46 protein-coding genes, 2 pseudogenes and 2 riboswitches (1 of these 50 running past the window's edge) are annotated in these 57,671 nt (G+C 62.6%); of the genes and pseudogenes, 20 read left to right on the top strand and 28 right to left on the bottom strand.

Annotation, left to right across the window (positions count from 1 at the left end):
- The 4 genes and pseudogenes from GNZ12_RS08765 to GNZ12_RS08750 form a co-directional block, all read left to right on the top strand.
- Nucleotides 1-737, top strand: the 3' portion of a protein-coding gene (locus tag GNZ12_RS08765) for an ABC transporter ATP-binding protein (RefSeq protein WP_172309965.1). It extends 343 nt beyond the left edge of the window; 737 of the gene's 1,080 nt are visible here — the last part of the coding sequence; the start codon falls outside the window, past its left edge; the stop codon is at nucleotides 735-737.
- Nucleotides 734-1,621: an ABC transporter permease gene (locus GNZ12_RS08760; protein WP_172309964.1), complete on the top strand. Its 888-nt coding sequence runs from the start codon at nucleotides 734-736 to the stop codon at nucleotides 1,619-1,621. Before GNZ12_RS08765 ends, GNZ12_RS08760 begins: the two co-directional genes overlap by 4 nt.
- Nucleotides 1,621-2,544 carry an ABC transporter permease gene (locus GNZ12_RS08755; RefSeq protein WP_172309963.1) on the top strand — a complete coding sequence of 308 codons (924 nt, stop codon included), beginning with the start codon at nucleotides 1,621-1,623 and terminating at the stop codon, nucleotides 2,542-2,544. The genes GNZ12_RS08760 and GNZ12_RS08755 overlap by 1 nt, the downstream gene beginning before the upstream one ends.
- 99 nt (nucleotides 2,545-2,643) lie before the next feature.
- Nucleotides 2,644-2,793: pseudogene (locus GNZ12_RS08750) on the top strand (hypothetical protein); the annotation flags it as partial.
- Nucleotides 2,794-2,934: 141 nt separating this feature from the next.
- Here GNZ12_RS08750 and GNZ12_RS08745 read toward each other — a convergent pair.
- Together GNZ12_RS08745 and GNZ12_RS08740 are read right to left on the bottom strand one after the other, a co-directional pair.
- Nucleotides 2,935-3,540, bottom strand: coding sequence for a short chain dehydrogenase (locus GNZ12_RS08745; protein ID WP_172309962.1), 606 nt, complete (start codon nucleotides 3,538-3,540; stop codon nucleotides 2,935-2,937).
- A gap of 208 nt (nucleotides 3,541-3,748) precedes the next feature.
- Nucleotides 3,749-4,201, bottom strand: a complete 453-nt coding sequence (locus GNZ12_RS08740; RefSeq protein ID WP_172309986.1) for a DUF3005 domain-containing protein — start codon at nucleotides 4,199-4,201, stop codon at nucleotides 3,749-3,751.
- Nucleotides 4,202-4,526: 325 nt separating this feature from the next.
- On the opposite strand from GNZ12_RS08740, the gene GNZ12_RS08735 reads away from it, so the two are divergent.
- The 3 genes from GNZ12_RS08735 to GNZ12_RS08725 all read left to right on the top strand — a co-directional run bounded on the left by GNZ12_RS08735 (nucleotide 4,527) and on the right by GNZ12_RS08725 (nucleotide 6,831).
- On the top strand, nucleotides 4,527-4,760 hold the full coding sequence (locus GNZ12_RS08735) for a hypothetical protein (RefSeq protein WP_172309961.1): 234 nt from the start codon (nucleotides 4,527-4,529) through the stop codon (nucleotides 4,758-4,760).
- 127 nt (nucleotides 4,761-4,887) lie between these two features.
- Nucleotides 4,888-5,814: a serine O-acetyltransferase EpsC gene (epsC, locus tag GNZ12_RS08730; protein ID WP_172309960.1), complete on the top strand. Its 927-nt coding sequence runs from the start codon at nucleotides 4,888-4,890 to the stop codon at nucleotides 5,812-5,814.
- A gap of 192 nt (nucleotides 5,815-6,006) precedes the next feature.
- Nucleotides 6,007-6,831 (top strand): AraC family transcriptional regulator, encoded by an 825-nt coding sequence (locus tag GNZ12_RS08725; RefSeq protein ID WP_172309959.1) that lies wholly within the window; start codon nucleotides 6,007-6,009, stop codon nucleotides 6,829-6,831.
- 195 nt (nucleotides 6,832-7,026) lie between these two features.
- Here GNZ12_RS08725 and tnpC read toward each other — a convergent pair whose 3' ends face one another.
- The 3 genes from tnpC to GNZ12_RS08710 form a co-directional block, all read right to left on the bottom strand.
- Nucleotides 7,027-8,379 (bottom strand): IS66 family transposase, encoded by a 1,353-nt coding sequence (gene tnpC, locus GNZ12_RS08720; protein WP_172309958.1) that lies wholly within the window; start codon nucleotides 8,377-8,379, stop codon nucleotides 7,027-7,029.
- A gap of 242 nt (nucleotides 8,380-8,621) precedes the next feature.
- Nucleotides 8,622-9,977: an MFS transporter gene (locus GNZ12_RS08715; protein ID WP_172309957.1), complete on the bottom strand. Its 1,356-nt coding sequence runs from the start codon at nucleotides 9,975-9,977 to the stop codon at nucleotides 8,622-8,624.
- Between the two features lie 164 nt (nucleotides 9,978-10,141).
- Nucleotides 10,142-11,314 carry a M20 aminoacylase family protein gene (locus GNZ12_RS08710; protein WP_172309956.1) on the bottom strand — a complete coding sequence of 391 codons (1,173 nt, stop codon included), beginning with the start codon at nucleotides 11,312-11,314 and terminating at the stop codon, nucleotides 10,142-10,144.
- Between the two features lie 118 nt (nucleotides 11,315-11,432).
- Between GNZ12_RS08710 and GNZ12_RS08705 the strand changes: the two genes are divergently transcribed.
- Together GNZ12_RS08705 and GNZ12_RS45255 are read left to right on the top strand one after the other, a co-directional pair.
- Nucleotides 11,433-12,383, top strand: a complete 951-nt coding sequence (locus GNZ12_RS08705; RefSeq protein ID WP_172309955.1) for a LysR family transcriptional regulator — start codon at nucleotides 11,433-11,435, stop codon at nucleotides 12,381-12,383.
- Between the two features lie 79 nt (nucleotides 12,384-12,462).
- Complete coding sequence (locus GNZ12_RS45255) at nucleotides 12,463-13,839, top strand: ATP-grasp domain-containing protein (RefSeq protein ID WP_172309954.1); 1,377 nt, start codon at nucleotides 12,463-12,465, stop codon at nucleotides 13,837-13,839.
- A gap of 61 nt (nucleotides 13,840-13,900) precedes the next feature.
- On the opposite strand, the gene GNZ12_RS08695 is transcribed toward GNZ12_RS45255, so the two are convergent.
- Both GNZ12_RS08695 and GNZ12_RS08690 read right to left on the bottom strand, forming a co-directional pair.
- Nucleotides 13,901-14,359, bottom strand: coding sequence for a hypothetical protein (locus GNZ12_RS08695; protein WP_172309953.1), 459 nt, complete (start codon nucleotides 14,357-14,359; stop codon nucleotides 13,901-13,903).
- Between the two features lie 184 nt (nucleotides 14,360-14,543).
- On the bottom strand, nucleotides 14,544-15,980 hold the full coding sequence (locus GNZ12_RS08690) for an aldehyde dehydrogenase family protein (RefSeq protein ID WP_172309952.1): 1,437 nt from the start codon (nucleotides 15,978-15,980) through the stop codon (nucleotides 14,544-14,546).
- A 195-nt stretch (nucleotides 15,981-16,175) separates the two neighbouring features.
- On the opposite strand from GNZ12_RS08690, the gene GNZ12_RS08685 reads away from it, so the two are divergent.
- Nucleotides 16,176-16,547 (top strand): cupin domain-containing protein, encoded by a 372-nt coding sequence (locus tag GNZ12_RS08685; protein WP_115782469.1) that lies wholly within the window; start codon nucleotides 16,176-16,178, stop codon nucleotides 16,545-16,547.
- 136 nt (nucleotides 16,548-16,683) lie between these two features.
- Here GNZ12_RS08685 and GNZ12_RS08680 read toward each other — a convergent pair whose 3' ends face one another.
- The gene (locus GNZ12_RS08680) at nucleotides 16,684-18,075 is read right to left on the bottom strand and encodes an NAD(P)/FAD-dependent oxidoreductase (RefSeq protein WP_172309951.1); all 1,392 of its coding nucleotides are present in this window, start codon (nucleotides 18,073-18,075) and stop codon (nucleotides 16,684-16,686) included.
- Nucleotides 18,076-18,348: 273 nt separating this feature from the next.
- A complete protein-coding gene (locus tag GNZ12_RS08675) occupies nucleotides 18,349-19,314 on the bottom strand; it encodes a LysR family transcriptional regulator (protein ID WP_172309950.1) in 966 nt (321 codons plus the stop codon).
- A gap of 155 nt (nucleotides 19,315-19,469) precedes the next feature.
- On the opposite strand from GNZ12_RS08675, the gene GNZ12_RS08670 reads away from it, so the two are divergent.
- The gene (locus GNZ12_RS08670) at nucleotides 19,470-20,870 is read left to right on the top strand and encodes an NAD(P)/FAD-dependent oxidoreductase (protein ID WP_216673144.1); all 1,401 of its coding nucleotides are present in this window, start codon (nucleotides 19,470-19,472) and stop codon (nucleotides 20,868-20,870) included.
- A gap of 50 nt (nucleotides 20,871-20,920) precedes the next feature.
- On the opposite strand, the gene GNZ12_RS08665 is transcribed toward GNZ12_RS08670, so the two are convergent.
- Nucleotides 20,921-21,814: a LysR family transcriptional regulator ArgP gene (locus GNZ12_RS08665; protein ID WP_172309949.1), complete on the bottom strand. Its 894-nt coding sequence runs from the start codon at nucleotides 21,812-21,814 to the stop codon at nucleotides 20,921-20,923.
- Between the two features lie 97 nt (nucleotides 21,815-21,911).
- Here GNZ12_RS08665 and GNZ12_RS08660 point away from each other — a divergent pair, with 97 nt between their 5' ends.
- Nucleotides 21,912-22,541 carry a LysE/ArgO family amino acid transporter gene (locus GNZ12_RS08660; RefSeq protein WP_172309948.1) on the top strand — a complete coding sequence of 210 codons (630 nt, stop codon included), beginning with the start codon at nucleotides 21,912-21,914 and terminating at the stop codon, nucleotides 22,539-22,541.
- A gap of 78 nt (nucleotides 22,542-22,619) precedes the next feature.
- On the opposite strand, the gene GNZ12_RS08655 is transcribed toward GNZ12_RS08660, so the two are convergent.
- The 9 genes from GNZ12_RS08655 to GNZ12_RS08615 all read right to left on the bottom strand — a co-directional run bounded on the left by GNZ12_RS08655 (nucleotide 22,620) and on the right by GNZ12_RS08615 (nucleotide 37,623).
- Complete coding sequence (locus GNZ12_RS08655; protein WP_328805965.1) at nucleotides 22,620-23,522, bottom strand: endo alpha-1,4 polygalactosaminidase; 903 nt, start codon at nucleotides 23,520-23,522, stop codon at nucleotides 22,620-22,622.
- Nucleotides 23,523-23,578: 56 nt separating this feature from the next.
- Nucleotides 23,579-24,736: an endo alpha-1,4 polygalactosaminidase gene (locus GNZ12_RS08650; RefSeq protein ID WP_172309947.1), complete on the bottom strand. Its 1,158-nt coding sequence runs from the start codon at nucleotides 24,734-24,736 to the stop codon at nucleotides 23,579-23,581.
- A 22-nt stretch (nucleotides 24,737-24,758) separates the two neighbouring features.
- On the bottom strand, nucleotides 24,759-26,132 hold the full coding sequence (pelG, locus tag GNZ12_RS08645) for an exopolysaccharide Pel transporter PelG (protein WP_172309946.1): 1,374 nt from the start codon (nucleotides 26,130-26,132) through the stop codon (nucleotides 24,759-24,761).
- Complete coding sequence (gene pelF / locus GNZ12_RS08640) at nucleotides 26,132-27,790, bottom strand: GT4 family glycosyltransferase PelF (RefSeq protein ID WP_172309945.1); 1,659 nt, start codon at nucleotides 27,788-27,790, stop codon at nucleotides 26,132-26,134. Before pelF ends, pelG begins: the two co-directional genes overlap by 1 nt.
- Nucleotides 27,787-28,797, bottom strand: a complete 1,011-nt coding sequence (locus GNZ12_RS08635) for a tetratricopeptide repeat protein (protein ID WP_172309944.1) — start codon at nucleotides 28,795-28,797, stop codon at nucleotides 27,787-27,789. Before GNZ12_RS08635 ends, pelF begins: the two co-directional genes overlap by 4 nt.
- The gene (locus GNZ12_RS08630; protein WP_216673143.1) at nucleotides 28,790-30,208 is read right to left on the bottom strand and encodes a PelD GGDEF domain-containing protein; all 1,419 of its coding nucleotides are present in this window, start codon (nucleotides 30,206-30,208) and stop codon (nucleotides 28,790-28,792) included. The genes GNZ12_RS08635 and GNZ12_RS08630 overlap by 8 nt, the downstream gene beginning before the upstream one ends.
- 72 nt (nucleotides 30,209-30,280) lie before the next feature.
- Complete coding sequence (locus tag GNZ12_RS08625; RefSeq protein ID WP_172309942.1) at nucleotides 30,281-30,832, bottom strand: penicillin-binding protein activator LpoB; 552 nt, start codon at nucleotides 30,830-30,832, stop codon at nucleotides 30,281-30,283.
- 34 nt (nucleotides 30,833-30,866) lie between these two features.
- Nucleotides 30,867-34,859, bottom strand: a complete 3,993-nt coding sequence (locus GNZ12_RS08620) for a tetratricopeptide repeat protein (RefSeq protein ID WP_172309941.1) — start codon at nucleotides 34,857-34,859, stop codon at nucleotides 30,867-30,869.
- Nucleotides 34,849-37,623, bottom strand: a complete 2,775-nt coding sequence (locus GNZ12_RS08615; RefSeq protein ID WP_172309940.1) for a polysaccharide deacetylase family protein — start codon at nucleotides 37,621-37,623, stop codon at nucleotides 34,849-34,851. Before GNZ12_RS08615 ends, GNZ12_RS08620 begins: the two co-directional genes overlap by 11 nt.
- A 728-nt stretch (nucleotides 37,624-38,351) precedes the next feature.
- Nucleotides 38,352-38,431: riboswitch (cyclic di-GMP riboswitch) on the top strand.
- 57 nt (nucleotides 38,432-38,488) lie between these two features.
- Between GNZ12_RS08615 and GNZ12_RS08610 the strand changes: the two genes are divergently transcribed.
- Together GNZ12_RS08610 and GNZ12_RS08605 are read left to right on the top strand one after the other, a co-directional pair.
- On the top strand, nucleotides 38,489-39,349 hold the full coding sequence (locus GNZ12_RS08610; protein WP_172309939.1) for a spherulation-specific family 4 protein: 861 nt from the start codon (nucleotides 38,489-38,491) through the stop codon (nucleotides 39,347-39,349).
- A gap of 502 nt (nucleotides 39,350-39,851) precedes the next feature.
- Entirely contained in the window at nucleotides 39,852-41,951 is a 2,100-nt protein-coding gene (locus tag GNZ12_RS08605; RefSeq protein ID WP_172309938.1) for an NADPH-dependent 2,4-dienoyl-CoA reductase, read from the top strand.
- A 140-nt stretch (nucleotides 41,952-42,091) separates the two neighbouring features.
- On the opposite strand, the gene GNZ12_RS08600 is transcribed toward GNZ12_RS08605, so the two are convergent.
- The 6 genes from GNZ12_RS08600 to GNZ12_RS08575 all read right to left on the bottom strand — a co-directional run bounded on the left by GNZ12_RS08600 (nucleotide 42,092) and on the right by GNZ12_RS08575 (nucleotide 46,795).
- On the bottom strand, nucleotides 42,092-43,033 hold the full coding sequence (locus GNZ12_RS08600) for an EamA family transporter (protein WP_172309937.1): 942 nt from the start codon (nucleotides 43,031-43,033) through the stop codon (nucleotides 42,092-42,094).
- 365 nt (nucleotides 43,034-43,398) lie between these two features.
- Nucleotides 43,399-43,647 carry a pentapeptide MXKDX repeat protein gene (locus tag GNZ12_RS08595; RefSeq protein ID WP_172309936.1) on the bottom strand — a complete coding sequence of 83 codons (249 nt, stop codon included), beginning with the start codon at nucleotides 43,645-43,647 and terminating at the stop codon, nucleotides 43,399-43,401.
- Nucleotides 43,648-43,768: 121 nt separating this feature from the next.
- Entirely contained in the window at nucleotides 43,769-44,572 is an 804-nt protein-coding gene (locus GNZ12_RS08590) for a molybdopterin-dependent oxidoreductase (RefSeq protein WP_235993645.1), read from the bottom strand.
- Nucleotides 44,573-44,638: 66 nt separating this feature from the next.
- Nucleotides 44,639-45,277 carry a cytochrome b/b6 domain-containing protein gene (locus tag GNZ12_RS08585; RefSeq protein WP_172309935.1) on the bottom strand — a complete coding sequence of 213 codons (639 nt, stop codon included), beginning with the start codon at nucleotides 45,275-45,277 and terminating at the stop codon, nucleotides 44,639-44,641.
- 45 nt (nucleotides 45,278-45,322) lie between these two features.
- The gene (locus tag GNZ12_RS08580) at nucleotides 45,323-46,153 is read right to left on the bottom strand and encodes a DUF1223 domain-containing protein (protein WP_172309934.1); all 831 of its coding nucleotides are present in this window, start codon (nucleotides 46,151-46,153) and stop codon (nucleotides 45,323-45,325) included.
- A gap of 177 nt (nucleotides 46,154-46,330) precedes the next feature.
- Nucleotides 46,331-46,795 carry a hypothetical protein gene (locus tag GNZ12_RS08575; RefSeq protein ID WP_172309933.1) on the bottom strand — a complete coding sequence of 155 codons (465 nt, stop codon included), beginning with the start codon at nucleotides 46,793-46,795 and terminating at the stop codon, nucleotides 46,331-46,333.
- A gap of 529 nt (nucleotides 46,796-47,324) precedes the next feature.
- Here GNZ12_RS08575 and GNZ12_RS08570 point away from each other — a divergent pair.
- The 5 genes from GNZ12_RS08570 to GNZ12_RS08550 all read left to right on the top strand — a co-directional run bounded on the left by GNZ12_RS08570 (nucleotide 47,325) and on the right by GNZ12_RS08550 (nucleotide 54,289).
- Nucleotides 47,325-47,735: a GreA/GreB family elongation factor gene (locus GNZ12_RS08570; protein WP_172309932.1), complete on the top strand. Its 411-nt coding sequence runs from the start codon at nucleotides 47,325-47,327 to the stop codon at nucleotides 47,733-47,735.
- A gap of 152 nt (nucleotides 47,736-47,887) precedes the next feature.
- Nucleotides 47,888-48,006, top strand: a riboswitch (TPP riboswitch).
- Between the two features lie 93 nt (nucleotides 48,007-48,099).
- Nucleotides 48,100-50,031 (top strand): phosphomethylpyrimidine synthase ThiC, encoded by a 1,932-nt coding sequence (gene thiC / locus GNZ12_RS08565; RefSeq protein WP_172309931.1) that lies wholly within the window; start codon nucleotides 48,100-48,102, stop codon nucleotides 50,029-50,031.
- Between the two features lie 300 nt (nucleotides 50,032-50,331).
- A complete protein-coding gene (locus GNZ12_RS08560; protein WP_172309930.1) occupies nucleotides 50,332-50,859 on the top strand; it encodes a hypothetical protein in 528 nt (175 codons plus the stop codon).
- 404 nt (nucleotides 50,860-51,263) lie between these two features.
- Nucleotides 51,264-52,862, top strand: a complete 1,599-nt coding sequence (locus GNZ12_RS08555) for an L-lactate permease (protein ID WP_172309929.1) — start codon at nucleotides 51,264-51,266, stop codon at nucleotides 52,860-52,862.
- A 500-nt stretch (nucleotides 52,863-53,362) separates the two neighbouring features.
- Nucleotides 53,363-54,289: a DMT family transporter gene (locus GNZ12_RS08550; protein ID WP_172309928.1), complete on the top strand. Its 927-nt coding sequence runs from the start codon at nucleotides 53,363-53,365 to the stop codon at nucleotides 54,287-54,289.
- Between the two features lie 514 nt (nucleotides 54,290-54,803).
- On the opposite strand, the gene GNZ12_RS08545 is transcribed toward GNZ12_RS08550, so the two are convergent.
- Both GNZ12_RS08545 and bamC read right to left on the bottom strand, forming a co-directional pair.
- Nucleotides 54,804-54,959, bottom strand: coding sequence for a hypothetical protein (locus GNZ12_RS08545; RefSeq protein ID WP_172309927.1), 156 nt, complete (start codon nucleotides 54,957-54,959; stop codon nucleotides 54,804-54,806).
- A 184-nt stretch (nucleotides 54,960-55,143) separates the two neighbouring features.
- On the bottom strand, nucleotides 55,144-56,376 hold the full coding sequence (gene bamC / locus GNZ12_RS08540) for an outer membrane protein assembly factor BamC (protein ID WP_172309926.1): 1,233 nt from the start codon (nucleotides 56,374-56,376) through the stop codon (nucleotides 55,144-55,146).
- A 487-nt stretch (nucleotides 56,377-56,863) separates the two neighbouring features.
- Here bamC and GNZ12_RS08535 point away from each other — a divergent pair, with 487 nt between their 5' ends.
- Entirely contained in the window at nucleotides 56,864-57,328 is a 465-nt protein-coding gene (locus GNZ12_RS08535; RefSeq protein ID WP_172309925.1) for a DUF2844 domain-containing protein, read from the top strand.
- A gap of 196 nt (nucleotides 57,329-57,524) precedes the next feature.
- On the opposite strand, the pseudogene GNZ12_RS44210 reads toward GNZ12_RS08535, so the two are convergent.
- Nucleotides 57,525-57,671: pseudogene (locus tag GNZ12_RS44210) on the bottom strand (L-asparaginase); the annotation flags it as partial.

Below are 57,671 nucleotides of genomic sequence, written 5' to 3'. Positions count from 1 at the left end.
GCAAGAGCGAAGCCATGCGCCGTGCGCGTGAAGCGTTGCAGCTCGTGCAACTGGTCGGGCATGACCGCAAGCTGCCCGGACAACTGTCGGGCGGTCAGCAGCAGCGCGTGGCGATTGCGCGGGCGATCGTCATCGAACCCCCGCTGATCCTGATGGACGAACCGCTGTCGAATCTCGATACGAAGCTGCGCATCGAAATGCGCGCTGAGATTCGCCGCATCCATAGCCAGCTCGAACGCGCGACGCTCTACGTGACGCACGATCAGGACGAAGCGCTGTCCATGGCCGATCGCATCGTCGTGATGAAAGAAGGGGTGGTGCAGCAAGTCGGCACGCCGAAAGAGGTGTATACGCGGCCGCAGAATTTGCATGTCGCGCGGTTCATGGGCTACCGCAACGTGGCTGAATTCGCGCTCGAAGGCACGCAGGGCGACGGGGTTGCGGTGAGCGCGAACGGCGTGCGGTTGATCGGCACGCCGATGGCCGGTTTCAACAGCAAGCGCGTGAGCGTCGCGTTGCGCCCAGAGGATATGGAGCGTGCAGCACCTGGCGCGGAAAACGCCTTCGACGCGCAGGTAACAACAGTGGAATACGGCGGCCACGATTCACTGCTGCGAGTGAAGACCGCGTTTGGCGACTTGTGGGCACGGATCGCGGGCGATTTCGTAGAGGGTGAACGCATCAGTCTGCGCGTGCCGCCGTCACGCACGCTAGTCTATGACGGAGAGGCTGCATGAACACGCCCACGCTGTCGCCGCCACGCGTGCCGATTGCGCCGCGCGACGCCAAAGCGTGGCTGGTCGCGCCGGCTTTGATCTTCATCGTCGCGTTGTTCATCTATCCGTTTGCGTATGGTTTGGTGCTATCGTTCCGGCCGATGAACGGCGGCGGCCTGTGGGCCAACTATCTGACGTTCTTCACGGATACGTCGATGTGGCCGACCATTCTCGTCACGCTCAAGCTCGCGGTGCCCGCGACGCTGATCAACGTCGGCGTGTCGGTTCCCGTGGCGTTCGCGCTGCGGCGCAATTCGCCCTATCAGAAACTCGTTACGACGCTGCTGGTAATTCCCGTCACGCTCGGCACCGTACTGATCGCCGACGGCATGCTCACGTACTTCGGCCCGAACGGCTGGTTTCCACAGGCGTTGCAAGGCCTGCATCTCTACACCGATGAAGTGCGTCTGACGCATAACTTCTGGGGCGTGCTGATCTCGCTGATCGTATCGGGTTTCCCGTTTGCGTTTCTGCTGACGCTCTCGTACGTGACCGGCATCGATCCGACGCTCGCGAGTGCTGCGGCTACGCTCGGCGCGAGCCCGTGGCAGCAGTTCCGTCGCATCTATCTGCCGCTGCTGATGCCCGGTTTAACGATGGCCGCGTGTTTATCGTTCGTGCAGGCGTTCTCGGTGTTTCCATCCGCGGTGCTGCTGGGTGCGCCTGCCGGCCCGACGCGCGTCATGTCGATTGCCGCCGCCGAAGCCGCGTTCGAAAGCTACGACTATTCGCTTGCTTCCGCGATCGCGATGGTGATGGGCTTCGTTCAACTGCTGGTGGTTGCCGCCATGCTCGGCGCGCGCCGCTTCTTCTACCGCGGTCCGGTGACGGGAGGCAAAGGCTGATGGCGAGCGATCACCACGCGGCGCATCCTTCGTGGTCCGCGTCGAACGACAACAACGACGGCGCCCAGCAACCCAGCAAGCGCGTGAAGCAGCGCGCCAGTGTGCCGGGGCGGATCTGGCACGTACTGGTGTGGGGCGCGATGGTGTTCTTTCTCGTCAACGTGGTGTTGCTGATCGCGACCGTCGCGGTGAATTCGGTGGCGACCCGCTGGTTCGGCACCTTGCTGCCGCAAGGCTTTACGCTGCATTGGTACGCGCAGGCGTGGAGCGATTTCCAGTTGGCCAGCGTGTTGTGGGTCACCGTCGAAGTGGTCGGCGCGGTCGTGGTGTTGTCGGTTGTGCTCGGTGTGCCCGCGGCGTATGCGCTCGCTCGCGTGCAGTTTCCCGGCAAGCGCATGGCGATGCTGATTTTCCTGTTGCCCTTGATGGTGCCGCCCGTGACGTACGGCATTCCGATGGCGACCGTGATGTATAAGGTCGGCCTTGCCGGCACGCTGGGCGGCGTGATTCTTGCGAATCTCGTGCCGGCGCTGCCGTTCGTGATCCTCGTGATGACGCCGTTCATCGAGCAGATCGATCCCAATCTCGAAGCGGCGGCGCGCATTTTCGGCGCGAACACGTTTCGCTATTTCCGCTACGTGCTGCTGCCCTTGCTGGTGCCCGGCATGCTGGCGGCGGGGCTGCTGGTGCTGGTGCGCACCATTGGCATGTTCGAGCTTACCTTCTTCACCGCGGGTCCCGCGACGCAAACGCTGGTGGTCGCCTTGTACTACGCTGTATTTTCGACCGGCGTGCGCGCACCGCAATCGATCGACGCGATGGCGATGATCTACATGGCGATCACGCTGATCTGGGTGCTGATCGCGCTGCAATTCGTCAGCCCGACGCAGATCGTATCGCGCGTGAAAGAGCAGAAGCGCTAAAGCACTGAGGCACTGAGGCACGCCCCGAAGGAAGTCCCCTCGGTGGATTGGCGGATTGCGGGATTGGGGGGCGGCGAAAGACATCGTGGAGCAGCCGTTGACGACGCGCTCGACATCGACGAAAACTGCGTCATCGTGCTTCAGCATGCAGGGCCGGTGGGCGCTCCGGGTATGCCCGAGTGGGGGCAACTACCGATCCTGCGGAAGTTGCTGCAAAGGGGCGTGCGCGATATGGTGCGTATATCGGATGAAACCGGCGAGCCGGAGATTCACTGAGTTTTCTGAGGGCCGTCGAGAGAGTCGTGAAGCTGCCGTAGAGCGGCGACACGCGTGAGAGGGGGGCGCGATGCGGCTGGACCGCATCGCGTGACCTTGCTTGATACCCCGCGCTTAATACCCCACGCGATACACACGGCCCGTTTGCGCGCCTTCCACACTGCGCAGGTAGGCCTGCGCCGCACGATCGGCGCTCACCGGCTCAAAGCCGCGGAAGTAGGGCCCAAAAGCCTCGAGCGATTCGGTCAGTACCGTCGGGCTCACCACGTTGATGCGAATGCCGCGCGGCAATTCGATCGCGGCGCCGCGTACGAAACCTTCGAGGGCCAGATTGACGGTGGTTGCGTTCGCGCCTTCGCGAATCGGCTCGTCGCCGACAATGCCGCTCGTCAGCGTAAACGAGCCGCCGTCGTTCACGTACCGCTGGGCGCCCAACACCACGTTGATCTGACCCATCAGCTTGTCGCGCAGGCCGACCCAGAACTGCTCGACGCTCATCTCCAGCAGCGGGCCGAAATGCAGCTTGCCGGTGGTGGTGACGACGCCGTCGACCTTGCCGATTTCGCTAAAGAGTCGCTCGATGCTGGCCGGGTCGGTGCTGTCGACGCGAAACTGACCGCGCGTCGCGCCCACTTCGATGACTTCATGGCGCGCTTTCAACGCCGCGCTCACTGCCTGGCCGACCGTACCGGTCGCGCCTATCACAACGATCTTTTTCATCTGCTGCTCCGTTTTAGTTTTGGACGTGCAGTCGATTGTGTCGGCATTCGGCGGGCGGAAAAAGCCTGTTCGGCTCGCAGGTCCTGCAACCCTGAGTTTCTAATCCGTGACGAAATGCGCACCGTCATTCAAACGGTGCGCACTTTGGAATTGCCTGATTAATCGGTGCAAGCGGCGCAATTCAAACGAATACGCGCAGCGCGAATAGTTATTTCGCCCGATGTAATTCGATCACGCGAGTGGGCCGCAGGTGATTGAGGGCGTAATGAATGCGGCCACGTTCGCGACGGGCGCGAATCGAGCGCGGGTCGTCGAACAGATCCTCTTCTGACTCGGCGCCCTGCGGCTCGACCATGCCTTTGTCGATGACCGTGTAGCCCGGTTCGAGCGCCAGCAGCAGATGATTGCCGCCAACCCGGCTGTCGAAGCCGGCCATGCCGTCGTGAGCCTCGGGCACGCTGTTGATGAGGGTCGCGTTGGTCGTCGTGATCTCGTCGGGCGAGATCGCGCTGTAGCCGGCTATGCGGGCGGCTTCGAGATTTTTGCCGTCGGTGTCGACCGTGCTGTCGTGGGTGCGGTCGTTATGCAGTTCCGCCGTGCGCGGGCTGGTGGCACCCTGTTTTTTGCTGGCGTCTGCTGGCTTGTTGATATCGCTGTTCATCATGCATTCTCCATTGAAGAGACATGGTTGAAGTGCAGCAAAACCCGTTCCGCCTCGCACACCGTCTTTGTGCGCGTGAGTTGTACTGCGCTTGCGCCGCAGTTGCCTCGCAGTTAGGTAAGCGGGCATTTTCACCTGGCGATTGCGTCCGGGATTCCTTTCGTTTTTTTTTAATGGACGCCTATTTTCTACAGAGTATGATCTTACTCCGACGAGCGAAGCGCGGTTAAATTGACGACATGCGTCCGGCTGTTTTTACGTGGCCGACAACGAACAGACGCGCGCTACTCAAAACATCCTACGGGGCCGTCAGGGCGGGTGACACATGCACTTTGATGCTGCATTCACACATCGCGGCTATTTGCTGAATTGCGAGCCGGCGCGCGCGCGCGATGGTACTTGGCAACCTTATGTGGTCATCTCCCGTTCGAGCGACGGCGAACTGGTCGCCAACCGTTTTTTCCCCACTGACTTGCGTTTTCCTGACGAAGCCACCGCCATCGCGCACGCGCGCGACTGGGCGGTGCGCTGGATCGATGCGAGCAGCGTAACCATCTGAAGCGTATCCGGCATGCGCGGGCCGCCATACCGCGCAGCCGTGCGGCGCTGCGCGGGCCACGGCAAAACGCGGTAATCTCTTGGGACAATCACTCTGAACCGTGCCTGGCGCACGGCGCCGTCCTTTTATGCCTAACGTGCCTTCCCAAAACTGGGGTCTCGAACAGATCGTCGCGGACTTGCGTGCGTCTCGTGAAGAATTGCATCGCACGCGGCATCCGCTTGGCATACGCGAGCTGCCGTCGCGTGAAGCGGTGATCAGCATTGTCACCGGCTTGCGCGCGGCGCTGTTTCCGACACACTACGGCGCTCCCGATCTAACTGACGAAACAGTTGACTACTACGTCGGCCATACGCTCGAAAGCACATTGCGATTGCTTGCCGAACAGATTCGCCGCGCCTTGCGCTTTCTGCCCGAGTTTGGCGAAACGCCTGATGAGGAACTGAGGGCGCGCGCGTTCAACGTCGCGCGCGAATTCGGCACGCAGTTGCCGGGTATTCGCGCGTTGCTGGTCAGCGATATTCAGGCTGCTTTCACCGGCGACCCGGCCGCGCAGCACATCACGGAGATTCTGCTGTGTTATCCGGGCGTGTGGGCGATGACGCACCATCGTCTGGCGCACGCGCTGCATCTCCTTGGCGTGCCCTTGCTCGCGCGCTTCATCAACGAGATTGCGCACTCGGCGACCGGCATTGACATTCACCCGGGCGCGACCATCGGCCCGAGTTTCTTTATCGACCACGGCACGGGCGTCGTGATCGGCGAGACCGCGATCATCGGCGAGCGGGTGCGCGTCTACCAGGCCGTGACACTTGGCGCGAAGAGCTTCGCCGCGGACCTTGACGGCACCCTGGTCAAGGGCAACGCGCGCCATCCGATCGTCGAGGACGACGTCGTGATTTACGCCGGCGCGACGATTCTCGGCCGCGTGACCATTGGGCGCGGTTCGGTGATTGGCGGCAATGTATGGCTAACGCATAGCGTGCCGCCGGGCAGCAGCGTATCGCAAGGCAAGATCCGCGAGGGTGGGCGCACGGACGAGGAGGGAGGCTGATGAGCCGGCTGGCGCGCAGATCGTTCCGTAGTGTGCTGCGCGGATCGGCGTGCGCCTTGCTCTGGCGATCTGGACACGGTTCGCTGCGCGATCCGGCGTGCAAACCGCGCTGCAGTTCTCAGCGGGGATCGCCGCGCACGTTGCCGCGCGATATGCGGCGCGAGTCCCTCCTTAACTTCTGAGAGGCGAACCATGTCGCGCGGTCGCGTTTACATGCCTCGTTGCGCGATATCTGGCGTGGAAGCGACGGTGGCGGAAACGGCGCATTCGTTTCCGCGCCACTCGCACGATCGCTTTGGGGTGGGCGTGATCGTTGCAGGCGGACACCGGTCGTCGAGTGGTCGCGGCGTGGTTGAAGCGCGGGCGAACGACGCGATCATGGTGAATCCGGGGGAGGTGCACGACGGCAGCCCGCTCGACGAGCGCGGCCGTGCATGGCGCATGTTGTATTTCGAGCCGCGGATGCTGGCCGACGTCGCTGTCGAGTTGAATGGGGTGGCTGCGCGTGAGATCGAACTGACGCAACCAGCGGTGCACGATCCGTTGCTGAAGGTGCTATTTGAGCGGCTGTTTGCGGTATCGGTGGAAGCGCAAACCGTGCCGGACGATCTGGTGCGGGAGGAGACGATGCTCGAGCTGCTCGGGTATCTGATTCGGACCCACGCGACCACGCACGCACATTCACGATTGGCACAGTCGGTTGGTCCGATTGCACGAGCGAGGTCTAGGATCGACGACGATCCATCGTTACCGCTGACGCTAACCGATCTCGCTGCCGACACCGGCATGAGTCGGTTCCAATTGTTACGAGGCTTCGCGCACGAGACGGGGTTACCGCCGCACGCATACAGGATGCAGCGCCGGGTGATACTCGCGAGGCAACTGATTGCGGGTGGGGCGACGTTAGCCGATGCGGCAGCCGCATCGGGGTTTGCCGACCAGAGTCACATGACGCGAGCGTTCGCGCGGTTGTTGGGGATTACACCGGCCAACTACGCGTCCGCGACGCGGCCATAGCTCCGCCACGGGGTTGATGAATTGCCCTTCGGCGCGCGCAGCGCCGTCGGAAGAATGACAGCCTTGTCACTGACGCCGAATGTGCGAGAGCACAGATTCCAGATGCACCACTACCGCAACTGAGCGGGGGGCCCGCTTATGAGCTAGCGGGGTGAGCCGCTTTCTTTTGCCTACTTTTCTTTGCGGCAGGCGTAACTATTCAGCGGCAGTCAGAGGCGAAACGACGATTCCGGCAAAGCTCAAGGCCAGCGCATCGATTAGCGAACGGTTCTGTTTGCGCAAGGTGGCGAGGTAGGAGCGGATCGTGCAGAACGCCTCCATGCCCGATATCGCGCGGAAGCATCCCGAGATTTTCTGTTTGAGTTTGGGCATGCGTATATCGCGTTCGGCCTGGTTGTTGTCGAACGGTACACGGTGATCTGCAATGAAACGCCATACCTCGCGCGCATGCCTGTGAAGGCGTCCGAGCAGGTTGTAGGTAAAGCTTTGCCTGATCCTGCCGCGAAGTTCCTTGCGCGTGGGCTCACGTGCCTGCTGCGGATTGAGCCTGCGCGCCTGGGCGATCAGCGTCCGGCTGCGTCGCGCGTAATAGCGTTGGCGCGATTGACCTAGCGCTGTGTTGCCTGAAGCCAGACTGAGGTCGACCTCGCGCTTTGCCTGGCAAAGCAGATCAATCATCTGCTGGGCCCAGGCTTGCTGGGTGGACTCCAGTACAAACACCAGTTCGCGCAGATGGTGGGCATTGCACAGCGCATGTTCACACTCATACTGCGCGTAGGCTGCCCAGCCGTCATGCACGGCGATTCCCGCAAAGCCGGGCAGAATGCCGAAGCTGTCCAGCGCCTCGCGACCGCGCCTGTTGTGTGCGCCATACCAGGTCAGCGCGCGCGTCGAGGCGCTATGCAGCCAGTGAGTCTTGCGTCCCACGCGCATGCAGCTCTCATCGAAATGCACCACGGGTTGCTCACGCAGCGCCTGGCTGATCTGTTTGACCGCCGGCGCCAGCAACTGGGCGGCCTGGTCAATGCTGTGCTGCACCGTACCCGTACTCACACGCAGACCGAACAGGTCTTCCAGCGCCTGGGCCGTACGCCCCACGGGCAACTGCTGGTATTGCGTCAGATAGACCGCAGCGGCGCGCACCTGGGGACCATACTGCACCGCCTGGCTCACGTTCCCGGGAAACACCCCCGAATGGTGCTTGCCGCAGCGGCACTGTGCGATCTGCACGCGATGCTCGGTCACCTCAAAGCGCGTGGGCGGCAGATCGATTACCTGACGTCCCTCGGGTAAGACGGCGATGCGGGCGGATTCGATGAGTTCGCCGCATGCATCGCACACCGGCGCTACCGGGTGAATCTCGATGTGATCGGGTTGGGCCACGCGTTTGAGCGTCTTGCCCTTGTGCCCCGGTTGCGCGCCAGGCTTTGCCCCGCTCGTGCCACGCAATGACTTCGGCTTGCGCTGCGGACCATCGCTTGACGGCGGCTTGCTGGAGTTATGACTGTCCTTCTCAAGCTTTGCCTCAAGCTCGTTCAGACGCCTCACCAGATCAACGATGAGTGCGTCCTTCTGCTCCGTGTCAGGTCCTTGATGTCAGGCATCTTCGTCATGTCCTTCACTATGCACAGCCTGGTAGCAGTTTACAAGCGCTGAATAGTTACGCGGCAGGCAAAGAAAAGTAGGTGCCCGCCCCGCACAGGGGCGACGCTAATAAACCAATAACAAAACAGGGAAAGGCCAACGCCGTAGGCATACAGACCAACAAGCGCCGCGCAGGCAAAAAAACCTTAATCAATAGCCTTCCCTGCAGTCTCCCGCATAAACGGCAACGGCAACAACGACACAACCCCACATCCAATCAAATACCAGGCAGGCGCCAAATTACTCCCAGAAATCTGAATCAACCAGGTAGCAAAAAACTGCGCAAACCCACCAAAAATAGAGACCCCTAAACAATAAACAATCGACATCCCAGTAGCGCGAATCGCGCGCGGAAACATCTCGGGCAACATGACGATATTAGGCACCGCGGTAAACGCGACAAAAACAGCCAGCACCGCGACAACAGACAACAGCACAGGCACCGTCGGCGACGCATTGATAATCATAAAAGCCGGATAGACAGCGGCAATCAACAACACCCGAGACACCCACAAAACCCGCTTACGCCCCACACGATCGGACAACGTCCCCGCAAACGGCGAACAGATCACCGTCACGATCGCCGCGGTCCAGGCGGCCCACAACGCCGACGACATCGGCAAATGCAAAATCCGAATCGCGTAAGTCGACAGATAAAACAGCACGATATAGTTCGCCGCCGTGCCGCCAATCGTCGTCAACACGCCCGTCGTGATCACGCGCGAATGCTCGCGAAACAGCTTGCGAACCGGCTGTGCATCGGGCGCCTGCGCGGCTGGAACAGTACCGTCTTCCACACCCGGCAAGGTTTCGTCCAGATGCCGCCGGATGTAAATACCAATCGGCCCCATCGCCATGCCAATCACAAACGGCACGCGCCAGCCCCAGCTCTCCAGCGCGGCAGTAGACAACGCCGCCGCCAACGCAACACCCAGCAGCGAGCCACATACGGTGTTCAATCCCTGGCTCACAAACTGCCAGCTCCCGTAGAATCCACGCGTCTTGTCGCTGCCATATTCAAGCAGCAGCGATGTCGATGCACCAACCTCGCCGCCCAGCGCGAAACCCTGAATCAATCGCGCAAGAATCACCAGCAATGGCGCAGCGATACCGATCGCCGCGTAGGTCGGCGCGAAAGCAATGATCGCCGAGCCAAGCGTCATCAGCCACAGCGTGAGACTCATCGCGGCTTTGCGGCCGGCGCGATCGGCATACCCTCCGAGAACAATGCCGCCCACCGGCCGCATGATGAAGCCGACGCCGAACGTGCCGACCGCCAGCATCAGTTGCGCAAGCTGCCCTTCCACCGGGAAATACAGCTTGCCGATGATCGTCGCGAAAAAGCTGTAGATCGTGAAATCGAAAAACTCGAGGCCGTTGCCGAGCGTGATCGCGGCGATCGCTTTGACGTGGCTCGTGCGTTTGGCGGGCTGCATGGCGGACGCGTCGGCGAGATTCAACGCGTCAGTGCCTGCGGGTTGCGGTGTAGCGGAATAGTCCATCTGTGTCTCCATGGTGTCCTTCCTGCTGATGCGCGGCTCTGCGGCCTTGTGCGCCTGAAAGCAATGGACAGTCTGACTGGCCCCAACACGGCCTTGATGGCCCCGCCGGCCTTCGTGACCTTCGGAGCCTTGCGCGGCTTCAGTCCAATCTGATGCCACCTGCCTCAGACGAGGAACGTCTGTGCGAGCCGCACCCAGTAGGCCGCGCCAGTGGCGAGGCAATCGTCGTTGAAGTCGTAGCCCGGGTTGTGGACCATGCAACCGCCCTCGCCGTCACCATTGCCGATGATCAGGTAGCTGCCCGGGCAACGCTCCAGCAGGAACGCAAAGTCTTCACTACCCGTGAGCGGTTCCATGTCGGCAATCAAACCGTCTTCGCCGAGCCAGTCCAGCGCGACTTGCCGTGCGAGACCGGTCATCTGTACGTCGTTGACGAGCACCGGATAGCGGCGCTGATAATCGACGTGCGCCCGCGCACCGAACACCGCCGCCTGTCCGCAGGCGACCGCCGTGATGCGCTCCTGCAAATAGTTGCGAACCTCGGGTTTCAACGCACGCACGGACAGCCGCATCTCCGCGGTTTCGGGAATCACGTTCGGCGCGTCACCCGCGTGAATCGCGCCGACGGTGATGATCGCCATGTCGAGCGGCGCAATGTTGCGCGACACGATCGACTGCAACGCCAGCACGATCTGCGCGCACACCACGACCGGATCGACCGCCTTGTGCGGCACCGCGCCATGACCGCCGCGACCGGTCACCTTGATGATCACCGTGTCGGACGAAGCCATGAACGAGCCCGGCAGGAAGCCGAACTTGCCAGTCGGAAAGCCGGGCATGTTGTGCATGGCAAAGACCGCATCGCAGGGAAACTTGTCGAACAGGCCGTCTTCGAGCATTTTCTTCGCGCCGGCCAGACCTTCTTCAGCCGGCTGGAAAATCAGGTTCAACGTGCCGTCGAACGATTTCTCCTGCGCCAGATGTTTGGCGGCCGCCAGCAGCATCGCGGTGTGGCCGTCGTGACCACATGCGTGCATCTTCCCGGGAACGGTGCTCGCATAGGGCAGCCCCGTGGTCTCGTGGATCGGCAGCGCGTCCATGTCGGCGCGCAGGCCGAGTCTGCGCGTGCCGGCGCCTACTTTCAGTTGCCCTACAACACCGGTCTGACCCAGGCCGCGATGCACGGTGTAGCCCCACTCCTGCAAACGCTCAGCGACCAGGTCGCCGGTGGCGAACTCTTCGTAAGCCAGTTCGGGCTGCGCGTGGATACGACGGCGCAGCGCGATCATTTCGTCTTCGAGTTCGGCGATGCCCGCCGGGATGGCCATGGTGTTCACGATGTCGTCTCCGTCTGTGAAAGCAAGGGCCCAGCATAACGACGACGATTTTCCAGCGGCAGGCGTAGAATCGTTGCGGTGGCAACCAGCGGTTGCCACTCTTCTACGGGTTTTCCAGATGAAACTGCATCAGCTCAGTACCTTAGCGGCCATTGCGGATACCGGCAGTATCCGGGCGGCGGCCCGTTCGCTCGACCTTTCGCCGGCCGCCGTGACCAAGGCCATGCGCGAACTGGAGGCCGATCTGCACGCGCCGCTGCTGGTGCGCGGCGCAAGCGGCGTCGCGTTCACGGAGTTCGGCCGCGCGCTGGTCGTGCATGCCCGCCTGGTGCTCGGCCAGTTGCAACGTGCGGAAGCGGAGATTGAAGCGATGCGCGGCGCAGCGGCCGGCAAACTGTCGATCGGCGTCACGCCATGGGTGGCGCTGACTTTTCTGCCACCGACGGTGCAGCGGTTCCGGCAACGCATGCCGGAAGTCCAGCTGGAATTCTTCGAGGGTCTGTTGGCGGTCGTGCAACCACGCTTGCGCGATGGCAGCCTCGATTTTTCGATTGGCCGTCCTCCGCCTGCTTCGCCGCAATCGGAGTTTCACAACGTGCCGCTGTTTTCAACGCATTCAGCGGTCGTCGCGCGACGCGATCATCCGAAAGCGGGTTGCCGCACACTGCTCGAACTCGAAGACGCCGAATGGGTGCTGAACTGGGACCCGGCAAGCCGCGAATCGATTTCAGACAACGTATTCCGCAAGCGCGGCATGAGTGTGCCGCATACGATTCATCTGGCGCATTCGCTGGCCGTGGTGTTGGCCCTGCTCGCGCACACCGACATGCTCAGCATCTTTCCGTGGCCGCTCGTCGAGGTGATTATCGCGAAAGAGAATCTGTGGGCACTGCCCTTGCGCGAAACGGTGGACGAAACCATCGTCAGCATCACGTCACGCCGCGGCGCGCCGACGAGTCCGGCCGCCGAGTGTTTTCTGGAATGTTTGCGCGAAGTCATCGACGAAGGCGCGCGCTCACCAGACCCCGAACTGCGCCGGCTGTTTCATTCGATCGAACTGCTGCTGTAGCTGTAAGCTGAATCGCATGCACGCCCGCTATGCTTCGAGGGCGCAGCGGCGCGTCGCCCTGCAGCCATCTCGATCGACCGTGACCCAGAATCCGCATAACGAAGCCGACCGCAAGGCACACCCTGGAGGCGCGTCAGCGGGGCGTGCCGGCGACGGCGCGCCGCTCGATCCGTCCCGTCACCGCACCCTTGCTGAAGCCCGGCGCACCGACGGCGACGAACTCGGTGCGGTCGCTCATCTGATCGCCGCCCACACGCTGGATGCCTACGCCGCTGCGGCCCCCAACGCCAGCGCTCTGAATCTCTGCGATGTCGCGACCGGATACTTTATGAAAGGCGATCACGTGATCGCCGAGTACTGGTACCGCCTCGTTCTGACGCTCGACCCGCATGTCGCGGTGGCCTGCCAGAATCTGGCCGCCATCCTTGCCAGCGTTGGACACGTTGCTGAAGCCGCCGCGTACCGGGAGCGTGCCTACCGGATCCAGCGCGTGTTTGTCGAGGGAAGCGGCGCCGGGCAGCGCCGGGTGCTGATCCTCTGCGCGGCACACACGTCCGGCAATGTGCCGTTCGATGCACTGCTGCCCGGCACGACCTGCTGCCGCATCAAGTACGCGATCGACTACGCCGACGACGAAGAAGACCATCAACTGCCGGCCTACGATCTCGTGTTCAACGCGATTGGCGATGCGGATATCGCCGCCCCACTTGCCGGACGGCTCGCGCGCTTCGTCTCGCGTTGCGCGCGGCCCCTGCTCAATCCACCCGCCGCTGTCGCGCGAACTCAACGGCACCGCACCGCGCACCTGCTCGACGGGCTACAGGACGTGCAGATGGCGCCTTGCGTGCAGAGCGATGCCGCGCCGGCTTCACGCGCCGCGCCTGACGCTGTGCTCGTGGCGGGCGGCATCGACTTTCCGGTCCTGGCGCGTCCCGCCGCGACGCACGGCGGCGACGGGCTAACGCTATGCGAAAACCGCGCAGCGCTCGAAACATGGTTGTCGGCACAAGCCGGAATTTCCTATCTGACGGCGTTTCGCGACACACGCAGTGCCGACGGCTTCTACCGCAAATACCGGATCATTTTTGTCGACCGGGAACCGTTTCCTTACCATCTGGCGATTTCGCCGCACTGGATGGTGCACTACTACTCTGCCGACATGGAACGCCATCCATGGAAGCTGGGGGAAGAGCGACGCTTCATCGAGAATCCGCACGCCGTGCTCGGCGAGCAAGTGATGAGTGCAATCGCCGCAATCGGCAAGCGGCTCGATCTCGACTACGGCGGAATCGACTTCACGGTGCTGCCCGGAGGACAGGTGCTGGTCTTCGAAGCGAACGCGACCATGCTGGCGCACTTCGAGCGCGAGACCGGCGCCCTCGCCCACAAAAATCCTTACGTGCAACATATCGTCGACGCGTTCGAGCGGATGATGACGCGTCACGCCGCGATCTGAACGTCCATCCGCTAAGTTTGCTCGCTACGTTCGCCCGCTATTGCCCGGCTTACTGGCCGGATTACTGACTGGAAAGATGCTGGCGCAGAAACGGCACAAAGCCGTTTTGTGTCGGAGCGATCTGCTTGACGCAATCGTCGTAGTCGGAGGCCATCGCGCGATCCGGACCATACATGCCACGGCACTGCGCATACAGCGTGATCGTCGCCCCACCGCCCTTGGCCACGCGCGTGGCCGAATAGACCGCGTGCCCCGAGCGGCTCGGAACGTCGGTCTCGATCGCTACAGCGTCGGCGCGAACTATTGACGTGGAAGAATGCGCTGCCACGTAGTCCTTCGTGAGCGACCAGGCCTTGTCGCACTGCGTCTGATCCGCGCAGGCAATAGCGGCGTTATGCTGCGCGGTATCGAGCAGGTTCTCGGAGCGGGTAAAGTCGCGCGCCTGGGCCTCTTCTTTTTCGGCAGACATGCAGCCGCTCAGGGCGAGCGCGGCAAGCGCAATAGCGAGTGTTGTTTTCACAGGTTCAAGATCCGATGGCGAATTCCGGTGAGGATTATAGACGCCCTCAACCCGCGCTCTCAGGTTCAGAACAGCCATCGGGAAGCTGCCGGCGCGGTGATGTCCCTCACTGGCCGCATAACTTTCGTTATGCTTGCGCGGCTAAGGTACATCACTGAGCCACATCGCCGGCCGCCGCGCGGCCTCAATCCGCGTAGCCCACCACGCCCTTGATCTCCAAAAAGTCCTCGAGGCCGAACTCGCCGTACTCGCGGCCATTGCCCGATTGCTTGAAGCCGCCGAACGGCGCATCGGGGTTGTAGTCCGCGTAGTTCAGATAGATCGTCCCGGTACGCAGGCGCTTCGCCACCGCATACGCATGCTCGATCGAGGCCGACTGTACATAGCCCGCGAGACCGTAGAGACTATCGTTGGCCATCGCGACCGCCTGGTCCTCGGAGTCGTAGCCGAGAATCGACAGCACCGGTCCGAAAATCTCTTCGCGTGCGATCGTCATGTTCGGCGTGACGTTGCCGAATACCGTCGGGCGGACAAAGTAGCCATCCTTCAATCCTTCGGGACGGCCCGGACCGCCCGCCACCAGCGTCGCGCCCTCTTCGATGCCCACGCCAATCAGCCGCTGGATCTTGTCGAACTGCTGTTCGCTGATGACCGGCCCAAGATCGATACCCTTCGCATCCGCGGGGCCGACAACCAATGCGTCAGCGGCCTCCTTCGCATACGCCAATGCTTCGGCGAGGCGTGCGCGCGGCACGAACATGCGGGTGGGCGCATCGCACGACTGGCCGCTGTTGTCGAAACACGCCCGTGCACCGCGCATCACAGCGTGCTTCAGATCGGCATCTTCGAGAATCAGGTTGGCCGATTTTCCGCCCAGTTCCTGATGCACGCGCTTGACCGTATCCGCCGCGGCCTTGGCGACCTGCACGCCCGCACGCGTCGAACCGGTGAATGACATCATATCGATGTCCGGATGACGCGACATCGCCTCGCCCACCGTCGCGCCTTCGCCGTTGACGAGGTTGAACACGCCGGCCGGCACGCCCGCTTCGTCGAGGATCTCGGCGAATAGGATGCCGGAGAGCGGCGCCAGTTCCGAGGGTTTGAGCACCATCGTGCAGCCGGCCGCCAGCGCGGGCACGACCTTGGTGGCGATCTGCAAGGCCGGCCAGTTCCACGGTGTAATCAGCCCGCACACGCCGACCGCTTCCTTGCGGATCAGAATGCTGCTCTTTACGTACTCGAACTCAAACGTGTCGAGCGTGCGGATCATTGTCTCCAGATGGGCGACGCCGGTCCATGCCTGCGCGTCATTCGCGTATTGCAGCGGTGCACCCATCTCGCGGCTGATCGCATGCACCATGTCGTCGTAGCGCTTGCGGTAGACGTCGAGAATCGCTTGCAGCAAATCGATTCGCTGCGCGATCGTCGTCTCGCTGTAGGCCGGAAAGGCACGCTTCGCCGCCGCCACGGCGCGATCGACATCGGCTGCGCTGCCGAGCGAAATCTGTGCGAAGGCAGTGGCCGTGGAAGGATCGATCACGTCGAGCGTGGCACCCTTGGCCGAATCAAGCGGGGTGACCCATTGGCCGTCGATATAAAACTGTTTGGCGTGTTCCATGCGCTTAGTCCTTTACATGAATGTGCTAGGTCAGACGTTAGGCCGAAAATCGCGCCCGTAGCGGTATCGAATGCTTTACATCGACGCCGCTCAATCTGAATGTCTTCAAATCGAAATTCATCGCTACGCAGCTTTGGCTCAGACTCCGGTTCTGCTTCGATTTCGTCATCGAACCCAATCAACCAGGAGAGACACATGAGCACCATCACTTTCACCCGCATCGACGCTAAAGGCCCCGGCGCTTCCGGCCTGAACCCGGCCCTGCACGATCCCGCCGACGTCATTCTCGAAGGCGCCAAGGCACCGCACGCCCTCAATGCATTTTCGGACGCGACCAACATGCTGTCCGCCGGCGTGTGGCAATGCGATGCGGGCACGCTGAAGCTGGCCGACCTGCCGATCCACGAAGTCTGCGTGCTGATCGAGGGCGAAGTCGTCATCACCAGCGACGACGGCCGCAGCGAACGCTATGCCGCCGGCGACGCCTTCATCCTGCACAAGGGCTTCTCCGGCACGTGGCATATGCCGGTGGCGACCAAGAAGTACAGCATCGTGTACTGCGGTTGATGCACACTGCATCACACCGTTGCTTCAACAAGAACCGCACCCGTTAAGGTGCGGTTTTTTTATTCTGGCGGCAATGAATAAAAACCCGCCAGGTACCTTGACCACCTCGTGAACACCCTCGCGACACCCTCCGCCACTACATCGGGAAACCGAGCGCCTTGATCGAATTGATCCACAGACGCCGCCAGCCGCCGCGATCGTCGGCGCCGTCGAACGCGTTGAACGTAATCTTCGCGGCGATCCAGCGCAGCGGCTCCGGCGGAATGTACGACGGCCCTTTGCGCGAAATATCGAGCGATGTAATCAGCGTATCGCGATTCCACAGCATGTCGAGGCCCATCTTCGCACCAAAGCGGCTGCCCGCCACGCCAAAACCCGTATAGCCCGCGACGAACACGCTCTTGCCGCCGTGATAGCGGCGCGCAAACACGGCGCCGCGTGAGCAGTAATCGATCGGGCCGCCCCATGCATGGGTGAAGCGCACGTCGCCCAGTTGCGGGAAGGTACGATAGAACGCCTCGGCGAGCTTGTAGTAGGTGCTCTCGTCACGATCCGCTGCCGGATTCGAATCGCCGCCGAAGTGATAACTCACACGGCCGCCGAAGATGATCCGGTTGTCTTGGGTGAGACGGAAATAATTGAGCTGCGTACGCGTATCGTAAATGCCCTGGCGATTGTGCCAGCCAATGCGGGCCATCTGCTCTTCGCTCAACGGCGCGGTCGCGATGATGTGATCGCGCACCTGCATCACGCGGCGCTTGATGTCGGTCACGCCCACATCCGCCGTGCCGGTACCGAGCAGCACGCGCGGCGTTTCGATGCGGCCAGATTGCGTGTGCACGACCAACGTCGCGCCGCGATCTTCCATACGCGTGATCGGCGAGTGTTCATGCAAACGCACCCCGAGTTTCAGCGCGGCGGCTTTCAGGCCCCACGCGAGCTTCGCCGGGTGAATCGTGCCGCTGCGATTGCGCGACCACATCGCGCCCGCGAACAAAGGCGAATCGAGTTGCTCGCGCGCGCCTTTGCTGTCGAGCAACACCACGTCGTGCCCATGCGCCACGTGCAACTCATAATCGCCTTTCAGATGATCGAGGTGGCCCGGATCGACGGCAACCGTCATCTCGCCATTCCATTCGACGTCCGCTTCAATGCCGTAACGCGTCAACGATTCCTTGAAGCCGTCGAGGTTCTCCTGGCCCAGCTTTTCCAGCACGTCGAGGTCTTGCGGAAAGACCCTTGTCGCGTTCGGCAGACCATGCATCACCGACGTGGAAATGATCCCGCCCGGACGGCCCGATGCGCCGTAGGCCACCTTCCCTGCTTCGACCAGCACGACGTCGAGCGACGGGTCCGCTTCTTTCGCCTGAATCGCAGCCCACAGTCCGGTAAAACCACCGCCAACCACCACCAGATCCGCGGAAGTCGGACCAATCAATTCCCGTTCGACAGCCGGTGCACGCGGATTGTCCAGCCAGAACGGAAACAGCTTTACACCTTCAAACGCGCGCTTTATTGATTCGCTCAATGTCTCCGACTCCTGTAACGGCCAGGTCAATCACAATGGCTCGCCACAGGGATGCGGCGTCCACTTTTCTCAGATGTCTCGACGTCACTGTAAAGACAAACGGTGTAGGCAAAAATATCGGCCGCTCAACCTTTACTTTGATTTCGGACGATGTAACCCAAAAGCCCCGTCAAATAAGGCTCTGCGGATGCAACCAAAGGCCGTGCGGGGGCCTCCTTCGGGCCTGATAGAGTGCAAACGTCGAAGCGAATAGCGAGAATCCTCGCGTGAAGACTAACTTGCCTCGCGCGCCTGACGGCGCCGTTTCGCCGCGGCGACGGTCGGCAGCGGTACCGGCACCGCACCGGACATGCCGTGCTCGATCAGAAAATCGCGGAACAGGCCGGCGACGTGCGGCAGGCGTTTGTCGGACACGTGCATCACGTACCAGTCGCGCTCGATCGGATTGGCCGGCAAGGGCAGCAACGCCAGCAGGCCCGCCTGAAACTCCAGCGAGCATGCATGCAGCGACAGAAACGCAACCCCCAAACCCGCCTCGACCAGTTGCTTGATCGCCTCGTTACTCGAGAGTTCGGAGCCGATATGCAGCTTGTGGCCGGCGAGTCGAAACAGATTCTCGACGGTTGAGCGCGTGCCCGAGCCCCGCTCCCGCACGAACAGATTCGCGGTTTGCAGATCGTCCAGCGACAGGCGCTTTTTCTTCATCAGCGCATGGGCGGGCGAGGCGACGAACGCCATCGGATGCTTGGCGAAGGCGGTCGCCACCGTGCGCAATTCGCGCGGCGCGCTGCCCATCACCGCGAGGTCGATCTCGTGCGTGGCCAGCATGCGGATGATGTCGGCGCGATTGCCGACCTTGAACTGCACCTTCACTTGTGGGCGCAACTCGGTGAATCGAACCAGAAACGGCGGGATCAGATATTCCGCGGTCGTGATCGCGCCGATGCGCAGCGTGCCGCCCTGCTCGCCATGCAGCGCGGCGAGATCGTCCGCCGCGCCGTTCCATAGATCGAGGATTTCCAGTGCATAGCGCGCGAGGATCTCGCCCGCCGCGGTCAGTTGCACGCCACGGCCCACCCGCTGCAACAGCGGCGCCCCCGCGGACTCTTCAAGCAGACGCACCTGAAGCGACACCGCCGGTTGCGTGAGCTTCAATTCTTCGGCCGCGCGCGACACGCTGCCGAGCTTCGCGACCGTATGCAAAGCTTTCAATTGACGAAACGTGGCGGTTTTTAACATAAGTGAAAACCTATATATTCTGTATAAACATTAAATTGTGCTGCGGTTTCCGCCGATTCTATACTGGCCCTGACAGATGAGGCCGATGAATACCGGGAATAGCCCGCCAACACCTTCACCGGCTCAGCACAGATAACTTCAGGAGGATACGGATCATGGCCGCAATCGATCAGCAGGGAGCCTCTACCGCGCAACGCACACAGCAAAGGCAGCAAACGGCTCAATCGACGCCAGCGGCGGTGCATCGCGTCGTGATCGTCGGTGGCGGCGTCGGCGGGCTTGGTCTCGCTACGCGTCTGTCGGAAACGCTCGGACGCGCCGGTCTCGCACAGGTCGTGCTGGTGGATCGCTGGCCGACGCATTTCTGGAAGCCCCTGCTGCATGAAGCCGCGTCGGGCCAACTCGATCCGGCCACGCATCAACTGCAATATGCGGTGCAGGCGCAACGGCATGGTTTCGAATTCGAACAGGGCGAACTTGCCGCGCTCGATCGGACCAACCGGCACATCACACTGAATGCGCTCCACGACGCCGACGGCCGCGAAATCCTGCCATCACGGCAGCTTGCATTCGATACGCTGGTGCTGGCCATGGGCAGCGTCACGCAATATTTCGGCGTGCCCGGCGCGGCCGAACACGCGTTGCCGCTCGAATCGGTCGCCCATGCGGAAGCGTTTCGCCGCAAGCTGCTCGACGCCTGTCTGCGGGCGAACCATGCGCGCCGCGCGCGGACCGCGCAAGCGGACACGCCGGTGTCGATCAACATCATCGGCGCGGGTGCAACGGGCGTTGAACTCGCCGCTGCGGTGCGCGACACGGTGCGTCTCTTGAACCGCTATAGCCCGTTTTCACTTGATCCCGTGCGCGACTTCCGCATCCGGCTGATCGAAAGCAGCGAACGCGTGCTGCCCGCCCTGGCCGAAACGATCTCGGCGCGCGCGCAAAAGATGCTCGCCAGTCTCGGGGTCGAGGTGTTGAACGCAACACGTGTTACCGAAGTGCGCGCCGATGCAGTGCTGACGAATGAAGGCGCGCCGCTCGCCAGCGACATCGCGATCTGGACTGCCGGCATCGCGGGGCCACCGGTGTTGCGCACGCTGGACGGCATCGCGGTGAATCGCAACGCGCAAATACAGGTGAACCGAACGCTGCAATGCACGAACGACGCAAACATCTTCGGACTCGGCGACTGTGCCGCCTGCCCTTCTTCTGACAATGCGGGCGCGTTTCTGGCGCCGCGCGCTCAGGTCGCGCATCAGCAAGCGCTGTTTCTGGCGCGTGCGCTGAAGTGCCGGATAGCGGACGAGCCCTTACCGGAATTCGTCTATCGCGACGCCGGCACCTTGGTCGGTTTTGGACGCGAAGGCACGATCGGCAGCCTGAGCAACAGCTTGCTGACGCAGCCGGTGTTCGTCGACGGCTGGTTGGCCACCGTCGTCTACAAGCTGATCTATCGCCGCCATGTGATGACGTTGACCGGCTTCGCACGCATGGCGCTCGATTCGGCGAGCCATTGGTTGCGCCGACGCGTGCATCCGGTGATCCGGCTGCATTGAAATCGGCAAGCACGGGCGGCGTCCTTCAGAAAACGCCGCCCATGCAGCGCTCAATCGAGAAACTCCGTCGCCCGCTTGCGCAGTACCGCGCCGAAATCGTCCAACCATCCGATCGACAAGCGCCAGCTCTGCCAGTACAGATCGACATCGATATGCTTGCCAGGCGCCATGTCCACCAACTCGCCGCTGGCCAGATGCGGCGCGATCATCCGTTCGGGGCACATACCCCAGCCGAGGCCCGTCACGCAGGCGCGCAAAAAGCCGGCGACGTGTGGAATCCAGTGCAACGGCGGGTCCAGGTCCACCCGCGTGACGCGGCGCATGAAGCGCTTCTGCAACTGATCTTTCGGATTGAAATCGACACACGGTGCGCGCCGTAGCGACTCGCGTGTGACGCCATCGGCAAAATGCCGCTCGCGAAACGCCGGCGTGCAGACCGCCAGATAGCGCATCCGCCCGAGGCGGGTCGAGCGGCAGCCCTGCACCGGCTCCGCTTGCGTGGTGACCGCGCCTTGCACGCTGCCGTCGCGAATCCGCTGCGCGGTGTGATCCTGATCGTCGATCACGAGATCGAGCAGCATCTCCCGTTCCACGCAGAACTGCGCCACCGCGTCGATAAACCAGGTCCCCACGCTGTCGTCGTTGACGGCCACGCGCAGCGCCGGCCACGGTTCGACCAGCGCGCCCGGCAGCGCCGGCAGGCGGCCGGTCAGCTCCGCTTCCAGCAACTGCACGCGTTCGGTGTGGCGGCACAACAGCGCACCCGAGGTGGTCGCGACACATGGCTGGCCGCGCTTCACGAGCACGCTGCCCACCCGCTCCTCCAGCAGCTTGACCCGCTGGGAGACGGCTGACGGCGTCACATTCAGTTCGCTGGCCGCGCGGTCGAACGAACCGTGCCGCACCACGGCGGCCAGTGCATCGAGCAACGCATAGTCGAGCATTAGCGTTCCTTAATCTGCATTAAGTAAATTAGCTTCTCTTATGAGCAGCAAAACCGCAGACTAGCCTCGTTTGCTTCCCCCGTCTACTGGATCGATTATGAACTGGCTATCTTTTTCCCACGGTGCCGCCCTGTGCGCGTCGCTGATCGTGACGATCGGCGCGCAGAACGCCTTTGTGCTGCGTCAGGGCATCATGCGCTCGCACGTCGGCAAGATCGTCACGCTGTGCGCGCTGTCGGACTTCATCCTGATCGGCGCCGGTGTCGGTGGCGCGTCGGTGCTGGTGGAACGCTATCCGGTCTTCGTCCACGCGATGCTGTATGTGGGGCTCGCCTATCTGGCCTGGTTCGGCATCAACGCGCTGCGCCGTGCGGTGCGGCCAGGCCATGCGGTGCTGGACGCCAATGCAAGCGGCGCGGCGCAGGGCACGGCCCCCGTGCAACGGGCGATGCCGATCATCCTGATGACCTTGGCCTTCACGTGGCTCAATCCGCACGTGTATCTCGACACCTTCCTGCTGATCGGCACGGCTGGCGCGCGCGAACCGGACGGCGCACGGGTGGCGTTCGCACTCGGCGCGATGGCGGTGAGCGGGGTCTGGTTTATCGGTCTGGGGTACGGCGCGCGTGCGCTGGCGCCGCTGTTTCGCCGGGCTACCGCGTGGCGCGTGCTGGATGGCGCGATTGGCAGCATGGTGTTGCTGCTGGCGGTGACGCAGTTGCGGTGAGTGCCGTGCATCGCCCAGTGCGTGTGCGCGACACCGCAGCGCTCGCTCACCGCCGTCCGTGTAAATGGCAATACCGGTTCAATCGGACGGCCTGGCCGGACCGACGCCAACCGTGGCGAGGCCGCCATCGGTGACATAAGGCACGAGACCCGCCTCGCTAATGCGCGCGGCGGTGGCCGGCCCGCACGCATCGTCCGTGGGTGGGCAATAGTCGATGGCCAGCACCGGCAGCCGGTATTTTTCGTGAATGGTCGCTGCCTGCTTCAGCAGCCAGTCGCGATCGGCCTGCGGTACTTCCGTATAGCGCTGCTTCCCGGCATCCCAACCGCGATATAAGGATTCGAACGCGACCACATAGGCAAGATCGTGGACCTGCGGCAACACTTCGAAACCGCGGTTGAAGATCAACTTCGCCTTCGGATAACGCGCTTTGATCGCGCGAATGACGTTGACCAGCCCAGCCTCCTGCGCGGCCCGCGCGGCGTCGGTCCTGGCGATGAGCTGATACGAGTCGAGCGTGTCGAGGAAGAAGCCACGGTAGCCTTTTTCCCACAGTGGCGCGATCACCTTGTCGACAAAAAATGCCGGCCAGCCTGGCGCGGTCTGGTCCACTACCTTGGACGCCCACGCCTCGTTCTCGCCAGACAGCCACGCGCTCGGCATCGCGCTGAAATACGACCGGTGCGCGTTCACTTCGCCGACGCTCACATACGCGAACCATACCGGATGTGTTTTGGCATGGGCGCGCGGGTCGAACTTCGCATCAGGCTCGACCACCACGACATCGAAAGCGGAGAGCTGCTCCACAGGCGGATTCGCACCGTAGAACAGCGCGACAGACGGCCCAGCAGGCGTGCCCGCCGCGCCCTGCGCGTGCGCGACCGAAGCCAGCGCGCCGACTGCGACCACGCGCGCGAGTCTGCTGAAAAGGCGCAGCATCGCGCGCAATGAAAACTGCCTGTCGTGATCTTGCTCTGCCAAAACCGGTTCCTTTTCTACGTTATTCAGACCACACCGCCCGCGTCAGCTTGCCGTTTCTAACTGCCCGAGGGCAAGAACGACCACCAGCAGATGCTGCTCAGCGACGCCGTCGAGATCAACGGACTGAACCCCGCCTGTTGCGAACTTGTCCATGCGCTTTGTGCCGCGGACGACGCCGTGCAGGACGACGCATAGTCGAGCGTGCCGACAAAGAAATTGCTACGCCCCAGGTTCTGCTCGGCGCTTTGCCATGCCTGCAACTGCTGCACCACCGACGAGCTCACCGCCGGCAAATAGACCTGCTCCGATAACACGCCGTCGATCAGCCACGGGAACGAGACGCCGCCCGTCGTCCCGCCGATCGCCTGCACTGGCGCAGCATTCGGCACAAATGCCAGATTCGGAAACTGGTCGCGCAGCTGCTTGACGAGATCGAGGCCGCCTTGCGCGCAAGCCGCATCACACGGACCGGCAGACGCATTGGCGCTATGTCCGACAATTTCGAAGTTATCCAGCATGAATCCGTCCACACCGGTTGCCGCGAGACGCGGCGCGATGTAATTCAAGATCAGATTCTGATAGTCAGCGTTAGCAGGATTCATCCAGTACTCCTGGAATCCCTGGTATTTGCCGAGTTGCGCCGCCGTATTCGCGCCACACGACACGAAACCGGACGGCACAGTGTTCCAGTAGGTCCGCGCTTTCTCGCAGGCACCGAAATTCAGATAGCTCAGCACTTTTGCGCCATTCGCCTTCAATGCCGCGATCTGCGCCGCGGAGAAGGCAGGCGTGCCACTGCCGGGATCCGCATCGATGACGATCAGCTTGAACGTGGCCGCGACCTGGGCGATGTCGATCGCGCTGGCGGTGCCGTAGTACGCGACCCACACCGGAGAAGCGGGCAGCGCCCGCGCCGCCGCGATCACGGGCGCCGGGCTCACCGTCTTCGTACCGCCGGTCGTGTTCGACGCATTCGAAGCATTCGACGAGTTAGTCGCGGAGCCGCTCGCCGGTGCGGTTGAAGCCGCCGTCAAGCTACCCGAACCGCCCGTGGCGCTGGAACCGCCTCCGCCGCCACACGCTGTCATGAGGGCGGCGGCTGCGATGAGCCCCGCCGCGCTTATCCATCGTGCCGCCTGAGCGGCCCAGGAGACCTTGGTGGCGAGACGCGGGCGGGCGGGCCGCCGAAGCGGGACGGGGTTATTCTGATGCATGGTGAAATCCGGAGTCGAAAAGTCAACTCCGCAACATATACGTTTCGTATTCCAAAGACATGAATTTTCTGTCGAGCACCTTCACGGATGCCACCACAACGACGAGCAGTGCCAGCGCAAAGCCGTACCCGTAGAAGTCCGGGCCGAGCTTGAGCGTAATGCCGGTGAACAGCCCGTTCAGTACCACAAACGCAGCGGTGAGCCGCAGCACGACACGCCGCCCGTCCAGATAGAAGAACACATTGAGCAGCCCCAGCAACAGCACCTGCAGACTCGCCGACACCACGTCTACGACAAGCAGCGGCAGATACAGCGGGGAAATGCCGAGTGAACCCAGCACGCGTTCGCCAAAGGCAATGATCAGCAACAGCACGACCGTCTGCACCTTGATGATTTCGAACAGGCCGGAGCGCACGCTCCCCACCATCATGTCGCGCATTTCATTGATGTGGCGCAGCGTCGCGCCGCTGCGCACCGCGTCATAGAAGGCGTCGTAATACTCGACGAAGTCCGCCTCGATGCGCACAAGGAACGTCGCCATGCCCGGCATGACGCAAACGTAGGCGATAAAGATCGGGATATCGTAAATGACCGATGCATGCAGCGGCCCGATGACCTTGCTGCCCGTGCCCGGCGCGTACCAGAACATGAACTTGTCGAGCCACACGCCGATATTGAACAGCAGGCCGACGAGCGCGAGACTCGGATAGGCAAAGCGCCGCTCGAACACTTCGAATGAAATGAAACGCTCGCTGCGGTAATTGCGATAGATCAGTCCGGACAACCCGGCAAGCAGCACGATATGCCCCGCGACAAAGCCGCCGAGCAAGCCCACGAGGCCGTAGCCGTTCAACGCGAGTGCAAGGCACACCACGCACGCATAGCCGACGAAGAACACCAGCAGGATCTGCCGGTACTGTTTGACGCTCGACAGGAAGATCACCGCGATCCAGATGTTACTGACCACCACGAAGCCCGTGATCATCAACAAACGATAGATCAGCGGTTCGCTGCGAAAGCCCACCAGCATCGCGATCACCGCCACCACGCTTGCCAGCACCGACGACACCAGCACCACGCCGTTGTAGTTCGACAGGACAAGGTCGTCACGCTTTTCGAACAGCCGATCCGAAATGAAGCGCGTGAACGAGAGTTGCAGCGGTCCGGTCAGGATCAGGCTGAGCGCGATCAGATAGGTGACCGACACCTGAAACTGCTCGATCGCAAACGTCGGTATCACCGACGTGAGGCTGATCAGCCCAATGATCAGAATGCCGAAGATCGACAGGATCAACGGCCCTGAGCTGATCAAGCCGGCATAGGCGTAAGCACGCGCGACGCCCACCAGCGTCTCGCGACGCATGATCTTGCGTAATTCGAAGCCGATACCCGCCATCAGCGTGTCTCCTGCTGCTGAACGGGCTGCGCTGCACGCGCCTGAGGTTTCGCCCCGCCCGGTTGAGTGCCATGGTCCATCGGGCAGCGGGCAGCGCCGGCGCCCTGCCCGTTGCGTTCGCGATCCGGCATCGCGGCCAGCCGGTCATACACCGTGCGATAACTGTCGATCATCTGCGTCTTCGTGTAATAGCGGCGTACGCGCGCGAGACCCGCCTGCTGAGCGGCCAGCCAGCGTGCGTCATCCGCCAGCAGCGCCAGCACAGCCTGGGCAAACGCCGCCGGATCCGCGAGCTGGACCACCATGCCGGCTGAGCCGAGCGCGCGATCGTCCTCATCGGCACCTTCGATCAGTTGACGGCACGAGCCCACGTCCGTCGTAATGGCCGGCACGCCCGCGGCGAACCCCTCCAGCACCACCAGCGGCAACGCCTCGCTGATCGACGTCAGCGCGATCACGTCGACTTGCGGCAGCATCTCGTCGATGCGCTGAAAACCGAGGAATTTCACATGCCGGCTGAGTCCAAGGCTCTCCACGAGAGCGCGGCATTCGAGCGCGTAGGCAGGATCCTCTTCTTCCGGTCCGATGATCCAGCCTTCGAGATCTTGCAGCGTGCGCGACGCAATGAAGATCGACCGGATGAAGGTCTTGATATCCTTGATCGGCACCACGCGTCCGATCAGCGCCACCACACGATGCGAACGCGGCAAGCGGCGCTCCACCAGCGGCGCCAGTCCGTCGACGTCGATGCCATTCGGAATGCACTGAGTGCGCTCGGCGCGCGCGCCGTCCGCGATCTGCCGCTGACGGTTCGTTTCGTACAGCGCGACGATGTCATCCGCGGCATCATAGGCGAGCTTGCCGATCGCTTCGAAGAAACGCACCCACAGTTCACGGAAATAGCTGACGCGCGAAATATCGCGCTCGAATACGCCGCGGTTATCGCGAATCCACTGGCTTTGCAGCAAGTCGATCTTGCGTTCTTTCGTATAGATGCCGTGCTCGGAAATGAGCAGCGGGCGGCCAGTACGGTAGTGCATCAGCGCGCCGAGAAACCCGCCATATCCTGTCGATACCGTGTGATAGACACGCGCGGGCAACAACGTTTCGGCGACGCGCGCCAGTTGCCACAACGGCTTGTGCATGATCCGCACGGTCCAGAAATAGTCCGTGAACGAAGGGTCCGTGCAGTACTTCTGATACTGATCGACGATCGTGTCCCACGCAGCGCGGCTCGACAGAAACTGCGCTTCGTTCAGCGCGCCGTCTTTCCCGAGCATCGGAATCACGTCTGCCATCAGTGCGCCAGCGTCCAGGCCGTTGCGCGGATCACGCAGCGCGTCATGCAACTGCTGCGAGCGCGCAAATGCAGCGGCATCGCCCTGGAGGGCACGCGGCTGCGGAAAATCGGCTGCGCCCTGCTCGTACAGATAGTGCGTTTCGATATGTACGACGTTGTCCGGCAACACGTAGGCGGCGCCGTTGTAGTCCTGCTCACGGCTGCCGATGAAGACAACCGCGAAACGCGTCGCCGGGTACGCCCGGATCATTTCATTGACCCAGCTCGACACGCCGCCGCGCACGAACGGGAACGTACCTTCGAGCAGCAGGCAGACATCGGCATCAGCGGCACGGCGGATCGGGAGTTCTTTCATCATGACCAGTACTTCACAACCGGTTTGAGTGTGGGCAGCGCAGCCGCATTGCCCAGTGACGCGAGAAGCTGCGACACGCGCGAATAATCGCCTCGCAGGAAGTCGGCTTCCGCCAGCCACGGAATCAGGCGTTCACGCGGGAAGCCGAGATCCAGAGCGCGCGAAATGTGACCTTGCGCGGCATCGGGCAGCCCGTTGGCCAACGCGAGACGGCCGCGAATCAGCCACAACGCCGCGTCGCCCGGATCGGTTTCGAGCGCCGCCTGCGCGTAGCGATCGGCCTGTTGCAGCGTGTGCCGGTAGACCTCGCCCTGCACCAGGTTCTGATACACGAGCTCGAAATAGAGTTCGGCCAGCAGACGATTGAGCGCATGGCGCTCGGTATCGCCATCGGTTGCTTCGAGTGCCTTACTGGTCTGGAAGATCTTCTGCATGATCTCGTTTTCGGCGTGATCCAGCGTGCCGTACGCGATCAGGCGAATGTCCTCGAGCGGATCGGCGAGCAATTCACGCAGCAAGGTGCCGGTGGTGCGGGTCGGCATCCGCTGAATCGCAACCAGGGCCGACAGGCGGTCGGTTGCCGACACCTGTGTGTTCGCGAGGCGCGCCTGCAGCCGCGCGCCGCCGCCGTGCGAGACACGCGATACCAGATAGGTGACAAACTTCGGCCTCGGCACATCGGCGAGTTGATCGCTCTCAGTGCCGCCCGGAAAAAGCACGGCCCAGATGCAACTGGTCAGCACCACCAGGCCACCGAACAGCGGCACAAACGTGCAGGCGACCCACAACAGCAGCAGCGACAGCGCGCGCGGTTCGCGATAACGCGGCGGCAGCCACAGGCGGAACGCAACCGCTTCGGCGAGCCCTGCCAGCGCCTGCAGCGCGAGAAAACGCAGCAATGGGTCGATCGCGCCGGCCGGTTGCATCAGGCTCACGATCGCGAGGTATTGCACGACCACGGCCACCAGCGCCGCCAACGCGCTCACGATGGGGGAGAGGGTCTTAGACATCGAGGCCGCTTCGTTTGAGAAGACGCAGCAGCGCCGCGCCCGGCTCGCCGCTCTCGAGGTGGAGCGTGTGAACGCCGACGCGCGCGTGTTCCAGGTCGGTGTTGAACTGCGCCGTGAGGCTGGCTTCGATCCGGGCCAGATAGCCGTCGATACCCGTCGTGTCGGTGGCCGGCATCAGATTCACCAGCACGGACTGTTTCGCTGTTTGCACCGGCCACATGACGTCAAGCGAACGGCGCCGGCGTATCACGTGTTCGAACAGCGAGTCACCCTCTTCATCACGCGGGAAGGCCAGTGCGACCACTGAAGACGCCACGCCCGACTTTTGCTGCAGGCGCGCGAGGCGCCCCAGATCGAGCGCGAACTCGTACGGACAGTTCGGCACCTGGTCAAGGATGCGCTGCACGAATGCTGAGTGCTCGACGCCGTCCGCATAGTAGCCCAGCAGCACCAGCAACAGCTGCAGGTTGTCGAAATTGAGCGACAGGAACGGCATCCGTTTGACGACCAGCAATGCGCGCAACTCGCCGTCCGCCGACACCAGCGGCGCGCAGACCAGGTACTGGCTGACTGCCACGACCGTGTCTTCGTTCTTCAGATGCGCGACGGCGAGCGTGTTCAGCGCATGCGTGACGAGTTCGTCGGCTGCGTCGAATTCGAACGTGTCGCCGATCCGCGCAATCGCCTCCGCACCGACCTTGCCGTTTCGCACGGGATACAGCGCCGCCACTTCGATCTGGCACGCTTGCGCCACGAATTCGAGCAGACCGCTCGCGCCTGCCAACGGGACGCCCTCAGCAGCCGACGACGGTACGGTGAGTGCCGTATCCGTCGCAACCGACAGCCGGCGCAACTCGGTGATCGAATCGCGCAGCGTCGTCGGGCGTGACAGCAGATCTTTTTCGAGCCGTTCGTGGGACAGCCGCATCAGATAATGGCTGTTGGTCAACGCGACGAGACGGTCGTTCAGGTAATCGTTCAACGAAGATGCGCGCTCGGCGCGCCCGCCCCATGTATCGCCGAAGTGCCCGGCGAGAATCGTCTCGATCAGACCGCCGGCAAAATACATCGCGGGAAACGGAGCGCCGCCTGGATAGAAAAGTGCCCACGCGCCCAGCATGAATGCGCCGGCCAGCAACCCGAGCAGGCTCCCATAGCGCAAACCCACCAGCAATGGCATCAGCCACAGCCATGGGAAACCGGCGTGCAGCAGCAGCGGATCTTCCGGATGGAGCCAGCGGCTCACGGTCAGAACGACCAGCACGAGCACAACTGTTTCGACGACCGAGAACGGCCGCACCACCGCAGGCGCCAGATAACGGCGCACGCGTCCGAGATTGCCGAACGGATGCGCATGGCGCGGCTTCGATGCGCTTGAGGCGGATTCCACGGTTGTGGTATTCACGGCCATTTCCTTTTTTACCTATCGGATTGCGGCTTGCCCCGGGTATTCTGGACGCAAGCCTCAACTCTGGGGATGAGCTTACTGACGCGCTTCTAGTGGCGACAGAACCTTGGCGATCAGCGAAGTGGCCACGCTCGACAGACCCGAACGGCTCCAGCCCGTACGCGTACCCGTCGCGCTCCAGACCACGGCGCCGTTGGACACATCGATCAGTTCGAAAGTCACGCCGACGACCGGTTCACCGTCCACGCCCGTCTTGTAGCGCCATTCTTCAACCGCACCCGACAGGACATAGCGGGCGTTCTGCGACCGCGCCCATTCGAGCGTCTTGTCGCCATCGGCGCGTTGAGTCGTGTCGAACAGCGAATTGCCGTTCGAATCGGCCGGCGCGATGCGCACGTCCGCGATCCCGCCGGCGCGCAGCGCATTCGCCGCGATCGACTCGGCGCTACGGCCGGCATCCGGGGTTTCAGTGTAGTTGGCGATCGAGACCACCGCCACCTTGTCGCCGCGCGACAGCGCGGGGCCCGAGGTCTGGCGCACCGTCCCACAAGCGCTGACGAGCAGTGCCAACGCCGTTGCCGCGACGCACCAGGCACCTGTACGAGCCAATTTTTTTATGCCGTGCATGAAGAATTCTCCTTGGATGGATTCGAAATTCGATTCAATAAAACCAGCTGTAACGCGCGCCGACCTGGGTTACCGGCGTGCCGAGACGCGACACGCGCTGATGCGAGAAAAAGAGCGCCGCGTGATCGCCGCCGAACACCGTGCCGGCGAGACCGAGGCTGATTTCCGGCCCCCAGCCCTGGAACGAGTCGTGCAAAATGCCGAGGTCGAGGAACGGCCGCCACGCACGCGTGTACTGATCGAGCAGATCGTTGCCGAAACCGAAGAAAAGCCCGTACTGCGAATACGTCTGCGGCACGAAGCTGGATGCGGTGACCGGACCGGCGCTCGCCGGAATCAGTTGTGAGATCAGGCCATCGGCCTGGCCGTTCGCACTGTAGTCGCCGTGCACGCCGATCAGCCGTACGGTGTAGTCGGGATAGCCGGTGCGGATCTTGTAGCCGACCTCGCCGCTCGACAGCACGCCGCTGCCCAGGTAGTTACGCGCCTGGCTATAGAAACGATCGGCTTCGACAGTCCCCGTTGCATACAGATGCTGCGTCATGCGGTACGTCACCGTGCCGATGACGTTGTCCTTCATGCCGCCCACTTGCAGCGCCTGCGATTCGCGCGCCGTCTGATTGCGGCCGGCCTTGAGCGCCGCCGACAACGCCGAGTTCAGGCCCCACTCGGCACCCACCGACACGCTGTAAAAGCTGTCGAGCGCTTCGCGTCGGCCCGCTGTCACCGTGAAGGCAGAATCGTACGTTTGACGCCGCGCGAAAAAGTCCACCCCGCGGTCTACCGACGGCACGTTGGTCAACTGCGCTGAATCCGTCGAATGCTGGAAGCGTTGCGTGCCGGTCACGCCGATCATGTACAGATCGGCGACCTTGATGCTCCCTGCGAGCGTCTGTTCGACGTAATCGAGCGGATGTTCGACGTAGTTGGTCACCGTCGCGTCGAGCGACTGCGGCCACGTCAACGCGGTCTGCTGCAAACGGGCATGCAGTTCCGAATCGTAGGGTGCGCCTTCGAGTCCCTGGAACGCGAGATCTTCAGCCGCACCCGGGCGATCGACCACGACCGATGCATCGATCCTGTTGTAGAGCGGCAAGCGCGCCCCTTGCTGATCAAGCAGACGCTCCATCGCGGACTTGTCATTGTCCGCGAGCGCGATCGCAATCAGCTGTTCGGACGGCTGCACCAGAACCGACGCGTACTGACGCGCCAGCCAGCGCTTGGCCAACGGATTCGCTTCATGTGACATCGCCCACGCGAGGGCCACATCCTTGGCCACCGACGACGTCAGGCGCGCCTGCTCCTGCTGCGTTCCGGCCGGTTTTGCCGGCGCGGATTGCGCGGGCGGCAGACCGGGCGCATCGCCGAGCAAGGTGCGGCGCGCAGCGGTGTGGTCGTTGCGGCCAGCCTCGCTCGCGAGCAGATCGTTGAGAAAAGCCTTCGAGACGTCCGCGTTTTCGAAGATCGACGCGAGCGTGACGCGACGGCCGAGCATCTGCTCGCGCACTTCGCCGTCCTGCGATGCGCGCGTGCACAGCGCCGCTTGACCTTCAGGAGTCTTGTCGCGGATCGCCGCCTCGTCCTGCTGCATCTGGCGCCAGACATTGCGCCGGATAGACCACGCCAGATCGCTGCGGCCGGCCATCTCCTGCGCTTCGGCATAGGTCAGTTGCCAGAGCGGATCACGCGACATCGCGGCCGCTTGCAGACGCAAATACTTCAGCGCGGCTTCGGGCCGGTTCAAGCGCATCTCGGCAGCCGCCAGCGGTCCCCACAGTACCGGCGCCTGCGCGGGTGCATCGCGCCACTCGGACACGGCGTTGCGCAGTTGGGCTTCGCTGCCGTAGTCGACCAGTGTCCAGAGGAGCGCCGCGCGCAGATCGAGTGTCGCGCCAGGCAGCGTCACCGCGATCTGCAGGTCGTGCAGCGCGTCGAACGGACGATCGGTCTGGCGATAGTATTCGGCCCGCACACGCAGAAAGCCCGGGTCCTTTTCGGCAGCCGCCAATTGCTCGGGCGTCAGGTCTTGCAGCAGCGCGGCGATGCGCTCGAACTGCTCCGCATCCGTGTAGTAGTGGATGGCCTCCTGCAGGGCATGCGGAGACTGATCGCGACGATACTGCAACTCGGCGGTACGGCCGGCGTCGATCGGATACGCGTCGTAGAAGTACGTCATCGCGCTGAGGTCTTCGGGCGTTGCGTGGCCGCTTGTGAGCAGATGCTTGTAGGCATCGTTCGCAATGTCGTCGCGTTGCAGAAGACGGGCGAGTTGCGCGGCATTGCGCCAGAACAGCACGTCGTCGTCTTTCGCGCCGTGACGCGCGGCGAGCAGCGTGCCGAGCGCACCCTCGTAGTCGCCGTGACGGTACAGCAGGCTCGCCGTGCGCAACGCGTATTGCGCATTGTCCGGATACAACTGGTTCAGTTTGCGGTTGTAGGCGAGCGCTTCGTCGTCATGGCCGGCCCGCTCGGCGAGCAAGCCGATTCGCGAGTCGATTGCTTCGGCCTGCGAATTTCGTTGACGGCTGCTCAGGAAAGTTAGCGCGTCGTCCGGACGGCCGAGACGTTCATAGGCCGCGACCACCGCGTCAATCAGCTTCAGATCGCCGGGCGACGCATTCGATGCCTGGATCAACGCCGCGAGATAGGCATTGTCGTCATTCAGCATCGGCGCGAGGCGCATCACGTTTTTCCAGCCTTCCGGGTCGTGCGTGGCCTGCGCGTAGGCGAGCCACATCTGCAGCGCGAGCGGCGACGCGTGGTTCCATTCGGCGACCTGGGCGAGACGTTTGGTCCAGACCGGCGAGTTCGGATTCTTCTGGACCTGTTCCGTGGCCACCCGCTGCGCGTTCGGCAAATCGCTCGATTCGAGGAACGACTGATACAGAAGGCGGGAGACGTCGTTCGTCGCAACGGCGCCGGGGTTCGAGGCGGCTGCCGGAGTTGAAGCTGCAGGGGCGCTCGACGCAGCGACCGCGCTTGCTGCCGAGGCGGGACTCGAAACTGACGCCGTCACCCGTACCACGTGCGCATCCCCCCAGCCGCGCGTGCCGATCCGCATGGCCATGCGGGGCCCGGCTTGCGGGCCGTCCATGTACGCGTACTGCCCTCGATCCCGGTCGTGCAGCGCGCGTTGCCGGATGAAAGCGACCAGCCGCAACGCGGCGTTGTCATCGGGCTGTGCCTGCGCGTAGCCGGCCAGCGCTTTCGCGTAGCGGTCCACAAGATCCGGACGATGGGCTGCACGCGCCAGATTCAGCAGCACGATAAGCGTCTCGTGATCGTGGGCAAACGCCGCACCGTGCTGATCGGCGGCGGCCAATGCGTCGTTGAGAAGATTGCCGGATTGCAACGCACGAATGCCTTCGATAAAGCAGCGGCGCTGCGCGTCAAACGTCGTCGCGTTCGCCTGCAGGCGGAACCAGCCGTCGGCCGCGCCGCGATAGTCGCCCGCATACATCGCATAGCGCACTACCTCGCGGTTCCAGTGCGCCTGCTGCGCGGGGTCCTGGGCGGCCAGGCGCGCATACAGTTGCATGGCGACCTGTTGCGCATTGACCGAGGCTGCCGCGTCGGCCAGCATTTGCAGGTCGGCATTCGACCAGGACAGTGTCGCCGCATTGGCAAGTTGAATCCGCAAGCGAGCCAGCGCGGCGTCGCGGCCGGGGTCATTGGCGGGCAGCGCGAAGGTTTCGCGAGTATCGACTGTCAGACGCAACAACTGCGCCGCACGACGCATAGCATCGGTGGGAATGGCTTCCATGCGAGCGGCGATACGGCGGGCATCCTCGGTGCGTCCCAGATGGACGTACTGCGTACCGAGTACCGACAGAATATCCGTGTTGTTGGGCTGCACACGCAGCCATGCTTCGAGGTAGGCGATGCTGAGATCGCTAGGTGCGTCCGTCGACGTCATGCGGCTACGCAACCCGCCACGTGGATGCACGAGGTAGAGCGTAATCAGCACGACACCGGCGAGCAGCAAGACCAGCCAGGTGGGCGCGATGCGCGGGCGATTATCGAGCACAGGCGGCCTCGACAGACGTGTAGTTCAGTTTTTCACCGACGCTCGCCGAGGTATCGAAGCGCAGGAAATTGCCGTCGCGGCGCGCGGCGACCGGTTGGTTGTTCACGCTGATCGTGCACGACTGTGCGTTCGCCAGCCTGACGAACGGCTGGTAATGGCCGGCAAACTCGAAACGCATGCCGTTCGGCGTGCGCCTGAAGTTGCGCACAAAACCGTTGGCCTCCGCGATATACGGCGCGCTTGCCGAGCCGCCGATTGCAAAGCGGGCGCTGCCGCCGTCGATATGGATGTAAGTGCCGTCGGGACCAGCCGCGAAGCCCGTCAGGCCCGTTGCCGTATCGAGTGCCGGCGTGGCGGCTTGCGGCCAGTGCAACTCCCGCACTTCGCCGTTGCCGCGCACGATCCAGTCACTCGCATGCGGACCGACCTCTTTCGCTACCGCGAATGAGCGCCAGTCGAGCACCTTGCGGATGTATTCGGTCACATACACCGGCATCACCGGTTGCTTGAGCACCGTCGCAAAGATCTGGTCGAGCGCACGCAATGACGCAACCTTGGTGCCGCTGTACATGTGGTAGTAGATGTCGATCGGCTTGAAACGCAGCGGACGGTCCGTCATCGCGTAGGTTTCGAGCACGCGCGTGAAACCGTAGAAAGGGCCTTGCCAGTCGTTCGTGTAGACGTTCTCGTCCTGGTTCGGCGCGTAGACCTGGTAGGCGCCCGGACCTTTGTCGACGCCGATCGGCGCGATATTGGTCCAGCTGTTCGCCGACTTCGTAATGACGGTATCGCCGCCGTTGAAGTTATAGACGCCTGCTTCGTACACCCTGCGCACAACGAAACCCGGCGGCCGACAATCGCCGGACCATTGCAGCAGCACGGTCCTCTTGCCGATTGGTGCGAGGCGCGTGTTGATGTAGTCGATCGAACCGGTGATCTCGCGATCGATATTGAAGTGGTAACCCGGGATATTCAGCGAGAACGCCGCATCGCCGCCTCCTCGGTCCACTTGTGCGCCGGTCTTGCTGTCGACCTGCTCCCACTGGAACGGATGCGAATACGTGTGCGTGCCGATCTCGACGTTCGGCAGCGCGAACATCTTGCGGGCGATCTCTTCGAGACGCGGCGAGATATCCGGATGCAGCCCCTTCGGACCGACCTCCCCTTCAATGACCGACAACGTCATCGGCACCGGGTAGCGGCTGAAAATCTGCTGATACAGCGCTTCGCCCGAATAATCGGGACCGGGGAACTCGGCACGCGACGCGAAACCGTCGCCATCGACGTGCGACATCAACAGACGGCGGCCATTTTCGGTCGTGACGCTCGGCGACGGCATGTCCTGCAGATGCAGCGCCGCTTTCATGAAAGCGATCGGCTGAATGGCCCAGCGTTCCTGCTCGATGCTGTCGAGCGACGCCACCGTGTATGGACTGAGTGCGTAACCGCCCCACGGCGTCAACGCGACCTGATCGAGAAGCACCCCGTTAGCCGACACACGCAGCAAAGACTGGCTATGCGATCCGACGCGTACGCCTTGCAGATCTCGTGGCTCGGGTTTCGGGCTGATTTCGAAGCCGACCATGGGATCGCTCCTGACCACCGTGACTGGCGCGGCGAACGTGCCGGTCACGGCTTGCAGGTCGAGCGCCGCGCCGCCCGAACCGGCCGCATCAAAGCCGAACTGCCCGAGAAACGCGACGGGAATGTGGTCCGCCATACGAGCGGCGACCCAGCGTTGCCAGACTTGCGGATCGGGTACGGCGCCGCGCTGGATCCACGCGACAACACCGGCGTAGCGATCCGGTGTGATGTCGTCCGGCAAACGCGTCGAGAAATCGGCGTACTGGACGTCGTATCCCATGTAATTGAGCGGCATGGCCAGATCGCGCACACCGGCACTCAGGTCGAGCGGATCCTTGGTATCACGGTCCTGCACGACGAGAATCTTGCGCGGCATCACTTCGATCTTGCCGATACCGACGATATCGCGTGCCCTGCTTGTGACGTAAGGCACTATGCCGGCCGCTACGACCTGCGCCGCCGTCTCGCGGGCGCACTGCCGGTCGCTGCGGGCACAAAACTCCACTGACACCACCGCGACACCGCTTTGCCGCGTGAATGCGCGAGCCGCTGCGACGCGTTCCGCACGCAGCGGTTCCGGGATTTCGACCGGCCGGCCGCTATCGTCGAGGCCGCGGACCAGCGAATCGCCCACCACGGCGTAGAGCGACTCCGCATACGGCAGCGCGATACGCAACACGTCGGCGCCGCCGGCGACGAGGCGCGCCTCCGGATGAACCTCATGGATGCGTCCGGCAGCCGCAATCGCGGCGGGCGTATCGAGCAGGAAACCACGATAACCACGCCGCCACAGCGGATCGATCTGATTGGCGACGAAGGCATCGGCCGATTGAGCAGACTCAGCACCCGTGGTGCGTGCAATCCAGGCGGTGTGACGCAACGGATGAGCGAGCGGATCGAAGCCGGTGGCGGGGTCGATCACGACGGCATCGAATGCTTGCAGTTCGCCAACAGGGGGATTTGCCGCGTAGAAAAAAGCGAGGTTCGGCTGTGTCGACGCAATGCTGGTGGCCACGACGGCAGACTGCTGCGGTGCAACTTCGGCATGCGTCGAAAGCGGAGCCACGCTCGCGGCGCTGAGCGCGATCGAGATAAGGGTGCGTGTGAAAAGCCGCTCGCCTGCCCGGTCAGCAAGCGCGCAAGAATTCCCGCCGGCGCGTGCCCGGGTCCGCTTCTTCATGGCCACAATCTTTCCCCGTTTTGTTCTGAAGGCGAGCGGCGCAATCTCCAGGGTGGAGAAAAAAGTTCCGCTTACCGATTTTCGAGCCGGCGCGATGGCATTATTTACACAACGTAAAGCGACCGTTGTGTGGAACGCGAAACCGACATTTCTCTTTTGCTTGCCTCGTAAGGCGGTGAAAGATAGCACGAAATGTGGCCTCTCAAGGGAACTTAAGGCATTGGCGAAATAGGCTGTGTTAAATATTGAAAAACGCATTTCCTTTAAGTCACGTTGCAAACGATTGCGCGCCTATGCGCAAACGATTTCCGCCCGGTTACCCGCATCTGGCGCCCGTCGGGGTTCTGCAAGGTGTTGGAAAATCGCCAAAAAGTGGAAATGCTGGCTTGCGGCAGGACCGCCGGCATGACGTCTAGCGGACGCGACTGCGACATGTGGTGTTCAATCGGCCCGATTTCCCACCATCGCGGCGCGCATTTCAAGCCAGCCGTCGATTCAGAATAGTAAAATCGTCTGATCAATTAAAGAGAAATGCACAGTCGTGTGTTTTTTCGTTCTGCTTCCGACCGTTCTTAATAGTTCTGACCAAAACACACTGGAGTCAGGTCGAACAAAACGATCTTCGTGCCGTGCCACAACAATGACGAAAACTGACGCGATCATTCGATTTGAAACCGCGCGTCGTAAAAACTTCGCCGGCCCCTAAAGAAATCGCCAGCATTGCCGTTAGCACGGTTGGGCAAACCCGGAGCGATCCGGCGACGCAAAGCTATAGGGACTCCCTTACGGGAGTTCGCCAGTTGCCCGCCTTATCCACGGCGGGCCAATCGACAGCGGTTATCAAAAAACCGTGTCAGGAGGCTAAATGAAGACGGTTCGGGGAACGCGCACGGCGCAGGTTGCCGCTTTGGAATCCGCTCACGGAATCCACCACACAGCTCACACCGGCAAGCTTCTAAAAAAAGCCAGATTGCTGGCATGCATGCTGGCAGTTTGCGCGCATGGCACGGCGTTCGCGGGCAGTGCCGCAGTCGATCTTGTTGTGCCTTCCTACTTCAACGCAACCAGTAGTGTTGCGAACTGGAACGCCCTGGCGACAACGGCTCGCATGGTGCCCACCACCGCCATTCTGAATCCGAACAGCGGCCCGGGCGTCACGGAAGATCCAAACTACGCAGCCGCAGTGGCCAAAGTCCGCGCAGCAGGCGGCAAAGTGTTGGGCTACGTGCACACCTCGTACGGAACGCGCCCACTCTCCGCGGTCGTGACCGATATCAACGCCTACGTGTCGCTCTACAAGATCGACGGATTCTTCATCGACGAGATGACGTCCGACAGCACGATCTCTCATATCCAGTTCTACCAGTCGATCTACAACTACATCAAAGGGCTGAACGCGAGCTACTCGGTAACTGCCAATCCGGGCACCAACATTCCGGAGCTTTATGCGAGTTTGCCGACGGCTGACCAGTTCGTCGTATTTGAAAGCAGTGCGAAGATCTACGCGAGCTACAAACCGATGAGCTGGCAAGCAGGCTATCCGAAGAGCCGCTTTGTTCACATGGTGTATAGCGCGAGCGCTGCGCAGTTGCCGGGGATCATGCAATACGCGACGGCGCACGGTGCGGGCGCGGTGTTCGTCACGTCGCTGGGGGCGTCGAATCCTTACAAGGCGCTGCCGCCGTACTGGAGCGCCGAGACGTCCGACGCAATGGCGCTGCCATAAAATCCGCACACGGTCTCGCGAGCACAGGACCGACGAAAAGATTCGAGAGCGAAACCACCGCGATCGGTTGATGAATACCGCGTCGGCGCGCGCAGCGCCGCCGGAAGTATGACTGCCTTGTCACTGGCGCCGAATGTGCGAGGGCACGGATTCTAGATGCTCCACTACCCCCTCCAAGCCAGGAGACCCGCTTATGAGCTAGCGGTGTGAGCCGCTTTCTTTTGCCTACTTTTCTTTGCGGCCGGCAAAGAAAAGTAGGTGCCTGCCCCGCACAGGGGCGACGCTAATAAACCAATAAGAAACCAAGGAAAGGCCAACGCCGTAGGCACACAGACAAAAAGCGCCGCGCAGGCAAACAGCTCAAGAAAAGCCCAACGCCGTAGGCATACAGACACATGGGGCCCCGCCAACACCCCACCGCAGATTAGAATTTTCCCTCAGCGGCGAAGCCCCTTCCACAGTGTATTGTTCGCGCACAACCCATACTTACACGGTCCCCGGCATGCCCTACCCCCACTTACTCGCTGAACTCGACCTCGGCTTCACCCGCTTGCGCAACCGCGTGGTAATGGGCTCGATGCACACCGGCATGGAAGACCGTTTCTGGAATTACCCGAAACTGGCCGCCTATTTCCGTGAGCGCGCGAAAGGCGGCGTCGGCCTGATCGTCACAGGCGGAATCTCGCCCAACCGGCAAGGCTGGTTGCTGCCCTTCGGCGGCACGCTGAACTCGGTGTTCGATCTGCGTAATCACCGCTTGCTGACCGAGGCCGTGCACGCCGAAGGCGGCAAGATCGCGCTGCAGATCCTGCATGCGGGCCGCTATGGGTACCAGCCGTTCGTCGTGTCGGCGTCAGCGCTCAAATCGCCAATCTCGAAGTTCAAACCGCGCGCGCTCACCGAAGCCGGCATTGCGCGGACCGTGCGCGACTATGCCCGCTGCGCGCGCCTCGCCCAACGCGCCGGTTACGACGGCATCGAGATCATGGGCAGCGAAGGCTATCTGCTCAACCAGTTCCTATGTCCGCGCACGAACCATCGCACCGACCGCTACGGCGGCAGCATCGAAAACCGTATGCGGCTCGCGCGCGAGATTGTCGAACATGTGCGAGCGGCGTGCGGCGAACGCTTTATCGTCGTGTACCGGCTCTCGCTGATCGATCTGGTCGAAGGCGGCAACACCTGGGAAGAAACCGTGCAGGTCGCCCAGGCGCTCGAAGCCGCCGGCGTAACGATGTTCAACACGGGAATCGGCTGGCACGAAGCGCGGGTGCCGACCATCGTGACCTCGGTGCCGCGTGCTGCTTTCGCCGCGCTCAGTGCGCGGCTGAAGGCTGCGGTCAAGGTGCCCGTGATCGTGTCGAACCGCATCAATACGCCCGAGGTCGCTGAAGAACTGCTCGCTCAGGGAGCGGGTGATCTGGTGTCGATGGCGCGGCCGCTCCTCGCCGACCCCGAGTTCGTGCTGAAGACCGCCGAGGGACGCGCGCACGAAATCAACACCTGTATCGCCTGCAATCAGGCTTGCCTCGATCACACGTTCAAGAACCAGCGTGCGAGTTGCCTCGTCAATCCGCGTGCGGGACGCGAGACCGAGCTGGTCTATCGGCCGGTCTCAGGCGCGCAGGCAGCGCGTTCGGTTGCAGTGGTCGGCGCGGGTCCGGCGGGACTTTCCGCGGCGACGGTTGCGGCGTCGCGCGGGCACCGCGTCACGTTATTCGACGCGAGCGCAACGATTGGCGGTCAGTTTAATCTGGCGATGCGCGTGCCGGGTAAGGAAGAGTTCAGCGAAACCATCCGCTATTTTCAGAGCCAGTTGCAGCGGCATCGCGTCGACGTGCGGCTGGATACGCGCGTCGATCCGGCGCTGCTCGCGGCAGGCGGTTTCGACGACGTGATCATCGCCACGGGCATCGTGCCGCGGAGCCCGGCGATTGCCGGCATCGACGGACCTAACGTTTTGTCTTATGTGGACGTCTTGCGCGGTGCGCCGGTGGGACGCCGCGTCGCGGTGATCGGTGCGGGCGGTATCGGCTTCGATGTCAGCGAATTTTTGCTGCATCGTTCCGGCGATCCTCTGCCGATGCCGCGCGAAGCATGGCTCGACGAATGGGGCGTCGATCTCACGGTGCGGGAACGCGGTGGCTTGAAACCGCCGGCGCCAGTGCAGCCGTTCCGCGAGATCTGGTTGCTGCAGCGCAAGGCGGGCAAGCTCGGCATGGGGCTCGGCAAGACCTCAGGCTGGGTGCATCGCGCGACGCTAGCAAGGAACGGGGTGAAGATGCTCGGCGGCGTGTCGTATCTGGAAATCAGCGAACGCGGTTTGAAGATTGCGCGCGAAAGTGTCGAAGAATGGCTCGACGTGGACACGATCATCGTGTGCGCGGGGCAGGAATCGTTGCGCAATCTGGTTCCGGAGACGGCGGCACGAACTGCGGATAGGTCAAACGGCGCGAATGGGGCCGGCAGCGCGAACAGTGTTAAAGGCTCGAATGGTGCGAAAGGTCCGCGCTATCACGTGATCGGTGGCGCAAAGGTCGCGACCGAACTGGATGCGAAACGCGCGATTCGCGAGGGTGCGGAGGTGGCGGCGGCGCTCTGAAGCGGCGGAGCGCCGAGGCGGTCACAGAGATCTGAAGCAGCGGCGAGCGAAAGTAGTCACCACGATCAGAAACAGCGGAACTCAGAAATCAAAAACTGTAGAGCGTGTGACGGACAGCACACAGCAAGCCGCCGCCCTCCTCAGGCGAGGCCCTTCTTCCGGTAATCGAACCAGAACGACAGGCCCACGCTGGCCAGAATCACGATCGTCGCGATCACGGTCGAATGCGTGACCGGCTCGCCGAGCAACAACGCACCGAGCGCCACCGCGACGACCGGGTTCACGTACATGCAGCTGCTGGCGATGATCGGACTCGTATGCCGGATCAGAAAGCCGTACGCGACATAGGCGGTCATCGTCCCGATCAGCATCAGGTAGACGAAGGCCAGCACCGGCAGAAAATGCACCTCCATCATCCGCTCGCCCGTCACCAGGGCGACCATCGTCGACATCGCGCCGCCGAGGCCGATCTGCAGCGAGGTCGACAGGAACAGGTCCGACGGCAGCTTCAGCCGCCCGGCGAGATGCGCGCCGCCGGCCCAGAAAAGCGCACCACACAGGATCGCCAGGCTGCCGCCCGCGGATCCCGGCGCGCTGTCGCCGTGACTCAGGATCGCGATGCCCACCAGCCCGAGACCGACCGCGAACCACTCGCCTCTGCCGATCTTGCGCCCCGCCACCGCCGCGATCACCGTCGCGAACAGCGGCACGGTCGCGACCATCACGGCCGCGGTGCCGGTGCCGACGGTGCGCATGCCGTAGGCCAGCATGCCGCTCGACAAGCCGACCAGCATCGTGCCGACAATACCGGCATTGCGGATTTCAACCGCGCTCGGCCAGACCGGATTGCGGCGCGCCGCGAAGGTGAAGAGACCTATCCCGGCAAACAGATTGCGCAGCCCCGAGAGCAGCAAGGGAGGAAACGAACCGAGCGCGACGTGCACGGCGAGATAGGTCGAGCCCCACACGAGATAGACGACGGCGAGCGCGAGCGCGATCTGTCCATTGCGGGACTGCGGCAAACGGATCGGAAAACCACGCGGGAAACTACGCGAAAAGCGGCTGGGGAGTTGCGGCGACATGCGTTCAACCCACCCATGCCGCTCGAGGTGCTGCGCCCCCGCTGAAAACCCTGTATCGGGATGGCGGACACCGCATCGGCGATGCGGTCTGACGGGCGAGGCTGGCGGACATGTCGGTGGAACGGAAGGACGAAAGATGGCCAATGGGGCCACAACGCCGCGGCGATCGATAGAAATCGATCCGCGGCTGACACGCGCCGAAGGTTCGGCGCGCATCGCATTATGCAGTAAGCACCCACCGCGCAGTCTGAAAGAATCGTAACTTTTTGCGTGTCAGCAACAAAAAAGCCGGGGACGTTTCCCCGGCTTTGGACTCGCCCGTGACACCGGCGCGCAAACTATGCAACCGGCATCATCGGCGACGCTCAGTTGGCCATCGCGCCCGACGCTTCGTGCTTCATGCCCGTCGCGTCGCTACCCTTTTTCATCGTGTCCTTCTTCATCGTGTCCTTTTTCATGCTGTCCTTCGACATGGTGTCTTTGGACATCGAATCCTTCGACATCGTGTCCTTGGACATCGCATCGTTGGACATTGCGCCGCTTGCCTGAGCGAACGCGGCGCCGCCGCTAGTCAGGAGCGCGACGGCCAGTGCTGCGATTGCGAACTTTTTCATGGGATGACTCCGTTTCGTTATGGATGAATCTGAACCGGCTTCCAGGTGGTGCCGGGGTATTTCCGAAGCTTCTGCCGCCCGGGGTCGCGCGTGCGGCCTTGCACGCGCCGACCCGCGCGCGTCAGGAGCCTCCGAACCAGTTGTAGCCCTGGTCGACCCAATAGCCGCCGGGATACGTGTTGGTGACGAACATCTCGACAATGTGTTTCGGGTTCTTGTAGCCGAGCTTGGTCGGCATGCGCAGCTTCATCGGAAAGCCGTATTTCGCAGGCAGACGCTCGCCGTCGTATTCGAAGGTCAGGAGCGTTTGCGGATGCAGTGCGGTCGGCATGTCGATGCTCTCGTAGTAGTCGTCGGCGCATTTGAAGCCGACGTACTTCGCGCTCGTGTCCGCGCCGATGCGCCGCAGAAAATCGGCAAACGGCGTGCCGCCCCAGCGGCCGATCGCGCTCCACCCTTCCACGCAGATATGCCGCGTGATCTGCTCGGCATGCGGCAGCGCGTACAACTCGGGCAAGGTCCAGACACGCTGACCGGTGACGAGGCCGCTGATCTTCAGCTTGTAGTCGGAAGCGTCGACATCGGGGACGTCCTCGATACCGTAGAACGCGTTGAACGGGAATGGCCGCGTGATCTGTGCTTCGGTGTAGGTCGGCGCGAGTTGCTTCGGATCGAACAGGGCGGCTTGCGCGCGGTCGTTCAGGCGCGACACCGCTGTCAGGAATGCGTTGACCGAATCGTTGTCGGTGAGCGAGCAACCGGTCAGCATCGACAGGCCGCCGAGCGTCAGAAGCCGCTTGCCGAACAGGCGTCGCGACGGCATCGCGAGTTCGCGCCGGGCGTCGATCAGGATCGATTCGCGGTCGAGCTTGTTGTCGAGCATAGAGGCGAGCTTTCGATCGGGTTGGGTAGCGGGCTTGGTCATGATTCGATGTCCTTAAGCTTTGCGTCTCGGTGTGTCCATGTGCGCGTGTGGGTGTGCATCGGCGGCTCAGCGTCCGCGCAGCATCGCCAGCAACGAGCGCGGCACGAGCGCCACCATCGCCAGATGCACGACGATGAACGCGGCCATCAGCGACATGGCGCAGAAATGGACGATGCGCGCGTTGTCGTACCCGCCCATCAGCTCGCGCAGCAGCGGAAACTGCACCGATTTCCAGATCGCGAGGCCCGAGAGCACCAGCACGATCAGATCGCAGACGACAAACAGATATGCGAATTTCTGCACCGCGTTGTAGACGCGCAGGTCGGCATGTGAGAGCTTGCCGGTCAGCGCGGCGATGAAGTCGTGCAGCACGGCGCGCGGCGAGACTGGCAGGAACTTGCGCACGAAGCGTCCACTGACCAGGTTCAGCGCGAGATACAGCAGGCCGTTGAAGACCAGTAGCCACATCGCCGCGAAGTGCCATTGCAGCGCGCCGCCGAGCCAGCCGCCGAGCGTGATTGCCGTGGGAAACATAAAACCTTTGAAGATCGGCGACGCGTCATAAATGCGCCAGCCGGACAGCATCATCAGGATGGCCGCGAGTGCGTTGAGCCAATGCGTGACGCGCACCCACACCGGGTGAATCGTGCCGCTCTTCGGCGTGGCGGGCGGAGCCGTTTTGCTGAGAGCATGAGGCGTTGCCATGAGAATCTCCGATGAAATGAGAAGCGCTGCGGGGTCGTCGCGCGATCAGTTGCAGGCGGCCAGTTCGCCCACTTGCAACACGTCGCCGGTCGCCGCGTTTTCGACGAAAGCGACAACCCCGAAGTTGTCAGCCGGCGCGTTGGTATCGGCATCGTCGATGCGGATATCGCGGCGGATTTGCGCGTTTCCGGCAACGAGCGGCACGGGGCCGATCCATTGCCGCACGACGCGTTCGTGATGCAGCGTTGCGCCGCTGTTTTCCCCGGCTCCGACCTGCGAGTTCAACGCGTTCTGGTAGACCGCGACATAGGCATTCAGTTGGCCCGTTGTGTCCGCCGCCTTGCTGGTGAATTGCGCGTCGACATTGAAGGCGCCCTTCGCCTGGGGTTTCAGTTCGAGCGCCACGTTCGCCTGCGCCGGTTCGGCGACGACCTTGCCGATACGGCTCTGGAAACTGTCGCGTTGCGACCAGCTGCGCAGTTCGCGGCCGGACACGAAGATCTCGGGCGTGTAGATGGTGTGGCCGCCGGCGAGGTCGGCAAGGGTTTGCTGACGTTCGGTAAAACGATGCTGTGAAAAACGGTCGGTCCAGCCGAGGCTGTTCCAGTAATCCACGTGCAGAGCCAATGGCACGATGCTTTGCGTTGCGCCGCTGTTTTTCCACTGGCTCAGCCAGTTGTCGGCTGGCGGGCAGCTGCTGCAGCCTTCGCTGCTGTAGAGCTCCACCAGCGCTACGCGGTGGGATGGGCTGTGCGACGCGCATACAGCACCGGCCGCGGCCGCGAGGCCGCTGGCTGAGAGGGTTGTCAGCGCTACGGCTAGCGCGATGGCGCGGGTGACATGCCGGTTAGTCCGGCGGGTTCGTGCGGTTTGCATGACGTGCTCCATCAGGATCTGCACGTTTGTCGAACCACGAGACCGGTTATGACAGCCTGTTCTGATTTTTATTTTGGTTTGGGTGGTTCGCCGGCGGTCGCGACCGTTCCATGATGTTGATGCCCGCCGCGAGGCGCCTGCGGGAGAACTGCCCGCCGGCGTCCCGCGGACCGTACCTCAATCGTAGCTAACGACAACGATCACCTGGGTCTCCTGCGCGGCATTCTTCGACGCTAGCGACAACACACCGCCATCGCGGCCAACCCGATAGCGCCCGTCACTGGCGGCACGAAACACATGGCCACTGCCATCGACAAAACGCTCGGCCAACGCATCACGCGCCTTCGCGCCGTTGATCACCTGAAGCGCGACATTGGCACCCGCGACCACACCCGGCTCAGTACTGAAGGTCAGCGTGACCGCCGAACCCGCCGCAGCGAGCCGCCCGCCGGCAGCATTGACTCGTGCTCCGGCCTGAGCAGGAGCCGGGGCCGCCGACACCTCCAACTGTGGCGCCACGATCATGCCCGTGAAAGTGATCGTTCCACCGCCCGCGGCCATCGCCGGCATCGGCGCCGCAACCAGCGCTGCCATCGCCGCTACCGCGCTGAGCACCCCAAACCGCCCGATTCCCGTTTTCATCAGCCCGTCTCCTTAAGCCGTCTCACACCGCACCGCGCTATTGACGCGCCGCCCACCGCTGGTCGCTCGACCAGGCAACGCCCCCCTACAGGCGAATTAACGGCAGCGCCGCGTCTGCCTTGAACGTCCCCTGTGCGATCCAGGCTCGCCGCACCGCGTATGCAAGACCTCTCCCGGTAGCGATTAAAGAGACGCCCCGGCCGTGCTAACATTCACCTTTCGATTGCGTCGATTAAGCTTTCTTTCCGGCGCTCATCCCAACACTTTTCCCTAACTGCCGGCTACCCCGATGCGCTTTCCGTTCTCCCGTGCCCTCACCCGCTTGCGCCCCCGCCGCGCAACCGGTTGCGCGCGCGCGGACATCGCGACGCCTCACGCCAGCCAGCCGTCCCGAACGCTCCCGCTTCTCGCCGCCCGGCGCCCGATCTAACGCAGGTCCCCTCCATCGCCGGGGCCGCGTCGTCGGGCTCCGGGCCGATCTCATCCGCACGCAGTCCCCTTACATGCAGATCGAAATGGAGAACCCGCCATGAAAAAGACGAAACCCTGTTACCTCACCGAGCTCGACGTCGCTCGTCTTGAAAAGCACGCGGCCGCGCCCGGCGCCGACGCCAAATTGCAAGACATGCTCGACGGCGTCCTCGAACGCGCCGTGATCGTCGAATCGCGCGACATCCCCGCGAACATTGTTACGATGAATTCGCAAGCCACGCTGGTCGACGAAACCAGCGGCGAGCCGATGACCTGGACGGTTGTCTATCCGCCCAACGCGGACTTCGCACAAGGCCGCCTGAATGTGTTTTCGCCACTCGGTCTTGCGCTGCTCGGCGCCAAGCGCGGCGAACGCATCCGCTTCACACCGCCGAGCGGCACGGAGAAAGTCCTGAAGCTCGAAAAGATCCTGTTTCAGCCCGAAGCCGCCGACGATTTCACGCTGTAAGCAAAACACCTTCGCGACGCAGAACTGCTGCGCCGCATTCCCCGGCAGCCCTATCACAATAAGAATAGTGCGCGGCTGACCGGCGTTATCTCCGAGATCTGACTTTTTCAAGACGGGTTGCCAAGCACCGCCCGGGCGGTGTATTGTGTGCGCTGCTAACGCGGGGGTCCTGCGTCGCACGGAGGTAGGAGGTCCGTGCTGCGTGGGTGAGAAATACCCTTTGAACCTGATCTGGATAATGCCAGCGCAGGGAAGCGTACGGATTTCGCACCTGGTCTACCGTTTCATCTCTCGCGAATCCGACAACTTCCGTCTCGTCTCCTGCTTAGCCGCCCCACATTGCTATGCGACACAGGAGATATGCATGAACGCCAATCCGAAGTTCCTTTCCGCCGACGCCCACGTCGATGCCGCCGCTGTCGCGCCGCTGCCGAATTCCCGCAAGGTCTACGTGACTGGCTCGCGCCCCGATATTCGCGTGCCGATGCGCGAAGTTTCCCAGGCCGATACGCCGGATAGCTTTGGCGGCGAGAAGAATCCGCCGGTCTTCATCTACGATACGTCGGGCCCCTACTCCGATCCGGAAGCCAAAATCGACATCCGCGCAGGTCTACCCGCGCTGCGTCAAGCCTGGATCGAAGAGCGCGGCGACACCGAAGCGCTGACCGGTCTGTCGAGCGACTTCAGCCGCGAACGCGCCGCCGATACCGCGACCGCCGAACTGCGCTTCCAGGGCCTGCACCGCACGCCGCGCCGCGCCGTCGCCGGCAAGAACGTCTCGCAAATGCACTACGCGCGTCAAGGCATCATCACGCCGGAAATGGAATACATCGCGATTCGCGAGAACCAGCAACGCGCCGCGTACCTGGAAAGCCTGAAGACGAGTGGTCCGAACGGCGAAAAACTCGCCGCGATGATGGGCCGCCAGCATCCGGGCCAGGCGTTCGGCGCGAGCGCATTCGGTCCCGACGGCCTGAAGGAAATCACCGCGGAATTCGTGCGCGAAGAAGTCGCCCGCGGCCGCGCGATCATCCCGAACAACATCAACCACCCGGAAAGCGAGCCGATGATCATCGGCCGTAACTTCCTCGTGAAGGTGAATGCGAACATCGGCAATTCGGCGGTGACCTCGTCGATCGGCGAAGAAGTCGACAAGATGACGTGGGCGATCCGCTGGGGCGGCGACACGGTGATGGATCTGTCCACCGGCAAGCACATTCACGAAACGCGTGAGTGGATCATCCGCAACAGCCCGGTGCCGATCGGCACGGTGCCGATCTATCAGGCGCTCGAAAAGGTCAACGGCAAGGCCGAGGATCTGACGTGGGAAATCTTCCGTGACACGCTGATCGAACAGGCCGAGCAAGGTGTCGACTACTTCACGATCCACGCGGGCGTGCGTCTGCAATACGTGCCGCTGACGGCCAAGCGCATGACGGGTATCGTCTCGCGCGGCGGCTCGATCATGGCGAAGTGGTGCCTGGCTCACCACAAGGAAAGCTTCCTGTACGAGCATTTCGAAGACATCTGCGAAATCATGAAGGCGTATGACGTGGCCTTCTCGCTTGGCGACGGCCTGCGTCCCGGCTCGATCTACGACGCCAACGACGAAGCGCAACTGGGCGAACTGAAGACGCTCGGCGAGCTCACGCAAATCGCGTGGAAGCATGACGTGCAAACCATGATCGAAGGCCCGGGCCACGTGCCGATGCAGTTGATCAAGGAAAACATGGACCTGCAACTGGAATGGTGTGATGAAGCACCGTTCTACACGCTGGGACCGTTGACCACCGATATCGCGCCGGGCTACGACCACATCACGTCGGGCATTGGCGCGGCGATGATCGGCTGGTTCGGCACGGCGATGCTCTGTTACGTCACGCCGAAGGAACACTTGGGCTTGCCGAACAAGGACGACGTCAAGACCGGCATCATCACGTACAAGCTCGCCGCGCACGCCGCCGATCTGGCGAAGGGCCATCCGGGCGCGCAGGTGCGTGACAATGCGCTGTCGAAGGCGCGTTTCGAATTCCGTTGGGAAGACCAGTTCAATCTCGGTCTCGACCCGGACAAGGCACGCGAATTCCACGACGAAACGCTGCCGAAGGATTCGGCCAAGGTTGCGCACTTCTGTTCGATGTGCGGCCCGCACTTCTGCTCGATGAAGATCACGCAAGATGTGCGCGAATTCGCCGCGCAACAAGGCCTCTCCGACGACGACGCGCTGAAGAAGGGTATGGAGGTGAAGTCGATCGAGTTCATGAAGAAGGGCGCTGAGATTTATCAGCGGCAGTAAGGTAAGGATCGCGGGCGCACAGGTATGCGCCCGCCATTCGAACGTCTGCGTTACTGCATTGCAGCACCGAAGCCCGCCACTGGCGGGCTTTTGCGTTTCTGCGCGGACGGACACGCCGCATGCTGACCGAAGGGGAACACACGACTAAGCCAACCGGCGCCATGCCGGTTGCTTCGAAAAATGCTTTGCAATGACGTGAAATAAGCCGTTACGGTTTTGCAATCCTGCCGGTGCGACGGGGGCGTAAGCTGAAGCCATAACGCCCCGGATCGCGGCGTCCGTTTCAAACAGGAGCGCGTCATGAAGTCCCGCATCATCAACACGGTTAGCATGATCAGCCAGCGACTGCCGCGCCGCTTCCCACGCAGTTCACAAACGGGGCTTGCGCTCGCCGGCGCGGTCTGCATGCTGACGTTGTCGGGCTGCTATTACCCCTACGGTTACTACCCGGGCGGCTACTATCCGTATTACGCCACGGTCCCCGCAGGCGCTACGCAACAGGACATGCAGGTCGGGCCGCCCGATCCACAGGCGGCACAGCTGACACAGCAGCAATCGTCAGCGCAGCGGGCCCAGAACGCCCAGCAGAACCCGCTGCCCGCTTATACGGTTGCAGCCGCGCCGCCCCCGCCCGTCTACGTTGCGCCCGCCTATCCTGCCTACTATCCGCCGTACCCCGCTTATCCAGCCTACTATGGCTACCCCGGCTGGTACGGGCCATCGGTCTCGATCGGTTTCGGCTTCGGCGGCTATTGTTGTGGCGGCCGCGGCGGCTATTGGGGTGGCCACGGTGGCTATTGGGGGGGTGGCCACGGTCACTGGCACTGAATCTCGCCGCCGAATCTCGCTGATCTGCTTTGACCGTCCCGTGCCCGCAGCGACCTGAGCACTGGACGGACCCAGGCCGCACTACGTGCGCACCCCCGTGTTGCCCGAAAATCGGCATGCCACCCGGCACTCGCGATGTCACGCCGAACCGGCCCCACGCGCATCATGCCGCGACGATCCCGGCACGCAAAACGCGGCGTCTCCTTCTCTCCATCGCCCGTACTTTCCCTTCTTGACGCGCCACGCCCGGGCTCTATGCTTCGGAAAGCCACACGCAGTACTTGTTTAAATAAGCGACCCGGCGCGTCCTGCACGCCCCGCCTGCGCCCATCCGTCCTGCCAGAACGACGCGCCCCGCAGTGCGTAGTCCCGCGTCGATTTCGAACAACAACGAAGGAAACGTGATGTTTCACCAACTACTCACTCCAGTCGGCAATTCGCTATCGCTGTCGTTCCTCGTCGCCGCCTTGCCGATCATTGTCGTGTTGCTATTGCTTGGCTGGGCGCGCCGGCCAGCCTGGCAGGCCTCGCTCGCGGGCCTGATCGTCGGGCTAATCGTGGCGATCTTCATCTGGCAGTTCCCGGTTGGACTCGCGGCTGCTTCCCTGGCCAATGGTGCGGTGTTCGCCTGCTGGCCGGTGATGTGGATCGTGTTCACAGCGATCCTGCTCTACAACATCTCGCAGCGCTCGGGTCGCTTCGCGGCCTTCCGCATGTGGATGATCGATAACCTGCCGAACGACCGCCGCGTCGTGCTGGTCGTGATCGGTTTTTCTTTCGGCGCGCTGCTCGAAGGGATTTCCGGCTTCGGCACGCCGGTCGCGATCACCAGTTCGTTACTGATCCTGCTCGGTTTTCCCACCCTCGAAGCGCTCACCTTCACGCTGATCTTCAACACCGCGCCGGTTGCCTTCGGCGCCCTCGGCGTGCCGATCACGGTGCTCGGTGCGGTCACGCATCTGCCGGCCGATTCGCTCGCCAAGATGGTCGGCCGCCAGTTGCCGTTCTTCGCCTTCCTGCTGCCGTTCTATGTGATCGGTGTCTATGCGGGTTTTCGTAACATGCTGCGCGTGTGGCCGGTGCTGCTGGTGTCAGGTGCGAGCTTCGCGCTGACACAGTTCGTCGCGTCGAACTACGTGAACTACAGCCTGACCGACGTGTTGTCATCGTTGGTGTCGCTGATCCTCACCATCGCGTTCCTGCGCGTATGGAGGCCCGCCGCCGATCCGAAGTTCGCGATCAACATCGATCGTGTGGGCGAAGTGCGCGGCAAGATCAGTGGCGGCCAGGGGTGGTATCCGTGGATCATTGTCTCGGCGGTGGTGATTGTCTGGACCATCGCCAAAATCTTCCTGATCGGCGACGTCAAGGTGCCGTGGCCGGGCCTCGACAAGGCCGTGTTCATCACCCTGTACAACACGCCGTACGGCGCGGTGTGGGACTTCCAGCCGCTCGCCACCGGCACGGCGATTCTGGTGGCCGCCATCATCACGTCGTTCGTGACGGGTCTCGGGGTGAGCGAATTTGGCAAGGCCATTGTCGACACCTGGGTGCAGACGCGCATCGCCATTCTGACGGTGGCGACCATCGTCGCGCTCGCCTATCTGATGAACTACTCGGGGCTCACCTACACGCTCGGGCTCGGCGTTGCGTCGGTCGGACCGTTCTTTCCGCTGGTGTCGGCGTTCCTCGGCTGGGTCGCGGTGTTCCTGTCCGGCAGCGACACCTCGGGCAACGCGCTGTTCGGCAACCTGCAAGTGGTGGCGGCGCATCAACTGAACCTGAACCCGATCCTGATGGCAGCGACTAATTCGTCGGGTGGTGTGATGGGCAAGATGATCTCGCCGCAAAACATCTCGACCGGCGTGGCGACGACCGAACTCAAAGGCAAGGAAGGCGTGGTGTTCGCCAAGACCTTCAAACATTCGATTCTGTTGACGGTGATCCTCGGCGTGTTGGTCTGGCTGCAGCAGAACTTCCTGCAGGGGATGATTCCGCACTGAGGTGCGCCTCGCCCTTCGACGTCATTGCACGCGCTTGCCCATTCCTTGAAGCGGCAGCTTGCGCGGTGGGTCCGATCAGCGAGTTGACATCTGCATGGGTAGATCGGCGGGCGTGCTCTTTCGGGCACGCCCGCTTTCTTGGGCGGCATGCATTCGACCCGCCCGAGGCAGCGTGAGCGGCCGGTTCTGATGGTGCTGACGGTGCTGCTGTTCAAGTCGGCGCGGCTGGTGCACTACCGCAATATAATTCACGCTCGACAAGCGCTCACCGCGCCGGGCCTCACTTCACCTCTCCATCAAGCCAATCTCATCGCAATTTTTCTCACATCAGCGTGAGAAATGCTCGCTTTGCCGTCAGCTCGACTGCGCTTACGATGAAGACGATCAGACGCCCGTCATCCCCCGACTCTTGCTGTTTCATTCCAACGTGAAACGTTTCGCGCGATCGCGCTGTTACGATGCGCGTGTGTCTCGACTCAACCGCGCGCGGCGCCACGACAATGAATCCCAAAAGCCTGTTGCAATTGCTGATCCTGGCCGCCCTATGGGGTGCCTCGTTTCTGTTTATCCGCGTCGGCGTGGCCGACTTCGGCGTCGCGCCGCTGATGGCGTTGCGCGTCGGCATCGGCGCGATCTTCCTCGCAGTTGTGCTAGTCGCGCGGCGGCCGCTGCGCCAGTCCGCGACGATCCTGCGCACGCGCGCCTTTCCGCTGCTGGTGGTCGGCATCCTGAATTCAGCGGCACCGTTCTGCCTGTTCGCGTATGCCGAGCTGACGCTGTCGGCGGGCGTGACCTCCGTGATCAATGCGTCCACGCCGCTGTGGGGCGCACTCGTCGCGTTTCTATGGCTGCGCGACCGCCTGAGCGCGCTGCGCACGGTCGGTCTTGTGATCGGCTTTTTCGGCGTCCTGATGCTGGTGTGGGATCAGATCGCCACACCGAACGGTTCGGCCGCCACGCCGTTGAGCACGGCGCTCGCGGCCGCCGCCGCGCTCGGCGCCACGCTGCTTTACGGCATCGCCGCCAATTACACGAAGCGCCACCTGACCGGCGTCGACGCCCTGACCGTCGCAACTGGAACGATGACCGGCGCCACCATCGTGCTGCTGCCGCTCGCCGCCATCTACTGGCCGGCCGCGCCAATCTCGCTGCACGCGTGGGGCGCGGTCATCGCGCTGGGCGTCGCGTGTACCGGCGTTGCGTACATGCTGTTCTTCCATCTGATCGCGGTGGTCGGGCCGGCACGCGCGATTACGGTGACCTTCGTGATCCCGATCTTCGGCATTCTGTGGGGCGCATTGTTTCTCGGCGAAAGCGTGTCGCCGGGCATGCTGGAAGGCTGTGGCGTGATTCTCGTCGGCACCGCGCTTGCCACGGGCGTGATCAAACGCCTGCCTTGGGTAGGGCCGCGTCGCGCCGATACCTGAAATTGCTTCGCGCGACGCTTCCTTTAGCGTCGCCGCTTTCCCGTCCTGCACCACTTGCCGCGTCCGCGGCTTGGCCACGCATTCCGAGCACCCAAAAAAATAGCCCGCACTCCGTTGGAGTGCGGGCGAAACCGTCGCCCTACGAGGATAGGCGACGGGGCCACCGAGGCCGCGCGCCACGCGCGCAGGCCGTCATCGGGCTGAGCACCGGTTCATTCGCCGGTGCTGAAATGGTCTGGGAACCGTCGATTGGAAACTCGCCGCGAACTCATGTCGGATGTTACGAATCCGGCCCCATGAGTCTTTAAAAGCAGCTTGCGTGCCAGTTATGCAAATTCATGAAAATTTTTTGCAAGCCATTGATTGTTATTGTGATTTTTTGCGACGAAAGGGTATTGACAGGATCGGCAGAAGGGGGTTTGCGAGTTACGTCACCGGGGTAACGTCACGTTACATGCAGCCGCACAGTGGCGGCCGCGCAGTCCTGCTTCAACCGTTTGAAGCGACACGACCATCAGGGCACCGGCCATTTCGTGCGTTGCGAAGCCGTATGCCTGACCCGCAGCCCCGTTGGCCGGCGCGTCTCGCGCGGCGCCAAAGCTGCGCCGCACACCAGCGCCAGGACGAGCAAGCTCGTCGCCCACATCCAGTAAGGAATCACGTCAAACATAGCCATCTCCCCGTTGAGCTCCGGTTCGTACCGGTGTTTCAGACGGAAAGCAAAACACGTGCGCGCCAAAACGGTGGTCTAACGGCTTACGGCGCGAGGAAGGAAAAGTGGGCATAAAAAAAACCCGCCCGGCTGCATGCCGGGCGGGTTTTCTAACAGCGTTCGCTGGTTGCTACGCCTTTGTTCAGTGCAACTGGTCGACCATCAGACTCATGATCTGCTTGGCCTGCGGGCTCTGATCGATAGCGCCCTTGTCGTCGACCACGGCCACACGGGTCTGGTCAGGCGTGACCGCGCGCACGTTCACGAGATACTGCTTGGCGATCTTTTCCTTCTTGCCGTGGAACACCTGGCTCCAGAAGCCCTGCTCCGCCGACGTCATGTCCTTCGGATCGACGTAGCGCACGAAGTACAAACCGCGGCTCGCGTCGCGATCGTCAACCGTGAAGTTGCTGCGGTCGAGCGCGAGGCCCACGCGCAGCCACGCACGGTCATACGGCTCGCCGAGGGTCAGCTCGGTGGACGAGAACTGTGCCGCCGTGCTGTTCGCCGAGTCGTCCGGCATGGGCGGTTGCGCCGACAGTGCCACGTTTTGCGCCGCCGCAGCCGCAGCCGCCGACTTCGCACCTGCCGTAGCCGCGTTCGGTGCTGTTTGCGCACCCGCCGGCGAAAGCTCGGCGCTTTGCGTGTTGCCCGGATTCGTACGCGAATCGGCCAGCGCCAGCGCTGCCATCAACCGCTTCAGGTATTCCTGTTCGAGGCCCGGATCGTTCGGCTTGGCTTGCCACGTGGTCGAATCGTTATTCGTACCGGTGATCGCCTCGCGCATACCCTTCTGGCTGATGAACACATAGGTGCCGCCATTCGGCGCCGCTTCGAGACGCGTGCGGTACTTGTTGCGTTCCGAGCTCACGTAGCTGTTGCCCATGGCCTTGGACAACGTGTCGCGGATCAGGCCTTCGTTGATCTGCGCGTGCGTTTCGTTCCAGTCCGTTTCCATCACACCCTTGTCGCGCTGGTCGACCACCAGCAGGAAACCCTGTTCCTGCCAGAAGCGGCGGATCTGCGCCCATGCCTGATCGGGCGCCTTATTGTCGATCACCAGCCAGCTTTCCGTACCGTCGCGCTGGATATGCATGCCGTTGACCGGCGGTACCACCGTCAGGGTGTTGGTGGCCGGGGCTTGCGCCTGGACCTGCTTGAGCGTGGACAGCGAGGTTTCGCCGCCTTGCGGGGGCAGTGAACGCTGATCGGACGTCTCATCGATCATGTTCGGCGGTACAGCAAGTGACACTTGCTTCGATTTCGAGTCGCTTTTGTAGTCGATTTTGGTCGGCGACGAGGTGCCGCAGCCGGCGACCAGACCGCCTGCCATCAGCATTACTGCAAACCGCTTGGTAAGACGAAGATCAGTCATGTTCGGGGAATCCTTCCGCTACGCCACGGCAAGTTTCCGTGGATCAACCCAACATTTTACCGATCCCGGGGAGACATGTGCAAAAACTGGGGTTTGCCCGTGAATTGAGCAGCGCGCGGCCGGCAAAAACGCGGGTTGCGTCGACCCATGCGGGGGCCCCCGGATCGCCCAGTTTCAGCGAGCTTTCCGTTGTCGAGGAGAGCCCGCTCGCGGTGGCGCCGCTCTCCCCTAGCAGCAAATTTAACAATTCACAACATTTCCGAATCAGCCGTCAGGCATGACCTACCTCATTGTCAGATCATTGTTTTAAAAGACACTTTCCAGCCGCGTCGCATGCCATTTTCGAGATTACATGAAGCGCCGTGCGCCGCTCCTGATAACGATAAGGAAACCTGAGTGTTATCTTGAATTTGACATCTCAATAAAACCTGAGCGTTCCGGGTTTTGCCGGGTTTTCCCGGTTTTTCCAATCGCGAGACCGATTGCCATGCCAAATCCTTGTTTTTCCCCGGCCCTCGCCATCCCCGCAATGATGGCTGCCCTGCTGTGTATCAGCACCGGCGCGCGTGCCGAATTGGGCGGAACGATGTCCAGCGAGGCGAATTCGATCGCCGCCGCGCCGCAAACGCTGCTGAACGGCGCCTTACGCCTGCGCACGGTGACCGATGCGGGCAACACGACCATCAACGAGTACGCGACGAATACCGGCCAGATCATCGCTTACACGTGGCAGGGCCCGACCATGCCGGATCTGCGCGCGCTGTTGGGACGGTACGCCGGCTCCTACTTGACGGGTGCCGCCGCGTTAGCGCCGGACGGCAATCTGCACGCCTCGCGGGTGGCCCGCCCGGACGTGATTGTGGAATCCGGCGGTCCGATGCGCGGCTACGCAGGGCGCGCCTGGCTGCCCGCGGCCTTGCCGCCGGGCGTCACGGCCAGCGATTTCCACTGAATTTCCACTGACGTCGCGCGCACGCTATCAAGAAAACGCCTCGACGATCGATTGCCGACAACACCATGACACTCTCTTCTCATCTCCGTGCCCTGCTGCTCGTCTGCGCGGCGCTCGCCGGTTGCGGCGGGGGGCGGGGCGGGCCCCCCCCCCCCCCGTCCCCCCCCCCCCCCCCCGCCCCGGCCCCCGTGCCGGGCCCGGCCCCCACGCGCGACGGAACGCACCACCGCCACACCTTGCGAGGCTGCGTCGGCCAATGCCTGTTGCATGGTCGCGTGGATCGAGCCATTGCCCGTGCCCGCCACCACAATGCCGCGCACGCCCGCTGCCACCACGGCATCCA

It is taken from the genome of Paraburkholderia solitsugae, from assembly GCF_013177695.1.
GTDB classification, from domain to species: domain Bacteria; phylum Pseudomonadota; class Gammaproteobacteria; order Burkholderiales; family Burkholderiaceae; genus Paraburkholderia; species Paraburkholderia solitsugae.
Note: the sequence above shows the minus strand (reverse complement) of the source record. Positions and strands in the feature narration are given on the sequence as shown.

Excerpts from the sequence above, each read along its gene's own strand:
- GNZ12_RS08725 (WP_172309959.1), top strand. The coding sequence starts at position 6,007 with ATGTCGCGCGGTCGCGTTTACATGCCTCGTTGCGCGATATCTGGCGTG.
- GNZ12_RS08665 (WP_172309949.1), bottom strand. The coding sequence starts at position 21,814 with ATGCTCGACTATGCGTTGCTCGATGCACTGGCCGCCGTGGTGCGGCAC.
- GNZ12_RS08715 (WP_172309957.1), bottom strand. The coding sequence starts at position 9,977 with ATGGACTATTCCGCTACACCGCAACCCGCAGGCACTGACGCGTTGAAT.
- GNZ12_RS08595 (WP_172309936.1), bottom strand. The coding sequence starts at position 43,647 with ATGAAAAAGTTCGCAATCGCAGCACTGGCCGTCGCGCTCCTGACTAGC.
- epsC (WP_172309960.1), top strand. The coding sequence starts at position 4,888 with ATGCCTAACGTGCCTTCCCAAAACTGGGGTCTCGAACAGATCGTCGCG.
- GNZ12_RS08580 (WP_172309934.1), bottom strand. The coding sequence starts at position 46,153 with ATGCAAACCGCACGAACCCGCCGGACTAACCGGCATGTCACCCGCGCC.
- GNZ12_RS08610 (WP_172309939.1), top strand. The coding sequence starts at position 38,489 with ATGAAGACGGTTCGGGGAACGCGCACGGCGCAGGTTGCCGCTTTGGAA.
- GNZ12_RS08550 (WP_172309928.1), top strand. The coding sequence starts at position 53,363 with ATGAATCCCAAAAGCCTGTTGCAATTGCTGATCCTGGCCGCCCTATGG.
- GNZ12_RS08760 (WP_172309964.1), top strand. The coding sequence starts at position 734 with ATGAACACGCCCACGCTGTCGCCGCCACGCGTGCCGATTGCGCCGCGC.
- GNZ12_RS08685 (WP_115782469.1), top strand. The coding sequence starts at position 16,176 with ATGAGCACCATCACTTTCACCCGCATCGACGCTAAAGGCCCCGGCGCT.
- GNZ12_RS08590 (WP_235993645.1), bottom strand. The coding sequence starts at position 44,572 with ATGACCAAGCCCGCTACCCAACCCGATCGAAAGCTCGCCTCTATGCTC.
- GNZ12_RS08670 (WP_216673144.1), top strand. The coding sequence starts at position 19,470 with ATGGCCGCAATCGATCAGCAGGGAGCCTCTACCGCGCAACGCACACAG.
- GNZ12_RS08605 (WP_172309938.1), top strand. The coding sequence starts at position 39,852 with ATGCCCTACCCCCACTTACTCGCTGAACTCGACCTCGGCTTCACCCGC.
- GNZ12_RS08740 (WP_172309986.1), bottom strand. The coding sequence starts at position 4,201 with ATGAACAGCGATATCAACAAGCCAGCAGACGCCAGCAAAAAACAGGGT.
- GNZ12_RS08705 (WP_172309955.1), top strand. The coding sequence starts at position 11,433 with ATGAAACTGCATCAGCTCAGTACCTTAGCGGCCATTGCGGATACCGGC.
- GNZ12_RS08575 (WP_172309933.1), bottom strand. The coding sequence starts at position 46,795 with ATGAAAACGGGAATCGGGCGGTTTGGGGTGCTCAGCGCGGTAGCGGCG.
- GNZ12_RS08745 (WP_172309962.1), bottom strand. The coding sequence starts at position 3,540 with ATGAAAAAGATCGTTGTGATAGGCGCGACCGGTACGGTCGGCCAGGCA.
- GNZ12_RS08625 (WP_172309942.1), bottom strand. The coding sequence starts at position 30,832 with ATGCACGGCATAAAAAAATTGGCTCGTACAGGTGCCTGGTGCGTCGCG.
- GNZ12_RS08615 (WP_172309940.1), bottom strand. The coding sequence starts at position 37,623 with ATGAAGAAGCGGACCCGGGCACGCGCCGGCGGGAATTCTTGCGCGCTT.
- bamC (WP_172309926.1), bottom strand. The coding sequence starts at position 56,376 with ATGACTGATCTTCGTCTTACCAAGCGGTTTGCAGTAATGCTGATGGCA.
- GNZ12_RS08690 (WP_172309952.1), bottom strand. The coding sequence starts at position 15,980 with ATGGAACACGCCAAACAGTTTTATATCGACGGCCAATGGGTCACCCCG.
- GNZ12_RS08535 (WP_172309925.1), top strand. The coding sequence starts at position 56,864 with ATGCCAAATCCTTGTTTTTCCCCGGCCCTCGCCATCCCCGCAATGATG.
- GNZ12_RS08585 (WP_172309935.1), bottom strand. The coding sequence starts at position 45,277 with ATGGCAACGCCTCATGCTCTCAGCAAAACGGCTCCGCCCGCCACGCCG.
- GNZ12_RS08675 (WP_172309950.1), bottom strand. The coding sequence starts at position 19,314 with ATGTTAAAAACCGCCACGTTTCGTCAATTGAAAGCTTTGCATACGGTC.
- GNZ12_RS08545 (WP_172309927.1), bottom strand. The coding sequence starts at position 54,959 with ATGTTTGACGTGATTCCTTACTGGATGTGGGCGACGAGCTTGCTCGTC.
- GNZ12_RS08660 (WP_172309948.1), top strand. The coding sequence starts at position 21,912 with ATGAACTGGCTATCTTTTTCCCACGGTGCCGCCCTGTGCGCGTCGCTG.
- GNZ12_RS08570 (WP_172309932.1), top strand. The coding sequence starts at position 47,325 with ATGAAAAAGACGAAACCCTGTTACCTCACCGAGCTCGACGTCGCTCGT.
- GNZ12_RS08630 (WP_216673143.1), bottom strand. The coding sequence starts at position 30,208 with ATGGCCGTGAATACCACAACCGTGGAATCCGCCTCAAGCGCATCGAAG.
- GNZ12_RS08560 (WP_172309930.1), top strand. The coding sequence starts at position 50,332 with ATGAAGTCCCGCATCATCAACACGGTTAGCATGATCAGCCAGCGACTG.
- GNZ12_RS08600 (WP_172309937.1), bottom strand. The coding sequence starts at position 43,033 with ATGTCGCCGCAACTCCCCAGCCGCTTTTCGCGTAGTTTCCCGCGTGGT.
- GNZ12_RS08555 (WP_172309929.1), top strand. The coding sequence starts at position 51,264 with ATGTTTCACCAACTACTCACTCCAGTCGGCAATTCGCTATCGCTGTCG.
- thiC (WP_172309931.1), top strand. The coding sequence starts at position 48,100 with ATGAACGCCAATCCGAAGTTCCTTTCCGCCGACGCCCACGTCGATGCC.
- GNZ12_RS08650 (WP_172309947.1), bottom strand. The coding sequence starts at position 24,736 with ATGCATCAGAATAACCCCGTCCCGCTTCGGCGGCCCGCCCGCCCGCGT.
- GNZ12_RS08735 (WP_172309961.1), top strand. The coding sequence starts at position 4,527 with ATGCACTTTGATGCTGCATTCACACATCGCGGCTATTTGCTGAATTGC.
- pelF (WP_172309945.1), bottom strand. The coding sequence starts at position 27,790 with ATGATGAAAGAACTCCCGATCCGCCGTGCCGCTGATGCCGATGTCTGC.
- pelG (WP_172309946.1), bottom strand. The coding sequence starts at position 26,132 with ATGGCGGGTATCGGCTTCGAATTACGCAAGATCATGCGTCGCGAGACG.
- GNZ12_RS08755 (WP_172309963.1), top strand. The coding sequence starts at position 1,621 with ATGGCGAGCGATCACCACGCGGCGCATCCTTCGTGGTCCGCGTCGAAC.
- GNZ12_RS08635 (WP_172309944.1), bottom strand. The coding sequence starts at position 28,797 with ATGTCTAAGACCCTCTCCCCCATCGTGAGCGCGTTGGCGGCGCTGGTG.